This is a genomic window from Bdellovibrio reynosensis (genome assembly GCF_022814725.1).
GTDB lineage: Bacteria > Bdellovibrionota > Bdellovibrionia > Bdellovibrionales > Bdellovibrionaceae > Bdellovibrio > Bdellovibrio reynosensis.
Genome location: NZ_CP093442.1, coordinates 632,941 through 690,611, shown reverse-complemented (window position 1 = coordinate 690,611; position 57,671 = coordinate 632,941). Strand labels below are relative to the sequence as shown.

Here is a 57,671-nt window from a genome sequence, read left to right as displayed (position 1 = left end):
CATCAAAGAATCCATCAACACGCTCTGTTGTTGACGACACTGGTGGATATTCAAACACCACCAAACGAATTTCTTTCCCCTTTGGGAACAAGCTATCAATGTACTGGCCATTGTCCCAACCGGCTTGGTAGTTATCACTTGTTACATAGGAAGTGATTTTTCCATCCAAGATGTATTGGTCATAAAGAAAAATAGGAATGTTCAGCGAGTTTGCTTTTTGCAAACCCTTAGTCAAAGTTGAATTATCAGTCGGCTGAATGACAATCGCCGCCGGTTTTTTCTTAATCGCATCTTCAAACTGACCGATTTGTTTTAAGATGCCGGGACGACCTTCCCCAGCAACGTACGGAATCAGTTTGATTTGATTTGTCGGATTTTTTTTGTTGTAAGCTTCAATCTCTTCTTCAAAACCTTTACGCATGGCTACTTGGCCACCGATCTTCATACTCCAATAAAGAATCGGCACTTCTAATGTTTTTGCAAAAGAAGTAACGTTAAAAAACAATAACAAGATTAGTAGGGAAATATTCGATTTTCTCATTCCCCAAACATATCTAAGAACTGCTAAATATCTAAGAAGAGTTTCTTTATCTTATAATTTTTTTTAGCACTGATGACAAAACACATTGGCCCTACGTCACCGTAATACCAAGCCAAACTTGTTTAGCAAAACCCTAGACTGCTTCACTCATCTAGTATAATTCAACTCTATCGTTTTCTTTGAAGCCCGATCCCGAATGAATAACAGCAATGGCGCCGTCATTTCCAAAGTAGCTGATAACTTCTAACGTCCCTTTCAGCCGACCAGGAACGCGTCCAATGTGACCACCACTTTCTGGATCATATACATCATCACCATCTTCAGTGACCTTCAATAAATCACCCACTTGCAGACCAGAGATGCGTCCAACATTTAGATAAAGTCGGTCACCGTTAATGGCCGCAATTCTGCCTTCCCAAGCGACTTTATCCAAAGAACTTAAAACCTGCGGAGTAAAATCCAAGAACGCATCCTTCACAATGACTTCAATCATCTCGGGATTGTTAGCTAAGAATTTATCTGTTTCAACTCGTTCACCAACGCGAGTCCCTTGTTCTTCCACCGTCACAGTTTTCACCGTATTAAAGACTTCGCGCCCACCCCGACCGGTAACAACACGCACTTGTGCGACAACTTCAAAAGCCGTTGTTAAGTGACGAACAATACCAACATTATCTGCTTTTCTTTTAATACGAATATCGATGATTTTACCTTCAAGCACAGCGGTAACACCTAAGCTTTGCGCGGCCTTAGCAACTTCGGGAAGTTTGTACTGACCACCTTCCATCATCTTGCTTAAATCAACATTCAATTCGCGACTTTCTAAGGCAATAACTTCACCAGAACGGTTCAAGTCAGCGATAAAAGCCTTTCGCGCTTTTTCTCTGAATTCAGGGGCGCGCTTTTCGTCTTTATCTAAGAACGGCAACACCATCAATCGCTTGCGAGGTGAAGAATCATCTCTGCGTGCTTCATAGTTCACATCTTTCACTTCACGGCGCACCGTGGGTGAACTGCGATCAATGACCGCACAAGCAGCAAGACCAAGAAGACTGAATGTAAGAATTAAATTTTTAATCATTGAAGCCTCCTACGGCGCCCACTTTAAAACAATTTCGTCTCGACCTTCAGACACTTTCGCAAGCTTTTTACCATTCACATCCAAAGCCTCAATTTTTGCTAACAGCTCGGCTGCCGGGATCGAAGCGTCAAGTTCAAAACTGACAGAATCAGAGCTGATCAGACGTTCACGAATGTTTTTAACTTGCGTGATTTGCGAACGGATTTTTTCTTTTAAGACTTCCGTTTGCGGCAAAGGACTGTGACCTGTGATCTTCATGCGAATAACAGAAGTATTCAGTGATCCCCGTTGCCAAGCTTCTAAAACTTGCGATGACAGATCATTGGCCGTCGCTTCGGCCACTTCCCGAAGTTTTCTATCAATAGCTGCTTCCTGGGTGCCAGACTCTGTTTCATAGCGGCGAGACACGTCGGCAATGGCGCGGCTGTTACTGACCTGCAAAGCCGTCATGCGAATTTCGATGCGATAGTTGTTTTCTTTTTCACCTTTATGAAGGCTGATTTGACCATCAATCAACAATGGAGCATTAAACATCTGCGCAAAGAATTGAGCATCTTCACCAGACACTTTTTCAGAGTGGAAATCTGAAGGCACACTTGCTATCAAACCTGCTTCAATTGGCTTTACTAGATAAAAGTTATTCTTTTGAAAAGCACCACGAAGGGCATCTTCAACTAAACGCGCCTCTTTCACCAAAAACGCCTGATCTTGAGTTTTATCTGACGGAATCCACCAACGATAGCTATGGCCCTTTACTTTATCCGACCATGTGATCACTGGCAGAACTACCGGGATCGCATCGTTTTCGTTTAATAAAGCACTGTTTTGCAAAAGTTGTTTTAAGTCGCGCAATGAAACTTTCAAAGACACCGACATTTTAAACTCTTCACCCTCTTGGGCGATCTCTGACGTCTTTGCAAAAGGAATATAACGTTGGGAATTGCGAATCACTCGCGATTGAATTAAAGACTTATTCTTAGCAAAGCGCTCTTCACCAATAAGTTCTTTAATAAGATCTTCAGAAACTTTTTGCGAAGCCTGATCTTGAATATCTCGTTTAGCCCCTTGCGGAGTTGTCTGTTTGGACACTCCGGAAAAGGTTCTATCGATCAGTTCATCTTGTTGTGCTTTTGCAGGACTATTTAAGAAAAAAATCAAAGCTGCTGTCACTATCAAAGCAAAACGCATTACTAACTCCTCAGTTCAATAAAGTCCGTTCGTCCAAAGGCAGAGTGAATTCCTTCAAAGAAATCATTGTTAATACTCACACCCGTTGCATCTTCCAGTTCCATCAAAATGCGGCGGCTTACCTCTGGCATCTCGATTTCTAAACTGACCGATGTGGTCCCTGGATGATCCTTCATTAAAGAGTGTAAGCGCGGGTAATCCTCAGGGGCAATCTTATCTAAGCGCAAAACCATACGTTTCGTCTTTTTTAGGATATCTTCTAGCGGCGAAACGGTATCGACCATGATTTTGGCAGAACCTTCTTCAACCTCAAGACCCCCACCAATAAGAGCAGGCCTTTCATCGCGGAGCTGCATTTCAAAACGCGCATAGGCGTCAGGGAAAATAACAAGCTCGCAAGCTCCCGTTAAATCTTCAATCTTAGCAAAGGCCATGCGGCTGCCTTTTTTAGTGATCAACTCACGCATTTCCGTGATAAGGCCCGCGACAACCACGCGCTTTTTACCAGCATCGCGGTTTTTCCAATCTTTTTTAGCGGCTTTTAAAGCTTCCGCTTCTGGTGAACCTGGAGCTGGCATTTGCGCTGGCAAATCAATGACCTTACAAGTCGCCCAAAGCTCTGAAAGCGTATCAAAACCTTTTAACGGGTGATCACTTAAGTAAAAACCAATGACTTCTTTTTCGTAGGCTAAAGATGCTGTACGAGTCCAAGGTTTGCATTCTTCAAGTTTCACCACAGTTTCAGTTGAAGGACCTAGATCAAACAACGAAGACTGACCAAGTTCGCGATCTTTTTGCAAGCCCTGGGCTCGATCAAGATATTTTTGATAACCACCCATCAACTGGGCACGGTGACCACCGAAACCATCAAAAGCCCCGGCTTTAATCAAACACTCAATAACCTTCTTATTCACACGACGTAAATCCACCGTATTAAAGAATTCATCTAACGAGTTAAACTTTTTATCAGGCAGGCTGTTGCGAGCTTCAATAATCGCTTGAACCGCATTTTCCCCCACACCTTTGATACCACCTAAACCGAAATAAATTTCGTCGCCATGGGCTTCAAAAAGATAATCAGAGAAGTTCACATGGGGAGGTTTTACAACCAAGCCTCTTTTCGCTGCGTCTTTAGAATACTTAACGATTTTATCTGTATCAGATAACTCCGTTGATAAAAGGGCTGCGAAGAATTCGACTGGATAGTGACACTTAATCCAAGCGGTCTGCAAAGTAACAACCGAATAGGCAGCGGCATGGGATTTATTAAAACCGTAGTCGGCAAACTTATACATCAGATCAAATAGATCCGATGATTTTTCTTTGTTGTGCCCCCGTTCAACCGCACCCTTCATGAATCTTTCACGGTGCTGATCCATTTCCTCTTTGATCTTTTTACCCATCGCACGACGAAGCATGTCCGCTTCACCTAACGAATAACCAGCGATCTTAGAGGCGATACCCATAACCTGTTCTTGGTAGACCATGATACCGTAGGTCTCTGATAAGACTTCTTTGGTATCATCTAGAAGATATTCAACTGGTGCTTTTCCGTGCTTACGATCAGTAAAGTCAGGAATATTCGCCATCGGACCTGGGCGATAAAGTGAAGTGATCGCGGTGATATCTGCAAAACTTGATGGACGGATTTTTCTAGTGGCATCGGTGATACCTTCACCCTCGAACTGGAACACCCCAGCGGTATCCCCGCGGGACATCATTTCGAAAGTGGCAGCATCCGTCATCGGGATTTCGTGGGCTTTAATTACTTTGCCACGATTTTTTTCAATCAGTTTTAAAGCATGATTGATATGAGTCAGAGTTTTTAATCCCAAGAAGTCGAACTTAATCAGACCAATCTTTTCGGCATGCTTCATATCGTACTGAACTACTTGCTCGCCCTCAGCCCCTTGGTAAAGAGGTGCATGGCGTACAAGTTGCCCATCGGCGATGATAACCCCGGCGGCATGGATACCGGCATTGCGGACCATACCTTCCACACGTTGAGCTAAATCCATCATGGTGCCCACAGTAGGATTCATTTCCATCAATTCGCGCAGACGAGGTTCAGCTTCTAAAGAATCTTTTAAGTTGATACCCAATTTATCTGGGATCAGGGAAGTCACCGCGTTTACTTCTGGGAACGTCATTCCTAGCACACGGCCCACGTCCTTAATCGCAGCGCGGGTTTGCAACTTACCGTAGGTGATAATTTGCGATACGGATTCTTGACCGTATTTTTTCGTCACATACTCGATCACTTCTTGACGACGGAATTGACAGAAGTCGATATCGAAGTCGGGCATCGAGATACGTTCTGGATTTAAGAAACGTTCAAACAGCAGGAAATTCGGTAATGGATCTAAATCAGTAATACGCAAACTATAAGCAACCAAGGAACCCGCACCGGATCCACGACCAGGCCCCACTGGGATGTCATTCATTTTCGCCCAGTTGATGAAATCTTGGACGATAAGGAAGTAACCATTAAAGCCCATGCGATCAATGATGCTAAGTTCATAATCTAAGCGCTTAAAGTATTCTGGCTTTTTATCTTCAGGAATCGTTTCACCGCGGGCCGCGGCTTCTAAGAAACGCTGCTCTAAACCGGCTTTGGATTTTTTGGCGATTTCTTCAGCTAACGTCGCGCCGTTTTCCGTTGGGAAAGTGGGCAAGTGATAAATAGGTTTACCCTTATCATCCTTGATTTTAAATTTAACGTCGCAACGTTCAGCCACTTGCAAAGTGTTGCTGATAGCTTCAGGAACATCCGCGAAAAGTTCCCGCATTTGTTCTGCAGTTTTAAAATAAAACTCATCGCTGCCAAGACGGAATCGAGATTCATCACTTAAAGTTTTATTCGTTCCGATACAGATCAATACCTCTTGAGTTAATTGATCATCTTGAGTCATGTAATGAATGTCATTACTTGCGACAATAGGAACGCCCGTGATTTTTGAAGCCTCCATTAAAAACGGATTGATTTGATCCCACTGAGGCAGACCCGTTCTGCACATTTCTAAATACAGACGATCATCGAAAATTTCTTTGAGCTGGCGAATTTTTGCTAAGGCCGCATCCGCACCTTCACGCAAGAAAGCTTCAGCTACTTCGCCACGCAAGCCGCCCGTTAAACAGATCAGATTTTGATTATATTCTTTGATAACTTCATAATCGATTCTTGGTTTCCAATAAAAACCTTCTTGGTAACCAAGGGTCGATAGTTTTGAAAGATTGCGATAACCTTCAATGTTTTGCGCCAAGAAAACCAAACGGCGCGGCCCCATATTCACTTGATCGCGATCTTGCTTTTTTTCATGACGTGAACCTGGGGCTAAATAAGCATCCAAACCCAAAATAGGTTTCACGTTGTTGTCTTTGCAGGCGAAATAGAATTCCGCAGCGCCAAACATGTTGCCATTGTCAGTCAAAGCAACTGCAGGCATTCCCGCCGCCGCTGCTTTTTTAGCAATAGCTTTTACTCGGCAAGCCGCTTCTAATAAAGAGTATTCAGAGTGAACGTGTAAGTGTACAAAAGACATGACAATTTCATATCTTAGGCCTCTTTTTTATTCAATAAAAGGGGGGTCTAGGGTGCTGCGTTAATAGAAACTCCATCAGGGATTTCTGCGGCACTCAAATCAAACTTATCCCCTTTGACTGGAATCTTCACAGTTTTTTCTCCCATGCCTGCATCAAGGGTGATTTTGAGGATTACTCCCAAAATTTGCGCCGGGTCTTTGACTCCATCGATATTCCATAAAGTGATTTTATTGCCGCGGAATTCGATCTTATCGCTGTCTGGCACCGTCGTATCAGGCTCCCAGGAAATATCAAGAACGCTGATGCCATTTCCAGCAGCAACTTCCATATCTATTTGCAGTCTTTGTTTTTGCGATTCTACTGCGTATTTAACAAGCAATGCTGCCTGCTTACCTGGCGCTGGGGCTACGAAATCACGATCGCGGGTGCTATCTTGTGAAATCATTCCTATAAAACGCGGGCGAAGATCTGAATTAGGAATTTCCAAAGTAAAAGGCTGAGTGACTTTGTCTTCCCAAGCAAAGTCGTTAAAGGACATGATCAACTTGCCGGTTTCTAAATCATAAAGTCTATATCCCGTCATCTCTGCACAACAACCCGCCAAAGCAGTCACTAGCACTGGAAACTCTTCGTGCACGAAAAGATCTGTTGCTTGCTCGGTTTTTCCCCACAGAACTTTCTCAAGCTTTGCGCCTTTCCTTACGCTCCAAGAAACCTGACCGCCGGTTCCTTCAGCATCAAGATAAGTCGTCACGGTTTTATTAGAAGAAACTAAAAATAATTCTTCACCACCCGCAGGTAAGAACTTTCTAAATAAATCATAAGAATGAGACGTGCGCACAGCTCTGCGCGTGCCATTTTCATCTAGGAATAATTTAAAACTATTTACACCTGACGTTTGATACAGCAACTGACTTGCTGCCGCCGCCGATAAAACAAAAAGTAAAATGATTGAGAAGAAAAATTTTGGTGATTGGATGTGCTTTAGAATTTTCATTCTCAGAAAACTAGCAAGCACATCCTATATTGATGAGTTACAAAAGGGACATTACTTAAGGTTAATTACTCCCACTCAATAGTGCCCGGAGGTTTACTAGTCACATCATAAACGACGCGATTCACTCCTTTGACTTTATTGGTGATCAAATTTGAAACCTCACTTAAAAACTTAAAGTCAAATGGATACCAGTCCGCTGTCATCCCATCACTGGAAGTCACCGCACGCAATGCCAACACGTGATCATAGGTTCTAGCATCCCCTTGCACGCCCACAGTTTTTACCGGCAAAAGAACACAGAACGCTTGCCAGATGTTATCATAAAGACCGCGACGACGAAGCTCTGAGATATAAACATCATCTGCTTCTTTAAGTATTTTCAATTTCTCTTCAGTGACTTCACCTAACACTCGAATTGCTAGACCCGGACCTGGGAAAGGGTGGCGCCACAACATTTCGCGAGGCAAACTAAGCTGCGCACCCAAAGCACGAACTTCATCTTTAAAAAGTTCACGGACGGGCTCAACTAGTCCTAACTTCATTTTTTCTGGAAGACCACCTACATTGTGATGGGACTTGATCGTGACACTGCCACCGACAGATGACACGCTTTCAATCACATCTGGATACAATGTCCCTTGCGCCAGCCACTTTATTGGCAAGGCGTGATCGTAACTTTTATCAAAGACTTCAATGAAAACGCGACCGATGGTTTTACGTTTGTCTTCAGGATCTTCTTTGCCTTTAAGTTCACTTAAAAACTCTTGGGAAGCATTCACACCTTTCACATTTAAACCAATGCGGTGATAGCTTTCCAAAACATTTTCAAATTCATTTTTTCTTAATAGACCATTATCAACAAAAACACAGTGAACGCGATTAGCACCCAGTGCTTTTGTCAACAGTGTCGCCACAACCGTTGAATCAACACCACCGCTTAAACCCACTAGGACATGGTCCGTAGGTCCCACTTTTTCTTGAACTTCTTTAATCAAAATATCTTTAATATGAGGAGCATCCCAATCAGCAGGGGCTGCGCACATTTCGCTAGCAAAGTATTTTAATAAATCATTTCCATGATCTGTGTGCGCAACCTCAGGATGGAATTGAACTGCGAGCACACCAGGTCCACGCATGGCTGCGGGATGGTTGCTTTCAGAAACACCGATGACTTCAAAATCTTTTGGTGGAACTTCAACAACGTCACCGTGACTCATCCAGACTTTTTGTTTCTCGGGAACGCCTTTTACGACGGAAGTCCATGTTACATAATTTAAGCCGTACTCACGGTGTTCAGCCTTCGTCACTTTGCCACCCAGTTGGTGAGCAAGAAGCTGCATTCCATAACACACAGCCATTAAAGGACTTATGTTACGAAGTTCGGCGACATCTCTTAATGGAGAACCTGATTCATAAACTGAATTCGGCCCGCCACTTAATATAATTCCATAGGGATTTTTCTTACGAATTTCTTCTGTGGGATAGTTATAGGCGTGAATTTCTGAATAATACCCCAGTTCACGTAGACGTCTTGCGATCAGTTGAGTGAACTGAGAACCAAAATCTAAAATAATAAATCCGCGCATCCTTAAGACTCCAATCGATAGTTTGGAGCTTCTTTGGTGATGCTAACATCGTGCACGTGGGATTCACGAAGCCCCATGGCTGTGATTCTTACGAAGCGCGCTTTAGCTTGAAGTTCATCAATATTGCGAGCACCCAAATATCCCATGCCGGATTTTAGACCCCCAACAAGTTGATGAATGATTCCAGAGGCAGCACCCTTGTAGGCCACTTTGCCTTCGATACCTTCAGGAACTAACTTTTCACTTTCTTCAACGTCCATCTGACCGTACCGATCTTTTGAACCGCGAGACATAGCACCAATACTTCCCATACCGCGATAAACTTTATATGTACGGCCTTGGAATAAAATTGTTTCCCCAGGGGACTCTTCAGCACCGGCTAAAAGATTTCCGATCATCACTGAGTTTGCACCCAGAGCTAAGGCCTTTGTGATGTCGCCAGAAAACTTTATACCACCGTCAGCGATGATGGTTTTTCCGCGGGACTTGGCAGCCTTGGCGCATTCAACCACCGCAGAAATTTGCGGCATACCAACGCCCGCCACAACGCGCGTGGTACAAATACTTCCTGGCCCAACGCCGACCTTAACAATTTCAGCACCAGCATCAAGCAACGCAAGCGTGCCTTCAGCAGTCACCACGTTTCCGGCAACTAAAATAACGTCTTTATGTTTCTGTGTGATGTACTTCACCATTTCAACCACGTTTTTAGAATGGCCGTGGGCGGTATCGACACAAAGAACGTCAACCTTAGCTGCAACTAGGGCATCAGCGCGATCTCTGGAATCGGCCCCAACACCAATCGCAGCACCTACAAACAAACGACCATGTTCGTCTTTTGTGGCTTGCGGATAATTTTTTGCCTTTTCGATATCCTTAATCGTGATAAGACCTTTTAATTTTCCCTTATCATCAACCACCGGCAATTTTTCAATGCGGTGTTGTTGCAAAATCTTTTTTGCTTCATCTAAAGTCGTACCCATTTTCGCTGTGACTAGATTTTCTTTCGTCATCAAGTTGCGAATAGGTTGATTGAAATTTTCTTCAAAACGCAGATCACGGTTAGTTAAGATACCAACCAACGTGCCATCGACAGTTACCGGCACTCCACTGATAGAATATTTTTCCATCAGCAAAACCGCTTCTTCAACAAGGTGATCGGGACCTAAAGTGATAGGATCGGTGATCATGCCTGACTCGTATTTTTTTACTTTTTCAACTTCAAGGGCCTGTTTTTCAATATCGAAATTTTTGTGAATGATTCCCAAGCCACCGTTTTGCGCCATCACCCGGGCAATGCGGTGCTCAGTCACGGTGTCCATGGCTGCAGAAATAACCGGCGTGTTTAAATACTTTCCGCGAGCAAACAAGGATCGCGGAATCACTTCAGTCGGCGTAATTTCAGAATATTGGGGAAGTAAAAGGATATCATCAAAGGTTAAAGCGTAGGGTGCTTCCATTTAGAGTCTCCAAAGAGCAGGGTTTCTTCATTCTGAATCTAAAAATCTTGGAGTTCAATGTTTAACTCTGTCAGGAATCTGTTAGCCTTATGCTTCTTCTTCGTACCAGCTCTTATAAAGTAAATAGTTGTCAGCGGATTTTTCTAAAAGGCCTACTTCTTCATCCGTCAAAGCACGTTTCACTTTTGCAGGGCGTCCAACCACCAAACTGCGTGGAGGAATTTCAGTGCCCTCGGTTAAAAGCGAACCAGCGCCAATAAGACAATGCTCACCCACTTTAACCCCGTCCATTAAGATTGAGCCCATACCCACCAGGGTCGCGCGACCAACTTCGCATCCGTGAAGCATGACAAGGTGTCCAATGGTCACGCGATCATGCAAAGTCGTTCCATATTTTCCGTAGGTTCCATGAATGACAGCTCCGTCTTGCACATTCACTTCTTTACCAATGCGAATAGGCATAACATCGCCGCGAATAGTAACGTTATACCAAATGGAAGAACCCTTGCCGATTTCTACGTCACTGATGATTCGCGCGTTGTCGGCAATGAAAACATCTTCAGCTAATACAGGACTGATACCACGGGCTCTGACTAAGGGTTCGCTCATAAAGACCTCACTGAATTAGAAAATCTACGATGCCTTAATTTATTAGGCAACGCCAGATCTTTGATGCCTTACAGAACCCTTCGCATTAACAATCAACAAATCTTCAATTTCATCTTTTTTATTCATGCCATCCTTATAACCAATATCAATCAACTGTCGGCAATAAGTGGGAGTGAACAATAAATAACTTAACATTTCACCTGATTCATCTAAAGATCCGGGGCCTTTTAGTAGGTAACGAATAATCCGCGGCAATTCCCCGCCTCGATGGGCCGCAAGTTCAGCAAAGTCCACTGACGGGGATATCCATAAATTCTCTACCACCTTCATCCCTGCTTTGTGCCTGTCGCTAGGACTTAGCAGACGATAACCTTTGTTGATGGATTCCATACGATGAATATCAGATTCTAAACCATCCATCATCACGGCATTCATCAGGGCATTGGCAATTGTTGAAACTGTGGGAAATTTTTTTGTTTTCTGGTGGTGATAACTTTGAATTGTCGATTGTGAACTGCGCACCCCAATCGCTAATATTCGCGAAGCCCCCATATATATTCCAGGCCCGCACGGTGACTGATTGCGGATGCAACCGTCTCCGTAAAAATCATTGCCAATTTTAATAGGAGGAAACAAAAGCGGAATAGCAGAAGATGCCATAACGTGGTGGGTGGCAAGTTGAGTGCGAACACCTTGATGCATTCCCTTTTGCCAAACCTTTACACTCGGGTGAGCTTGAAAGAAATTAACCGTGGAAACATTGTGGTAATCCATCGCAGAAACACAAATCCCCCGTAATTTTCCTGAATCTATTTTTCTGTCAATTTCAGAAAAATCACAAAGTTCAGAAATCAAATTATTAAGCGGATGAGTACTTAGTAAGGATCTTAATGAGGATTCTTTTTTAGAACCGCCTAAGGATAATTCCTGCATCCATTGCAATCCCCCACGGGATAGTGCCATCAAATCCGCATAAAAAACCTGATCACTTTCAAGGTGACTCCATAGATCGACAAGTCTATTGACTCCGTCTATAAAGTTGCCTGGCTGCCCAGTCATCATGCAAACGTTGATGGAGCCAGCGCTAACCCCTGAATAAATTTGGAATGGATCTTCTATGCGTAATTTAGAACAAATGCGGGCCACAGCCGAAAGAACTCCGGCTTGATAGGCGCCACGGGCGCCCCCACCTGATAAGACGAGTGCCACCTGTTCCATGGGAAATCCCCTTGGTTAACAGCATAAACTGTCAGTGGTTAAAATCTATTTGTGTTCGGACACGACCCAAAGAACATCATTTTCTTGCAGGATAAAGCCACCAGAAGGTCCAAGGATGCGAGTATGTCCCCGCTCAACACCGACAATCAAACCTTGCACAACATGACGAAGATCGCACTCGCGAATGGATTTATCTATGAAAGGGGAATTCGCTTCAACCTTTACTGGGCTAAGAGTAAAGTCTTCTTGTCGCAAATCATCGGTATGATGATTTTTAGATCTCTCATCCTCTAAAATCCCATGGAACTTTTGCAGCTCATCTTCACTGCCAAAACAAATCACTTTGTCATAGGGAAACAACACAAAGTCCCCGCTAGGGGCAAAAAATCTTTTCTTTCCCCTGAAAACGGCAGCCACGGACACTCCATATTTTTCCTTAAATGCTTGCTCACGCAAAGATTTTCCGGCTGCGTGGGATTCAGGAGTGATTTCGAAAGACCCAAGACCGGCTTGCCATGGTAAAAAACTTTTGCCACTTTCTGATAATGCCAATTCATGGCGCTCTTTTTCAGTCAGGTTTTTAAGAAAGTTTTTTTCAATATTGCGATAAAGCTTTGCCAAAAGCGAATGCCCGAATAGCAAAATCACAAGTCCAAATGCTAAAATCACACCAGTAGCCACTTTTAACGTCACAAATTGCGACAACAAAGCGGCAACCAATCCCAGTGCTAAAATCATTCTAAATACAAAAAGTCCCGCTTGAAGTACTTTTAGATTTTTAACTTCTTCTATTTTTCTTTGCTCATCTAACGAAGGACTTGCCATGACGATGCCCCATAAAAATGGTCCCGCCACTAGCAAGCACAGAATAAGCGAAATACTTCCCGCCCACGAACTTTCCTGCAAAAAGGCCTGAACTTCGCCGATCACCATTCCCTTAAACGCCGCAATCACTGCAATGACCATCACGGTGTTAACTAAGATTTTAGGACCGTAGGCCTTCGTCATTAAAGAAATCATTCCCTTTTGGTGCGGGCGATTGAATGAGGTTTGATAGTTATCCAGTTTCTCTTTAAAACCTTGTGGCAGCTTCCCGTCGACCCAATTATTTAAAGGCTCGGCAAATTTGATAAGGTACGGCGTCGTGAAGGTCGTCACGGCAGAAACTGCAATAGCTACGGGATATAGAAAATCGCTGGTCACTTTAAGACTGACACCCAAAGAAGCGATGATGAAAGAAAACTCCCCGATTTGCGCTAGACTCATGCCAGATTGAAATGAGGTCTTTCGGCTTTGGCCTGATATCAACGCACCCAAATACGTACTGATAAATTTTCCGACAATAGTCACGAAGGTTACTAATAAAATAAGTCCCCAATACTGACCAAGGACCTTTGGATCAATCATCATCCCCACAGAGACAAAGAAAATCGCAGCAAACAGGTTTTTCACTGGTTGCAAAAGATTTTCCATTTTATGGCCTTCCGGTGTTTCTGCCAAAAGAGATCCCATAATAAAGGCCCCAAGAGCTGCAGAGAATCCGAGGTTGGCAGCAATAATCACCATGGCGAAACACAATCCCAGTGCCACCAGCAGAGTGGTTTCATCTTCAAGCATCTTACGAATTTTGCGCAAGAATATGGGAATAAGAAATATCCCCACCAAAAACCACAGAGCGATAAAAAACAATAAGCGCACACCTGAAAAGAGCAATTCAGAACCTGATACCACTCCAGCTTGCGCAATGGCTGCAAGTAAGACTAAAAGCAAAATGGCGACAATATCTTCAACGACAAGGATTCCAAAAACCAATTCAACGAACTTTTGCTTTCTTAAACCCAACTCATGAAAGGCTCGAACGATAATAGTGGTGGAGGAAATAGAAAGAATCCCCCCGAAGAAAAGACTGTCGATAGAATTCCATCCCAAAGCTCGCCCTACCGCATATCCAAGTCCTACCATGAATATAACTTCAAAGACCGCTGTGAACCCGGCTGAGCCACCAACTTTAAACAACTTTTTAAAGCTGAATTCCAACCCCAAGCTGAATAAGAGAAAGATCACACCGATCTCAGACCATACCTTTATACTTTCCGCATCAGTAACGGTGGGAAAAAATGGAACGTGCTGACTTACCAAAAAACCGGCAATCAAATATCCGAGAACTAGAGGTTGCCCCAATCTCTTAAAGAGCAATGTCGCAAGACCGGCAATGATAAGAATGATTCCAAGATCCGTAATCAAATGAGGTAGATGTAACATAACCTCATTTTTACAAACTCTAGTTCAGATAGCCAGAACCTTTATCGAAAAAACCAAAACTTGAAAGTTTCCGCGCAGCACCTTCTACTTCGGCACTCATAACACGAGAGCGTCCAATAAAGTTCTTCGTCGCGTAGATTGGTACGCCAAGATACAAACACAAACTCATCGCTTCATCGGCGCGAATTTTAAATGAATTCATTTGTGGATGGCCACTAATGTAAAGACGCAAATACTGATGGGAACCTTTGATTTCAACAAAGACAGCTTGCTTGATTTCCACGCCTAAAGACTGCATTAAAACTTGCGTGAATTTGTGTGGAGATGATTCAAGAGTCGACTTATTACTTTGTGATAACGCCACACCAGCATCGATCGCACTCACCGCTACAGGCAAAGTGTATTGATGACCTTCATCTTTCAGAAGCAAGAATGGGCGGGCGGCATCGGAAGTTACAGACAAACCATAAGGAAACAATTGCACCAAATCATTTTGGTGGAATGTCTCTTCCTCTTGGGAATCTTGCTCAAAGATGATTTGAGTCTTTAGATTTTTTAAATCCAAAAGATCTTTCATGCTTAAATCAATTCTCCTCTAAACACAGCTGGGAAGGCTTTAGTGATTTTCACGTCGACAGTTTTACCAATCAAATCCGGTGTACCAAGGAAGTGCACAAGCTTGTTACCCGTGCTGCGACCTTGAACTTTGCCGTGGTCACGGTCCACATTTTCAACCAGGACTTTCATAGTTTGACCTTCATAGCGTTTCACTAATTCGAAAGCCATTTTGTCATGGGCATCAAAAAGACGGTTTAAGCGCTCTGTCTTAACGTCTTCAGCCAATTGATCTTCAAATTTCGCAGCCTTCGTAAACGGGCGCGGAGAGTATTTAAATGCAAAGATTGTTTCAAAGCCTACTTGCTCTACCATCGTCACGGTATCCATGAATTCTTCTTCAGTCTCACCTGGAAAACCTACGATGATATCTGTAGAGAACACGACGTTTGGAATGGTTTTCTTAAGCATCGCGATTTTTTCCATGTAGTGTTCGCGCGTGTAGTTTCTATTCATGCGATCCAAAATGCGTGAGTTTCCACTTTGGAACGGAAGATGGATGTATTCCATGATTTTATTTTGATGCTGCGCCATTGTGTCAGCAAGCTTCTGGTTAAAATCTTTTGGATGTGATGTCGTAAAACGAATTCTTTCGATATCTGTGTCTGTCGCCACCTTCGCCATCAAGTCAGCGAAGTCAAAACCATCATCGCCTTTATACGAGTTCACGTTTTGACCAAGCAAAGTGACTTCTTTCACGCCACGTTTTACCAGGTGTTGAATGTCGGTGATGATGTGCTGAACTGGGCGTGATTTTTCACGACCACGCGTGTACGGCACTACACAGAAGGTGCAGAAATTATCGCAACCCTTAGTGATGTTAACAAACGTTGCCACGCCCGGATTTCTTACCATCGTTTCGATATGATAAGGCGCGCGGTGTTCGAATTTCGCGTTGATCAAACGCTTTTCACCATCAAAAGTTTTAGCTACTAGATTTGGAAGATTGTCGATCTGGTCTGTACCAAAAACGAAATCGATCATCGGTTGATTTTTAATCAAGTTTTCTTTTTCTTGCTGACCAACGCAACCGCCAACGCCGATTTTTAGGCCGGGATTTTTTTCTTTCATTTTTCTGAAAGTACCAACTTCAGAATAAACTTTGTGAACGGGCTTTTCGCGCACACTGCAAGAGTTGATGATGATCAAAGAAGCTTCTTCCGGCTTATCCACCGGAGTGAAGTTTTGCATTTCAAGAAGTGAATACATACGCTCGGTATCGTTCACATTCATTTGGCAACCATAAGTGGAAATATAAACACCACGGCCTTGTCCAATATCTGAATTTTGCGCAGTGATTTCTTGAGATTGCGTAGTGTTTTCCACGGGTCTTACCTCTTGTGTCATGAAAGAAAGTGAGTTATAGAGGAGCGTCCTAAAAATGTCAAAGTTCGATGGAGACTCTCAAGCATGAATCCAAGACTCAAAAGCTCTAAAAAATGGACTTCGTTCCCCAAAGAATACTCAAATCAGATTCAAACGGTTTTTGCGGAAAATTTCGCCCAATATATGGATAATGCCGAGCTGATTATCGAGGGAAGAATCTATCAAGAAGAGATTGTGCTGCGCGTCGGATACCATGAAAAGGACCGTCTAGCCCAAGCGAACTTCGAAGTTTCCATGAATTATTCTCAAGAAGAGCAAGATGCCGTGAAACGAATTCACAACTGCATCGACGCTGCTGCCAGCATGATGATGGAATACTTGGAAAACGACGGCGAAGTCGACTTCCCATACACTTGGAAGGAAGTTCCTTTTCAAGGTAAAAAAATCTATCTGCAATTTACGACTGAAAATTCATCATTGGAAGCCGAAGCCAACAAACTGTTGGGCATAGAAGAAGATACCATCCTTCACGATGAAGAAGAAATCGATGAAGACGCTTTATCTCGGGCCGAACAAAGCGAAGAACTTTCCCCGCCCCGTGATGATGAAAATTACGAGGACGAAGCCGAGATTTCAGGGTACGAGGACGACGAAGAAATCGCCGAAGAAGACAAAGGTCCGCGCATGTTTAGCGGAAAAGGCAAAAAGAAGAAGGACGATCTTCACTAAGGAAAAAGGAGCTATTAAAGCTCCTTTTTTATTTTTTTCTCATATCGTAGGACACCCGATTCAGGGTCTTGTTCTTTTCTTTCAACGAAGCCGAAGCCATCATCGACGTGCCGCTATCGACGACCATAAAGACCTCGTAGGCAACTTCTTCGGTGCCGCGATAAACGATGGTCTTAAAGAATAAGTTCATGTGATCAAAGGAACCAATTTTATTCCCGGCGTGGTACAAGTCTTTACCTTTGATTTCAAAACGCAGACCAATCCGCCCCGATAGGTCATAGTTCCCTTCCACTTCCCAAAGATCTTCGAAATCCAAAAAATTGCCGTCAAAATGCAAATTAAAGCTAGAAACACCTTTAAAGGCATCGTTTTCGACAGTGACCATGGCGCCTGAAGAACGCCAATTCCCCTCTAAGGAGGCAAAGCACGGCACAGTAAAAAGAAAAGAAAGCAGTACAAGCAGTGTTTTCATAAAAGCCTCTTTCTAAAGTCGAAAACTTATTGTGCTAGAAAGAGAACGGAAAAAACAATCAGCACAGCATCAAGAATGCGTTAAAAATAAAAAAGGCTTCGATCAATAAAGACCGAAGCCCTTCCCCCATCGAGAGAGATATCTTAATTTAAATTAAAGCGATTGAACTTCTTCGATAATATCGTGAGCACTGTCCAAGTTGTTTTTAGCAGTACGGATGTACTCGATAGCATCCTTTTGCTTCAAACGGCCTTGAGCCATTTTTTCACAAACAAGTTGTTCTAAAGCATCTGTGATTTTGTAAACAGACTCATGCTGTGGCCAAAGGTTGCGAGCGTCGTTGCTGCCACCTGCGCATAATGGGATGTAATGATCGATTTTGAAAGCCTGACGGTTCATAGAACGCGTGCGGTACCCCAATTGATCATATTTAGCAAAGATCGCTCTTTTTTGATCTGTAGAGACATCTCTTTCGCAATATTTGATTTTTTCTGGGTATCTGAAAGAATCTGGGTGATTACAAAGTGCACCCGGAGTCAAATTCTCATCTGGTCCCGTTGGGAACTTTTGAGATGCTTGAGAAACAGCGGAACCTAAAAGAACCACTAATAGTAGAGCAACGCCCTTTACCATAACCCCTCCAATAGACTGCCCTTATACGGTGGCAGGTAGAAACATCAGACCAATCTCTGACTTATATTCGAGTAACTTGGGTTAGTGATTAACAGCGGGTTTTCATCATTGCAATAAATTAAATGTCAGGATTGATACATGACACTGACTGACATTTTGGTAAAAATTTCTGACCACACCGCTTCATCTTTAATATAGCGGCATTTGAAAACAAAAAACCCAGCATCTCTGCTGGGTTTTATTAAAATCGATATGTAGGTAGTTTATTAAAACTCATCATCCTCGACGCCACTGGCTCCATTATCCCCCATCCCTCGAACTTCTTCGATGTAGGCGCTTGTATCCTCTTCAAATTCATTCTCTGTCGCTGATTCGTCGATCTCAAGTTCTTGAATCGCCCCTAAGAAATCTTTCTCTGTGCGCAGATCACGACGGATCATCTCTAGGAATTTATCTGGGTAACGGGAAGTTAATTCTTCCACGTAACGCTCAAGTTTACCATCAGCCAAGATTTTCTTACGAACTTGGATTTTCTTCCAGAAAAGAAGGTAGTGGTAACGGCAATAAGCATCGACCGCTGCGATTTGATCGCAATCACGCGCGCGGCAGTAACGGCGGCCTTCAGCGTCAGTCAGAATGATTTCTTCATCTGTCTTCGGCTTTTCTTCCCCCGTCCATTCTTCGACAACTTCAACTTCTTCGTCGGATTCTTCAACGGCTTTCAGTTCTTCTTCGTACTCGCCAATTTCATCGCCCATCAAATCGTCATCGGCGATAAAATCATCATCAAGATCCGCTTCGTCTTTTTCCTTTTCCTTTTTACCTTTGCCTTTTTTAGCAGGCTTCACTTCTTTTTTAAGTTTAGCCGCCTTATCAGCAGGTGCAGGTTGAGGAGCCGCTGCTTTTTTCTCTACTTTTTTAGCAGCTTCGACTCTGGTTTCTTTAATCTCTTTAGCAGGTTTTGCAGGAGCCGCCGCTTTCGCCGGAGCTTTAACTTCCGGTTTTTTCTTAACTTCAGGTTTTTTTGCGACTTTTGCAGGGGCTTTATCAGCCTTCTTTTTTACAACAGCTTTTGGAGCCGGCTTTTTAGGAGCTGGCTTTGCGGCCTTTGCAGGCGCTTTTTTAGCTGGTTTTGCAGCAGCTTTCGCCGCGGGCTTCTTTTTTACGATTTTTGCCATAGTTTTACCTAGATAAGATTAGATTTCATAAGTGAATCATTTAAAACAGGCCGTCAACTCATTTCACTGAAATAGTACCTTCTTGACTGCGCACAAAGATGCTCGCCTTTTGTGCGTCGCCCCGCAAACGGCCTCTCACGCTTTTTTCTGCACTCAATTTAGTCACTTTAAGTTCTGGTGGTACAACGATTTCACCTTCAACAGTTAGAAGATTTAAACTTGCACCCGAGGCTGGCGGAGTTTGCACGCTGATTTTTCCCGCTTTGGATTTCACATCGACTTCGGAATCCAACGTCATTACGATCGTCACGCTGCCATCTTGATTTTGGCCTTCGGTGCGCCCTGAAAATCCTTGGATATTCAAAGCTCCGCGGCCGTTTTCAAATTGCACGGCTCCAGATCCTTGATTCAATTTTGCATTAGCTTGTTGAGTCGCGAGTTTAATAAATCCACGGGTCTTTTCCATTTGCACCTGACCTGCAAAAACGTTGGTGTCGATGTCACCTTGGATGTTTCTTAAAGTCGTCGTTCCAGTATAAGAATCTGTTTCAACTTTCCCTGTATGATCAGCAATTGTGATGTCACCTTTTTGCAAATAAACTTGCAAAGAACCGCCACCTGCAGAGGAGTTGACTCGCCCTTGAGTCATGCTCACTTTCAGGTCTTTGTTCCATTTTTGCGCTGTGACGGAGCCGCCGCGCAACTGAATTTCCGCTGGAATAGACGGTCCCCAAATTTCAATTTTTTTCACTTGGGAAGCTGATTTAGGCACGATGTTAAGCCAGGACTTTTTGTCAGCGTATTCATTCATTTTTACTTCGATGATATTATCTTTCTTAGTCATCGTGTAAATGCCTTCAGAACCGCTGTCTTCAATTCCGGAAACTTTTAAGGTATTGCCAGACTGTGACACAATTTGCACTTGGGCTTCCAAGCCGCGAAGAATCAGACGATCCCCTTCTTTCACTGGAACTTCAAAAGTTCCGGCAAAGAGTGGGTGAACAAGGAGATGGGCAAGAATAAAACTGATCGCTGACATGCGTTGACTCCTGATGAAAATTAACTCTGCCTAGGTTGACTCTGTCTGTAAAATATAAAAAAGTATCCCCGCATTTACAAATATTATTGCCTATGAGTGGCAAATTTAAGCGAAGCCCAAAAGGCTGTTAGAGGTAAAAATGGAAAATGTCGTAATTGTGAGCAGCGTAAGAACTCCTGTAGCTTCTTTTCAAGGGGGCTTTTCTTCTTTGGCTGCACCAAAATTAGGTGCCATTGCTATTAAAGAAGCAATCACTCGCGCTGGCGTTAATGCTGATGAAATCGATGAAGTTATCATGGGTGAAGTTTTGACTGCAGGTGTTGGTCAAGCTCCAGCTCGTCAAGCGGCATTAGGTGCAGGTCTAAAAAACAGCACTCCATGCATGACAATCAATAAAGTTTGCGGATCAGGTCTTAAAGCAGTGATGCTTGCGGCGGATTCGATTGCTTTGGGTAATACTAAAATTGCTGTGGCTGGTGGCCAAGAGAACATGACTCTGGCTCCGCACTTGTTAGAAAATTCTCGTTCTGGTTACCGTATGGGCGCGACACAAATGACGGACTCAATGATTAAAGACGGCCTTTGGGATCCATACAATAACTGGCACATGGGTAATGCCGCTGAAATCTGCGTAAAAGAACATAACTTCACTCGTGAACAACAAGATGCCTTCGCAGTTGATTCCTACAAAAAAGCTCAAGCAGCATGGGAAAAAGGCGTATTCAAAAATGAAATCGCAGCTGTTGTTGTCGAAGGTAAAAAAGGTGCTGTGACTATCGAAAAAGACGAAGAGCCGTTTAACACGAACTTCGATAAAATCCCTGGCTTGAAACCTGCTTTCGATAAAGCAGGAACTATCACTGCTGCCAACGCTTCTAAAATCAATGACGGAGCAGCCGCTCACGTATTGATGTCTGAAAGCGAAGCTAAAAAACGTGGTTTAAAACCTCTAGCTAAAATCGTGGCGCACGGAACTTTCGCCCACGATCCAAAATATTTCACAACAGCTCCTGTTGGCGCGATCAAAGCGGCTTTGAACAAAGCAAACTTAAAAATCGCTGATATCGATCTTTGGGAGATCAACGAGGCGTTCTCTGTAGTTACTCAAGTAGCTATGAAAGAACTAGAAATCCCAGCTGAAAAAGTAAATATCCACGGTGGCGCGGTAGCTATTGGTCATCCAATCGGAGCTTCTGGCGCACGCATCCTTGCGACACTAGTTCACGCTCTACACACGCACGGTAAACGCTACGGACTTGCTACTTTGTGCATCGGTGGCGGCGAAGCGGTTGCTTTAATCGTTGAGAAAGCTTAATTGCCATGAGCAATAAAGTTTTTAAAGATGCGCACAGCGCTCTTTTTGACGTGAAAGACAATATGACATTGGTTCTTGGTGGATTCGGCCTTTGCGGAATCCCTGAGAATTGCATCGCAGCTTTGCGTGATATGAAAGTAAACGGTCTTACTTGCGTATCTAACAACGCTGGCGTTGATGATTTCGGTCTTGGTCAACTTTTACAAAATCGCCAAATCAAAAAAATGGTTTCATCTTATGTGGGTGAAAACGCGTTGTTTGAAAAGCTTTACATGAGCGGCGAACTTGAACTTGAGTTCTGCCCCCAGGGAACTTTAGCTGAACGCATTCGTGCGGGCGGCGCCGGAATCGCTGGGTTTTACACTCCAACAGGAGTCGGAACTTTAGTCGCCGAAGGTAAAGAAATTAAAAACTTCGACGGCCGTGATTATGTTTTAGAGCGCGGAATCAAAGGCGACTTTGCTTTTGTCAAAGCGTGGAAGGGCGATAAATTCGGAAACTTGGTTTTCAGAAAAACCGCTCGCAACTTTAATCCGATGGCTGCAACTGCTGGTAAAATCACAGTCGCTGAAGTTGAAGAACTTGTTGAAGTGGGTGAATTAGATCCAGATCAAATCCACACTCCGGGTGTGTATGTTCAACGTATTTTCAAAGGCTCAGGCTATGAAAAGCGCATTGAACAAAAGACTGTGAGAAAGGATTAGTCATGCCATTAACAAGAGAACAAATCGCCAAACGTATTGCTCAAGAAGTTGAAGACGGATACTGCGTGAATTTGGGAATTGGGATTCCTACATTGGTGGCGAACTATATTCCCCACGACAAATTCGTTATGTTACAGAGCGAAAACGGTCTTTTAGGAATGGGTCCTTTTCCGCGTGAAGCGGATATCGACGCGGACTTAATCAACGCCGGCAAGCAGACTGTGACGGCACTTCCTGGTGCTAGTTTCTTTTCAAGCGCGGATAGCTTTGCCATGATTCGTGGCGGCCACGTAGATCTAACGGTGTTAGGCGCGATGGAAGTTGATGAACAAGGCAGCATCGCCAACTGGATGGTGCCTGGAAAAATGGTTAAAGGTATGGGCGGCGCCATGGATCTAGTTGCGGGAGCTCGCAACGTGATCGTGGCTATGCAACACACTGATAAAGAAGGTAATTCAAAACTTCGCACGAAATGCACACTGCCTTTAACCGGCGTTAAATGTATTAAAAAAATCGTCAGCGATTTTGGTGTGATCGAAATTACCAATGATGGTTTTGTGTTAAAAGAATACGCTCCGGATTTATCTCCAGAGAAAGTTCTTACTGCGACAGAGGGTAAAATGACGATTGCCCCTGATTGCAAACCGATGTCAGTCTAAGAAACACATATTGAAAATTTCTAAGACCCAACACCTATCCAGTGTTGGGTTTTTTATTTCTCTTTACCACGTCTTAGGTCTAGCCTCTTGATTGCCCGACCGAATGTTTGTGGGGATAATAAAAAGACCTAAATTTTGCGGGGATATCAGAGTGGCAGAGGCAAAAAAAGTTGCGCAAGGGAATTACTTATTCAGAGAGGGTGATCCTCCTGATGCTATGTACATCGTCAAAACAGGATCCTTTGCAATCACCAAAACCAAAGGGAATTCAGAAATCGTCTTAGCTGAAATCACTGTGGGTTCCATGGTGGGCGAAATGGCGTTATTCGACAAAAAGCCTCGCAGCGCCAACGTGAAGGCAACTAAAGATGCTGAAGTGATTGCCCTTCCCTACGATTCACTTTCTAAGCAAATGGATTCTTTGCCAGTGTGGGTACGCGCGATCATGAAGACGCTGAACGAAAACTTGCGTGAGGCGAATAAGAAAATTAAAATTCTTGAAAACGCCAATCCAAGTGAAGAACGCTTCCCACCTCATATCGTGAATAAATATATCTCAATCTTAAACCTTGTAAGCCATAAATACGGCAAACAGGAAGAAAGCGGCGGCGTTAGCATTTCTTCAGTGTTGTTGCGTAACTACACAATTCAAATTTTCCAAGAAGCTACAAACAAAATGCAGACTGTCGTGAATGCCCTGACAGAGCTTGATTTCGTAAAACAAGAAGACCGCGGCGATGGCTCACAAAAGGTGATCAACGAAAAGCCCACTGAACTTTTTGCCTTTGTTGATTGGTATAATGACTGGTTATTTAAACAAGAAAAAGATCGTCTGCCAGAATTAAGCGATAACGAAGTGAAAGTTCTTAACGGTCTACTTCTTTTCGCTAGAAGAATCGAGCCAGACAAAAAGAATTTCCGTAAAGTAAATCTGAACGACGTACAAAATGACTCGATGAAAGAAACTGGAAACTTAATCCGACCTGAAGACGCAAATTCTTTGATCGAGAAAAAATACCTTGGCGAAAAAATCATGGACGAAGCAGGCACCTACGTCATGGTCAACGTAGAAGAAATCGAATCCCTCGCCAACAATTGGACAATAGTAAACGCTTTAAAGAAAAAATTAAGATAACCTCAATGAGGTTGATCAAAAAGGTTCGAGCGCAAGGCGGAGGGTCGATCGAGGACAAGGCCCGACAACGCAGTCGATCGGGCCTTTTTCATCAACCGACGTTAGGGTCGGTTTGACAGCGCAACGGAAGCTGTTCATCAGGTAATTTCGAATACCCTTCTCCATTCACAGTATGAACGTAGATAGAGTTTGTTTTCACTCCTTGAGCAATAGGCTGCCCCAGAGTCAAAATCACACGGTCCCCGGTTTTCGCTAAACCGTTGGTCACCATCAACTGATCAACCTGGCTTAGGATGTCTTCCATTGTTTTATAAGGCTTAATGATATGAGTTTGAATGCCCCACATCAACTCCATGGAATTTAAAACATCCATGTGCTGAGTCACTGAAATCACGCGCGCTTTCGGACGAAATCCAGAGATAATATTTGCAGTCTTACCAGAAGTCGTTAAACAAATAATCGCAGTTGCATTGAGCTTTAATGCGCTTAACGAGGCACTTGCCGCAATGGCCGAAGGTGTACTTAAGAACTCTGTTTCTAATGAAAGTTTATAATACTCTTCTTCGTTGCGTTCTACTTCCGTGATGATCTCATGCATAGTGCGAATACATTTAAACGGATATTTTCCGCTTGCCGATTCTGCAGATAACATCACAGCGTCAGTTCCGTCTAAAATCGCATTTGCAACGTCAGTGATTTCCGCTCTGGTAGGACGCGGATTTTCAACCATGCTTTCTAGCATTTGAGTCGCTGTGATCACAGGCTTTCCAAGTTGATTGCAAACTTGGATGATGCGTTTTTGAAATCCTGGCAAACGGCTTTGACCGACTTCAACAGCCAAGTCACCACGAGCGACCATGACGGCGTCACTGACTCTGCAGATTTCTTCAAGATTTTCTAAGGCTTCAACCATTTCAATCTTTGCGATAACTTTCGCTGAAGATTTGCGAGCTTCGATGATTTCACGAACTTTGCGAATATCACGAGCATGGCGCACGAAACTTAAAGCGACATAGTCGACTTTATTGGCAAGACCGAATTCAAGATCTTCAAGATCTTTCGCTGTCATGGCATCCACCGGCAGATTCGCGCCTGGCAAGTTCATGCCTTTACGGTCTTTTAAAGTACCACCGTAAATAACTTCAGCATCAACTTCCTCGCCACGCACTTGCAGAACTTTGACTTCAAGCAAGCCGTCATCTAACAAAATTTTTGTGCCTGGGACACAGGCTAATGGAAGCTCTTTAAAATCAGAAGGAATCAATCCAGGCTTACCAAGAACCGCTGCCGTTGTGAAAACGACTTTTTCGCCAGGAGTGATTTGGATGGAACCATTTTCAAATTTACCAACACGAACTTTAGGTCCTTGGAGGTCTTGAAGAATGGCAACCGGCGCACGAAGTTCAGATGATAACTTTCTTAACGAATGAATCACCTTCAAGTGGTCTTCATGGCTACCGTGGGAAAAATTAAGGCGAGCCACATTCATGCCCGCCTTAATTGCTTTTTCTAAGTTCTTTTCATCACGCGTCGCAGGGCCGATAGTGGCCACAATTTTCGCTCGACGATCTGCTAACATTACTACGCCTTCCTGCTATATGAACTCATCTTTACAGACAAGTTTTGCATATCTTCCTCATGGCGTCTATTCATTCTATCCAATTGATCTTTGTGAGACTCATTGAGTTGAGCCAATTTGGCCTCATACTTCTGAGCTAAAGAGTCTTTTTCCATCTTGATGGCTTTGTCTCTATCCTCACCGCGCTGAGAATACATATTTTCAAGGCGTTTGATTTCCTTTTGATTATGTTCTTTCATTTGCGCAATCTTATCTTCGTAGTTTTTTACAGTCTGCTCGAGCTTGCTGTTAAAACTGCTTTCCATATTTCTAAAGCGCTCAGTCATGACTTTATTGGTCGCAACTTGATCGTTCACGGTTTTATCACGGAACTGATCCATGCGATCCATATAATTTGATTTCATCGCTTCTAAATTATCGCCGTAATAACGATTTAGCTGGGCATTATCTTTATTGGTGGCATCCAAAATATTACGCACTCGGGATTCCGCATTATTTGCAACCTGGGTCACTTGATCCTTATGTTGCTGCAGAAGATTTTCTCTTTCTTCACGACGACGCGCATTCATAAGATTCATCTGGGACTTGTTTTCACGATCCGTGTTTTGCAAAAGACGGCGGTTTTCATCTAAGACCCGACCGATTCTTTCGTTGTTCAAATCCTTCATTGAATCCACGGCGTTTTCACGCTGTTCTTCAACCAAATCCATGCGTTTTTCATAGGCTTGAGTCAGATTCCGACGCTCAATTCCACGCAGTCTTTCATTCTTAGAAATCTCATTATTCAACTTGCCATTAAGGCGTTGAATTTGCGAGTCACGAGAACGAACTTGCGAGTTCAAACGACCGTTGACCGAGTCACGAAACTCTTCATTTTGCTCATCCATCTGGTTGGATTTTTGCTCTAATGCATTTTCGTATTTTTCGCGGATATTTCTACGCTCACCATCCATGATCATTTGTTTCATTTCGATGGCTTCGCCGAATTCCTGATTTTTATTTACTACAGTATCTGTATACTTCTGGGACCAGCGATCATTGTCAGCTTCCCGTTGGCGCTCTGAAGCCTTCAGGCGGCCTTCATAGCTTTTTCTCATTTCATTGGTTTCACGGTTGTTTTTAGCAAGGGTTTCCTGCTGTCCTTCAACCATAAGATCACGTTCTTTTTCATGGGCATTATTAAGACGTCTTGTAACGTCCTGGATGCCTTTTTGTGATTTTTCACGGGATTCATTCGCTAACCGTTGAAATCTTTCTTCTCTTTCTTCAGCCTGAGTACCAAATTTGCTTTCAATGTTTTCGCGTTGGGATGCCGCGACGTCATTGGCTTTCTTCAACGCACCTTCATAGGCTTCACGTTGCGCCTGCTTTTCGTTATAGCTATCTTCAACTTTATTGCGAAGTGCTTCACGATAAGTATTTCTAACCTCGTCGATTTTACGATTATTCTCTAGATCTTTTTCGTTAATATGTTCACGATTGCGATCTTTTAGCTCGGAAATTCGATTCTCATAATTTTCAGTAATAGCTTTAAGCTCTTCATTATGACGTTTCTCAAGACGTTTCACTTCCGCATTTTTGCGTTTAGTGCTTTCGCTTTCTTTGTTCTCATACTCTTCACGAGTTTTACGAATTACTTCGTCTTGACGCGAGCGATCCGAAGATGAAATAGAAGACATCCTATCCTCCCAGACCTCAGATTAACATGAGGTTTGGCAAAGGACTCTAGTTTCAATATGTGGAAAATTTAAAACAGGACTTGAGTCCTAACGATCAAAGACGCGAGAACGGTAGAGTTCACGCTGTTGCGCCTTCTCTAAAGCCTGGCGCTTTTTCTTTTCTTGAAGACGCTGATGGGCTTCCTGGTCTGAAGCGATCTTTCTTTCAACCAATGCCTGGTACAGGTCCGCACTCTTTTGCGTGAGATCGCCCCAATATTCTTTTGTGCGTTTCACCTTTGCCACAAAATCAGCCTTAGAGCCTTGCCACAATGAATTCCATAGAGGCAAATGATCTTTCATATCAATGGGCTTCACCATGCTGTAATGAGAGCGGCCGTCGACACCAAGGCCTTCCATCCAAAACTCAAAACCTTCGGGCACTTCCAAAGATTTACCATCGCGAAAAGTCACCTTTAGATCGGAATCTATGTTGCGCACAAGGACGCGACCGTTTTTTTCAATGGCCCAGTATTCTCCATGCTTTGCGCTTAAAGAACCGTGCAAAGTATCAACTTCTAGACCTTTGGAATCCTCGACCCAAAGAGATCCTTTGACTAGACGCCATTGGTTTTCAGACAAGCGCATTAAAGCGCTGCCAGCTCCGGCATGAAGTTTTTTGTCTTTTTTTGCGTAGTGAAACCCCGAACCCATAACTTGGATGGCGCAGGTTTCTTTTGATTTCATACAAGCCACTGGCTGTTCAAGAACGTCGCCTGAAGCCCGCACCCGGACCTCCACTTGAAATGCTAGAACAAAAATAAGGAGGCGACTGAACTTTTTCATCTTTATTCAACACTTTGTGCAAGTTTTCGTGCTTGCTTCTTTAAATCTTCACTTTTGAAATTCTTAGAAACTGCTTTGTAAATTTCGGCGGCTTCTTCAGTTTGATTGTTGAATTCACTGATCTGACCCATGCGCAAAAGAATGAATCCAGTCAGTTCGTGCTGCGGATACTGCGTCACCATTTGATCAATTTCAGAAAGACTGTTTTGAAAGTCTTTTTTAAGGAAATAACTTTCAGCGATGAAAAAGCGCGCTTCCACACTGTGTTTTGAAAGTGGGTATTTTGTTAATAACGAACGGAATTCTCTAACGGCTTTGTCATAGTCAGCCGCATTAAAGAAACTTTTTCCTTTTTCATAATAAGCCCCTGATAAATCAATGGATTCATCACTAGCAGGAGATCTTACAACGGATGCAAGATTTTGAAGCTCATAGTTTGCTTGAAGTTTTTTATTTTCTGGAAGGACTTGTGCAACACTTTGTTGGAAATCTTTAAGCTGATAAACCAAAAGAGAATTTGCGAATTTCTCTTTTTCGATTTCTTTTTTCATCAGCGCTAAACGCGCTTCGTATTGTTCGTGGCCATTGAAGTGCCCAACGAACACGGCATAGACGCTCATCACGCCGACAACCAAACTTAAACTGAAAACTAGAAATAAAGAATTCTGATTTTTCATGCCTTTCTTATCGGCAAAAACCGATAAAAATTAATCATTTCGGCATGAAAGACCGCCTACCTCCGATGGAAATAGGCGAAGGTGGTGAAGTTTACGGGACTAAAAACCTGAATCTCAATTTGAAACAGGGGCGTTGGAGGTATAAAAGACCTTCGCATCAAGATCCTTCCACTTCCCGTCTTTGAATTGCTTCGGGGCGACTCGACCTTTCATCTGCAAAAGACTTTGATCGGTTGTTGAATACAAAAGAAAAATTGGATCCACCAAAGCAGCAATAACAAAGCTTGTTGGTTTCATTCGAAGTTCAATCCATTTATTGGAGCCTTCAGAAGTCTCACGCACTTTTTTAAGGGTGAAACCCACGGTTTCAAGGCGATCCCAAACCGCAAAACGCACATCCATCTCTTTACCAGAAGCCAGGGCTTGCCAATTTTCTTTAACAAAGGCGTTGAAATTAGCGGTACTTAAAACGAAACCCTTCACTTTTTCTTCTGCTTCTTTTTTCCTCCCGTTAGGCCCTTCATACTCAAAGCGAATTTTATCTCCTTCCACTTTGAAGCGTCCTTTTTCTTGGGTCTGACCTTGATTGATTTCGTAACTTAATATCTTGGACCCTTGAAGGTGTCCTTTTTCAGTTATGACTTCTTTTCCTTGCAAATCGCGGAAGGTCGCAAGCGTGTGAACGCCGTCTGCCTTTTCGCTAGTCTCAATGGACAAAGTAAAAAGCTTTCTTTCCTCTTTGGTATTAAGTTCATGGATATTCGCCATTGTTGCCCCTTGAGCCAAAGTTAAAAAAGGCAATAAGAAAATAAAAAAAATGCTCACCTGAAAACTCCCTGTCAACGCTCTCTCTAATTTAAAAAACTTTATTAAAAAATACATATGATCCTTAACAAAGGGACATACAATGCACTCCTCCGCCTCCATCAAACTTCTTGACCAAATCCGCGGTGACTCTTAGTTTGCCTGCTCGTATTTTAGGAAGTGCATGATGAACAAGGCTCAATTAGTAGAACAGGTCGCGGAAAAAACAAAATGCACAAAGGCTCAAGCGGAACTTATCCTGGATGCCACATTAGAAACTATCCAAGAAACTTTGCAAAAAGGCGATGAAGTGAAACTTGTGGGCTTTGGAACTTTTTCGCGCAGCGCTCGCAAACCACGCCAAGGTCGCAATCCAAAAACCGGCCAAACTGTCAAAATCCCCAGCGCCTACGTGCCCCGCTTTAAAGCCGGAAAAGATCTAAAGGATGCTCTCAACTAGTTCGCGATCAAATTCGGGGCGGTCTTGAATTTTACACCAGCCGCTCAACCCGCTTTTCCATATAAATTGTTGCACTGAAATTTGCCCTTGCTGAATCCCCTGCTTTAGCTCCATAAGTGAAAACGGCCCCTCTTGCAAAATGCCTTTTCCCTCCGGACTTGGCACCAATAGAACCCAACATTTTTCTTCCAAGTTTTTCTGCAGTTCTTGTCCTTGCAGCGCTGGAAACAAGGCATCCTCAAAAACGCCCCAGTCTTTTGCGGGCATCCACCGATCGTCGGCCGTATTTGAAACTAGTGACTGGGGCCCGATTTCACCGCGATGTATGCGTTGGCGAATTTCTTCGAATGTCAAAGGTCCTTGGGGTTTTAAATTCTGGTGAAAATACCATGAAACATTTTTCATAATTTTTCTCGCTTGCTGTGAAAAGGTGCCGGCAAAGATTCAATCACTTCTAAAATATCATAATAAGCTAAATTAAAACTTTCTTTATCCACCGCTCTTTTTAAAAAACTTTGAATCGTCGCAGCGGAAATCAGCTTTTTACGATAACCGCCATAAAGTCTTTCCCCCAGCATGGCGCCTAACAAATTAGCGGCAACTAGATAGCTTAAATTTTTTCGAGGACGGGCCTGCAGGCGATGCTGAGGCACCCCTGTGATCACCATCAGCTCATGCATTTTTTGCGACAAAGCGAGCTGCAGGGCTTCTTTACCCAAGTCAGAAGGCCCGCGCGATGCTAGGCTTGATTTGATATCAGCAATCGTATCGGTTTTTCTTTTGTGATTGATAATTTTAGAGCCAAAATAAGCGACAGCTTCATTCCAGATAAGACCTAAAAAATCCTTTGCCGGATCCGTAAAAACTTTCTCGGTCTGACTGCTTAAAGCGTGGATGTACCGCGTGGCCAAGGCCGCCGCATGATTTACAGTCCCGCGCGCCAGATACGCTGCTTGAATTTCCGGAAGATAAAAAGACATGCGTTCACTGATCATGGCTTCAATCCATTTTAACTTCTTGGCATCATAGTTCTCGCGAAGTTGGGTCCAAAAAGAGGAATCTTGAGCGGTATAAACAGAAAGATCGGCTAATGTCACAGTCAGCCCCAGCTCTTCAGAGATGATTTTTACGTACCGACCCACATGATCTGTATAGTCGAGCGCATACTCCTCATCATCCTCGTCATCTTCATCAAGTTCTAGATCATAAGCCTGCTCTAAGTACATAAGATAATTCTGCCATTTCACCCAAGGCGGAACACTCATCAGACAAAAGACGTTTTGCGAAATACGCACCAGATCGGTGTTTGCTTCAATTTCACGACTAAGAAGTTGAAAGAAAATTTGTTCGGCATTTTGAAAGATTCGCAGGATTTTTTTCGCGAAGGGTCTTCCCAGCTGCACCTCAATTTGTTGCGGTATATGGGATTTTGCTAAATGCAAATCTCCATAAATCGCAAATACCAGGTGATCAGGATATTTGCCGACAAGCTCTGCGATTTTCTTTCCGGCATAAACATCCCGGGACTTTAAAGTCGTGGCATTTCTTTTTTTATAACTTTTATTAATGCCATACACGGAAATCTTATGTTTCTGAGCCCAACGCATCAGGGGCCGATAATGTTCCCACGGGAACCCCCATTTGCTTTGCCACTGTACGGCCTTTAAAAACTCTTTTTCTGACATTTTGCCAGAAAGGTAGCTGTTGATTTTTTCTTGATCGGCGGCCTCAAAAAACTCCACGGCGATGACCACTTTGCGGTCCTTAGGGAGCTGACGCAAAATACGCATTTGTGCACGCTGGGACTGATGAAGCGCGTGAAAGTCCCCAATTAACAAGATCTGAGAGCTTTTGATTTGCTCTAAGAGTTCTTCTTTAGTGGAAGTTGTCCACTTTTTTGCAAACTCACGATGATAGGTTTGGCGATAGTGCATCAACTCCGGAGAGTCTTCACCAAGTCGATGGCGTACTTGCTTTTCCATTTGCAAGTACAAGTCTTTTCTAATGCGGATCCACTTCTGCAGGTCGTTCAAGCTGTCTCTTCCTTGAGATGTTCATCCGATTTTTACATAATTTTTATTGATTTCAAACACGAAACTACGATTCAATGGGGGGCATGAAAACTACAGCCAACAGAAACAAGCTTCTTCTTATGTCGATCCTCACCACGATGGCTGCCATCGGGGTTCATATTTACCTCACCATCCATTTTTATGGCATCAAATATGGTACCGCTGAAGGACCTTCATTTTGCAATATCAATGAAGTGATGAACTGTGACGCTGTGACAGCAAGTAAGTTTTCTGCCTTCCTTGGCGTACCTATCGCATTATGGGGAGTGGTTACTAACTTAGTTCTTTTATACTTTATTTTCGTAACCCGGTCCCGCCTGACTCAAGATACTGCTAAGACATCGCGCTACACTTTCTTGATTTCACTAATCACAGTGGTGGCGTCCGTTGTAATGGGCCTTATTTCTTTCACTGCCATTGGTAACCTTTGTATTTTCTGTATCGCTGCTTACATCTTTTCAATCATCGGATTCGTGGGAATTTGGCTGACGACAGAAGACTTAAACGCCAGCAATATTAAAGAGGACATCAAAGATATCTTCGTAACTGAGCGTTGGGTTGCGGGTTTCTTGATCGCAATTCCGGCTTTTGCGTTTCTAGGCAACTTTATGTACCTAGAAAGCTCAGGCCTTGCTCAACTTGAAAAAGTAGCAGCTGAAAAAGTCGCTTACTGGCAAGTATCACCTGAAGTGAAATTCGACATGAACCAAGGCTTGGTTCTGCAAAAAGGCACGGGCGAAGCCAAGATGGTAATCGTTGAATTTGCTGACTTCCGTTGCCCGCATTGTAAACACGCGGCACCGACTTTACATTCATTCGTAAACACTCACCCTGATGCGAAATTGATCTTTAAACCATTCCCATTGGACGCGAGCTGCAATGATGTGATTCCTCGTGGCGATGGCATTTCCTGTGGACTAGCAGCTTCCGTTATCTGCGCAGAAAAAATGGCGAAAAAAGGTTGGGCTGCCCATGACTATCTTTTTGAACATCAGGAAGAAATCATTAACACCCAGAACTTGGATAAAAATATGGAAGGACTTTCTCAAGGATTAGGTTTGAACCTTGAAGAGTTAAAGTCTTGCATTAAGGATGCGGCGACCATGGATTCTGTGCGCAGCATGGCAAAAGAAGGCGCAACGGCTCAAATTCAAGGAACTCCTTCAGTTTTTGTAAACGGCAGGTTGCTGAACGGGGGACAATTAATCCCAGTTCTTGAAGCGGCTTACAAAACGCTGAAGCAGTAATTTAGATTCCGATTTTTAAAGTGATCCAGTCGGCAAACTGCCCGAATATATCGTCAACAACGATAAAGGTGGTTTGCCCAAGTCCATTAAAGACCTCAAGCCAAAACCCTAAAATCAAGATTGCAACGACAGCAACCCAAGCTGCACGAACAACATAAATCGTTGAGCGAACATCTTGAATACGCAAATCGCCTTGAATTTTCTCAACAGTTTTAAGGATATACTGAAGCTCTCTAAAGTGTTCTTTAAACTTCTCGCGCAACTCTTGTTGCTTTGCACGGGTTAAAGAATTGATCCCCGGGAAACTTCTTTTTGCTTTAATTGCATAAATTAAGTCCGTGGAATGATGAATAAAGCGCGTGATCTTTTCTTTGAAATTAGGATATTCCGACGGCTCATCTAAAAAAGACCGCAGCTCTTCGATGGCTTGATCATATCTTTCATCCAACACCCAAGTCAGAATGCGATAACGGAATGAATCCGGCTTACCTAGATCGGACTTATCGACACCCACGTCAAATAAATTTGCCGGAGCTTCGCTTTGTGCTTTTTGTTGTTCTGGGACTGCTTCGTCTTTCAGTGCCGGTAATGCCATACTAGACTTTTCGGATTATTTATAAAGAGATGTAGGGTTTTTAACAACCTAAAGGTCTAGTCTTGCGACGTTGGTTTGACTATTTCTGACTCATATTGAGAAACTTAAGACTAGGTCACCTAGACTTCATGGAGGAGGGCTATGGAAACCGATACTTTTCAGACGTCGATATTAGCAAATCTGGATTTTTCTTCGGACTCTCAGGCGGTGCCGCAAGTACCCCTTCCTGATGAAATTCCCCGCAGAAAAGACTTGAGCCATTTGCCGAAAGAGATTTTAAAATCTTCAACGGTGGAAAATCTTATTTCGCAAAATGAAGACCTTATGGCGCGCCTGAAGGTGTCTTTGCGTCGTCTTTCCATTTTAGAAACTGAAAATCAAAAACTCAGCGAAGAAAATAGCAAAGCTAGAATGTCACAATCTTCAGTGACAGATCAAATTTTGGTATGGAAAGAAAAAGACGGCCTTTGGAGACAAAAAGTTGATCAGCTAGAGCGCGAAAAGGAAATTTACAGCGAAAAGCTACGCGCCTTAACTGAGAAAGCCCAAAACATGGGTGCTGAACTGGCACGTCATGCAAAGTACCACGATAAAATCAAAAATCAGGTGAAACCTTATGTTTCACAACTTAAAGAGTATTCTCGCCTGCAAGATATTAAAGTGGCCGAACTGGAATCAGCCCTTGATCACAAAGAAGCCCAGCTTCGCGATCTTCGTGCGCAAATTATCGAAGTAACAAAAAATTCCCGTTATCAAGTTGAGGCTTCAGAGAAAAAGTCCCAGGAAATGGTAAGTTTCTATGAGGAACAAATCCAAAGCCTGAACCGCGAACTTCAAATGCTTCATCAAATTCAAGAAGATCTTGAAGTTAAGACGTTGAAGCTTCACACGGCCTTGGAAAGACAAGATTCATTGGAAAATGAAGTCGTCACACTTCGCCGCAGCAAAGATGACATGAAAGAGCGCTTAGAAAAAGAAATCGAGCGTCTTCAAGATCGTCAAAGCGAACTGACTCGCCAAAATCAAAAGTTGGGCGTGGAACATGCAGATTTACAAATCCGCGTGGTCGAAGATCAAGCGCGCATCGAGAGTTTGGAAAAAGAAAAATACCAAATTCAAGAGCAGCTAGAAAGCCTTCGTTATATGTGGAATGCCAAGAATGACGAACACGAAAAGCTCAAAGTTGCAGCCAGCGCTTTAGAGCGCTTGAACCTTGAGCTCAGTCAGAAATTAAATGAACTTCGTAAGCAGGATGGGCTCTAGAAACTTTGTAGAGCCCCTTCGATACTTTCATGCACCTCTAATGCATTACAGCCAGAGAAACTGAAAAGGCGCTGAAAATCTGGGGTTAATCCCGCGATTTTAGCGTTTAATTTTTTATTTGAATTCAGATCATTTAGAACGCCGAAAAAATTTTGAATTCCAGAAGACCCTACGAAACTGATATTTTTCATGCAAAAGACGACTTTTTTATCCGTAAAGTTTTGCAGGCAGGCATTCTTAAAGGCATGTGTCTTTTCGATTTCGATACGACCACTTAAAGACACAACAGCGATTTCTCCATCCAGAAGAATCTTTACATTCATTACTGACCTCATCCCGTGAAATATTCTTGCTTGTTTTTTCGGCGGAATTTCGTGACGTTTTGAGTCCAAAAAGAGGCCAGTCACTAACGCCTCGACAAACGACTGCCTGGTCCCTACAATAATTTGGTGTTTCAGAATCTAATCACGTTGTTATCAGCATTATTTATTCTTTTGCTCGCAGTAGGTCCTGCCGCCGATGCCGCTGAACCTACAGCAAAAATTCACGGCATTTTGATCAACGCTGACAGCATGTACCGCGACACCGAAAAAGAAATGGCAGAACTTGAAGGCAATATCCAGATCGTTTTTCAGGGTCAACATATCAAAGCCGATCGAGCGCGCATTCATCTTCGCGTTCGTCAGTTAGAACTTTTCGGCAATGTTGAAATCATGGATTCGAAAAACACGATTGTGGGCGATCGCATCTTCCTTGATTACGATAACAACACCGGAATTATTCATAATGGTTATGTGCAATCAGGTTCCGTGATGTTCACAGGAAGCTTGCTGCAAAAAACCGGAGACAGTTCTTATCTTGTGAATTCCGCGGATTACACAGCTTGTACAAACTGTCCGTCTACATGGAGTTTTTCAGGAACAACCGTGCGGGCCGAATTAGGCGGTTATGCCTACATTAAAAACGCCGTTTTACGTTTTGGTCACGTTCCCGTCTTCTGGCTTCCGTATTTGATTGTTCCACTAAAGAGCGATCGTCAATCAGGATTATTGACGCCCAATTTTGAAAGTTCAGAAAAAGGGGGATTTGCAATTTCCCAACCTTACTTCTGGGCGATATCCCGCAGCAGTGATGCAACTATTGAATTAAAAGATTATTCGAAGCGGGGTTTAAAAAGCTTATTAGAATATCGCTACCTTTTAAGCGACACATCTGCGGGCAATTTTAGCACTGGGATGATTTACGATGAAGCCTTTGCTGAAGATCCCCGTTTAAACAGGTTCCGCACTGCTGAACAAAAAAATGAGCCACTTCAACGTTGGTTTATTTTATATAATCACTATAACGAACTTCCTGATGAAGGCATTCATCGTGCTTCGATCAACCTTGCTAGCGATTTGCAATATCCAAAAGACTTCCCGACTGAAACTTTGAATCATGGTGACTCTGCCATGGAAAATCGCGTTTCTTACACTCGTAATTTAAGCGATCAACATTATAGTATTGATGCTTCCTACTATGTAAATATGCTGCACGCGGATCCCTTAGCTGGAAACAACGATGCTGTTCACCGTGCTCCGGAATTGCGATTTTCCCAAAGCCAAAAAAGTATTGGTGAATCCAATTTTCTTTATTCCGTTGATTTGAATTTAGTCAATTTCACCCGCGCCGGGAATGCTTATGATGACATGACGGAAACGACAACGTCTGATGGCGCTGTCATTCGATTTCCAAAAAACACCTGCAACAGTCCAAACTGGGAAGATGATCCTAACTGTGAGCGTGTGTATGATGGCTCTTACGATCCTGCCACAGATTTTATTCGCACCGGCCAAAGAATGGATGTTCGCCCCACTTTGATTTATCCAGTGAAACTGGGTGAAGGCTTAGATCTGTTGCCAAAATTGAGTTATCGCGAAACTCATTATAATTTTAACATTGATGAAGATCCGTATCTAGTGCGCCGCTATCTTCGCACAGAGCTGAGCGGTCGATTCAACTTAAGCCGTATTTACGGTGACACTGTCAGCAGTAAGGCGACTCGATACAAACACGAGATCGCGCCAGAAATTACCTACACCCGTCTTCCATGGTTTTCCCAAGACAATCATCCTTTCTTTGGCACTGGTAATTTAGTAGACGCCCCTTATTCTTCCCGCGATAGCGTGAATGATTTGGACATCGGAAGTGATTTCGGCGCGCAGTTTGATTACAACGACCGCGTTTACGATCGTAATTTAATGACTTTTGCGGTGGTGAATAAGATCACAGAAAAACGATGGATCTCGGATCGACCTGAGTATCGCCAAATTGGATATTTAAAACTTGCCCAGTCCTATGATGCCACCCAAGAAGGAAAAATCGCAAAAGAGCCATGGTCAGACATCAATGCGACTTTGGATGTTCGTTTAGATAGCATTCAAACTTACTCGATTTTTAATTATTTTCCCTATCAGAACGTCACGAACTCATCGTCTCGCGTTCGTTTGATGAACAATGCTGGGCAGTTTGTGCAAGCCCAACTGACTCGCCAATACAAGATCACCCCGGGCCAGCCGGTAAACACCACAAATCGCCAAGAAGACTACACTTTTTCCGCAGGCTTTGTTTCGAAGTATCTCAATTTGATGGGTAAATTTGTCTACGATGCAAACTTCAATCAAGTTCGTGGCGACAGAGTTAAGTCGTGGGCCTATATCGCGCAGTTCAAACCACCCGGTGATTGCATGTTGATCACATTCATTCATGACAAGGTTTCCGGCGGGGACACCAACTTAAAACTTAATTTTGAATTTACTTTCGACGGAGTTCAAAAGGCCCCTATCGCCCCTGAAGCCTTGGATCTTTACGGATTCTAATTTTATTATTTAAAATTTAGAAGTTAAACAGAGTGCTGGTCACAGACACCCCTTGAAGCTTGCCATCTTCGAAACTTGGAATGATTGCAAAATCAGGCTCTTGATGGGTCACTGCGGGTTGGGAATTTGCATTGTAAAGACCATAGCCAATTCCAGCATACAGTCCCAAAGAGGCCCCCTTAGAGACATTTCCCCAAGATTCACTAGGTTTATCAGTAAAGGCAAGACTGACAACACCGGCCGTTGCACCAATCACCGTTCCCCAACCACAGCTTTTCAAAAAAGTTTTCAGCCCTTGTGCATGACCGGTTTGAGCGAAGATAAGAATTAAAAGCGCAATCAGGGTTTTGTTTTTCATAACCTATTGTCCCCTTAACCGAAGGCTCTTCGTCAACCACTGATATCTTCGATGACGGTGACTTTCCCTTCTTTTGTGACAAAGGCCCAGTGAACCTCTACTAAAGAATCAAGACGATCTGATAAAAATTGAAGAGCCCTCACTAGGCGATTTTTTTGCCGCTTACCAATGCGAAAATTTTGAAAGGCAGAAATATTATTGGTTTTCACTTCAACCATCAGGACGTGGTTGTCAGGTGTTCTAAAAAGCAAATCGACTTCGGCAAAAGGAGTTTTCACCCGTTGTGCGATCAGATCAAAGCCGACATCTTGATAGTAGCGAATAACCCTGAGTTCAGATTCAAGACCTTGTTGATGGCTCCAGTGGTTTTTAGGGAAATTATTCTTCTTGTCTTCACTCCGACTTCGTCGGAGTAGGGTCTGCGACGTATCCAGGGACGAATTCTTTAACGCCCGAGAACGATTTGCGGTGCACGTCGCAAGGTCCATGGGCTTGGATGCTTTCCATGTGAATGGCTGTAGAGTAGCCCTTGTGCGCTTCAAATCCATATTGAGGATACTTTCCCGACAACTCTTTCATGATGCGATCCCGGGTGACCTTAGCCACAATCGAAGCCGCTGAAATCGGGGGCGCACGCAAATCACCTTTAACGATGGTGGTTTGCTCAAAAGATCCTGCCAGTTTTGGAATTTTCATATTTCCATCAATCAAGACATGACCACTTGTGACACCCAAAGCTTCCACTGCCCGCTTCATCGCAAGCAAAGATGCTTGTAAAATATTGAGTTCATCGATTTCTTCCACCGATGCAAAACCAATCCCCACATGATGTTCTTTTAAAATAAGTTCTGCTAATTCTTCGCGACGTTCTTCGGAAATCAATTTTGAATCCGTGACGTCTTCACTTAAGGCATCTGATTTAAAAATCACGGCAGCCGCATAAACAGGCCCAGCAAGGCATCCACGGCCTACTTCATCGACACCAATTACTGGCTCAGGAAAATATTCGCGCCAATTCACTTTAGGATACTCATTTTTCTTCAGTACCTTTTTCGCAGCTTTTTTCTTAATTAAGATTTTCTTAACTGCAGATTTCTTAGATGCTTTTTTCTTTGATGCGGATTTTTTTGATACTGCCATGAGCTCTCAACGTGTCTTGAAAATTTTCAGGCATCGTAGTGAGAAACTAGCCCTTGGTCAAAAAGAATGCGACGGCGAAGCCGAGCCAAGAAAGGCTGGAAGAGCGACAGCTCAAAATAGTTCAGCCGCAAGGCGGAGGATCTCGGCTGCAGCGCAGGCGTAGCAGCGCTACGTCGGAGCGAAAGCCGAGACCGCACAACGCACAAAAATGCCATGAGGGCATTTTTGCGCGAAGCCCGAAGGGTTGAGGGCAGGAGCCCTCAACAGTCGGATGAGCTATTTTCAGCTGTCGCGGAAAAATAAAAAACCCAGAGTGTTTGCACTCTAGGTTTTTCAATTTTCTAAATGTGAAATTTAGGTTTTTTGACTGCTAATTATGCTTCTGTAGTAGCTGCAGATTTAGCAGATACCAGTTCAGATTGAATCTTAGCAGCTTTACCTTCAAGACCACGTAGGAAGTAAAGTTTAGAACGACGAACTTTACCAGTGTTTACGATTTCTACTTTATCCAAAGCAGGGCTTGCGAACGGGAAAGTTCTTTCAACGCCAACACCAGCAGAAATTTTACGAACTGTGAAAGATTTCGCAGCACCAGATCCTTGGATCTTAGTTACGATACCTTTGTAAAGCTGAACACGTTCTTTTTCACCCTCTTTAACTTTAACGTATACGTTAACAGTATCGCCAGAGTCGAACGATTGAATGTTTTTGTTAGCAGCTTTTACACTTACGCGACGAACCAGGTTTGTTTCTTTAGCCATTGCTTAATCCTTGTAGCAGTCAATTTTCACAAAAAGTAAAACAAGGGTCTACCATGGACCCATTACGCGGTCAAGACAGATACTTACTGCCGATCTCACAGAAAGATGGCGATAATCTTTTGGGGGAGCCCCGCGGATACTCTCCAAGACTCCAGAGCAAGACCCAATAAGCTGTTCGGTCATACCGTTTCCGGTACCAAATAACATAAAGACCGGCTTTTTTTCTACATGCATTTCATTGCGCAGCTCGGCAAAAGCGTACTTTCTTTTAGCCCACTCCACGCGAGCCGAAGTCGCAATAGTGAGGCAATCCGGGGCATTCCAGTCAGCAATGGCTGCTTCCACACTGGAAGCCGTTTTAACCATTGTTAAAGCTGTTTTTCTCATAGGGTTGAACTTAGAGCCTTGCCCTGTTCTCCAGTGGTCTAAGACCCTCTCAACGAACATGAGCTGCTCTTCCATGGGATGGATGATGTAATATTTTTCCACTCCATAGACTTGGGCCGCACGGGCGATGTCATGGATATCAAAGTTCGTGATATTTGTGGCCACCGTTTTTTGCATACGATCGCGAACTGGATAGTGAACTAGGCCGATCGCCAAACGTGGTACATAAATTTGATTTTCTTCAGACATTGAAATCTTCCTCGCGCAAATCAGCTAGGCCTAAAACTTCACGCTCTTGTGGAGGCAAATTAAGAAAAAACTCCTTCAGTTCCTTTATTGGAGCCGCGGTTTTTTTCTTTTTTAATGAATTATATTTTTCAGTTTCAACCTTGATGTATTCACGAAATAAATCAGGACGCTTTTTTAAAGTCACCAGAGCAGAAACTTTGTCTTTCCACTCCCCGATCACTTTGTGATTTCCGCCCACTAAAACTTCTGGCACATCCTGCCCTAAAAATTCACGAGGGCGAGTGAAATTGGGTTGCTCTAAAAGTCCGTCAGAAAAACTGTCTTTTTCCGCAGACTCCCCGTGGCCCAGAACGCCAGGGATAAAACGAGCTAACGCATCGATGATAACCAAAGCCCCAAGCTCCCCGCCCGATAGCACGTAATCACCAATAGAAAGCTCTTCATCGACATATTCATTGATGATGCGTTGATCGATACCACCATAACGACCACAAATAAAAATCAGATGTTCTTCTTTAGAAAATTCTTTGGCGATCGCCGCATTCAGAGTGCGACCTTGCGGGGAAAGATAGACAACCTTTGAAGTATTATGTTGCACTTTTTCGATGGTTTTTTTCAAAGGCTCAGCAAGCATAATCATGCCGTCGCCGCCACCGAAAGGTCTATCATCGACTGTGCGATGTTTGTCTTCTGTAAACTCTCGAGGTGTGTGAGCTTTTACAGAAAGCAGATCACTCTTTACAGCCTGACCAAGGACACCGTGTGAAACAGCGCCCTCAATCATTTCTGGAAAAAGAGTGATCACATCAACTTTAAGCATTAAGCGTTCTCTAGATCAAAAAGACCCTCTGGCAAATCCATGATCACTGCTTGATGTTTGAAATCGATTTTTTTGATGAACGCATCAACGAAAGGAACTTCCGCTTTCTTACCATTAGCTTCAACAACAAGAAGATCTTGAACGCCATTAGAAGAAAAACCAACGATCTCGCCAAGCACAGTTTGCTCTGGATTTTTAAGTTTGAAGTTTTTAATTTCAGAAAGATAGATAGTCTCACCAGGTTTAGAAACCAAAAGATCTTCTTCGATGAAGAACTCAAGATGCTCAACACCTTCAGCTGCAGTACGATCCGCAATTTCAGCAGCTTTTACGATGATACCTTTTTTAAAAGGCTTAGTACGTTCCACTGTGTAAGTTTGAACTTCATCAGAATCTTTAGCTTTCAAACCAAAGCTCTTCATGCGCTTAGCCCAAGAAATATCACCAGAAAAAACAAGAACGTAAAGATCCCCTTTAAGTCCATGGGCTTCTCTAACTTTACCAACCAATTTCATCGTAACTCCTAAAAAAGTGGAACAAATCTAAGCACTTTGCCTCTTAAGCTCCAGCAAAAACTAAAATCCAAGACTATAAGGATATTTTTTCCACAGTAGACAACACTAAAGACACCTAAACTATCACTTAAACTACCGATCCGGTGACGCACCATAGACCCAAAAAAGAAGCAGGCACCTATTAAGCGAAGCGCTCCCCACACGAGGCGGCGAAAGCCGACGAGCCTCCCAGAGCGACGACGAAGTCGAGCCAGCAACGAGGGCGAGGGAGCGATCAAAATAGTCCAGGCGCAAGGCGGAGGATCTCGGCTGAAGCGGAGGCGTAGCAGCGCTACGTCGGAGCGAAAGCCGAGACCGCACAACGCAGTCGAATGGGCTATTTTCATCGCTCCCGTCAATGACAGCAGGGAAAAAAGAAAAAGGGCTGTTCGCAAGAACAACCCTTTTTCGGATATAATAAAAGAAACAAGTTCTATTCGACGATGTCGAGGTGATAGCGCTTATTCAGCTTCGTACCTGCTGCTCTGATGATAGTTCTCATCGCAGCTGCGGTTTTACCTTGCTTACCAATAACTTTACCAAGGTCTTCTTTATCAACCTTTAAAGCTAGAAGCGTGGTTTGCTGACCAGGGATTTCATCAACTTCAACATTTTCAGGCTTGTCTACTAGAGATTTCGCCATGAACTCAACGAGGTCTTTCAAGCTATCCATAATTACCCCCAACTAATAGTACCTTATACGATATTAAATCGTATTTCGATCAGTGCCAAATACTATTTAGCTTGAGCCAATTTGATAACGTGTTTTACGCGATCAGTAGGTTGAGCACCTTTTTTGATCCACTCTTCTACTTTAGCTAGATCAAGCTCAACTTTTTTGTCGTTACCACGTGGAGTTGGGATGTAAGTTCCAAGAATATCAAGGAATTTACCAGTAACATAACGACGAGAATCCGCAACAGTGATGCGGTATTTAGGTTCATGCTTAGCGCCCATACGAGCCAAACGAATTACAACTGCCATATCTAAAAACCTCTTAGGCTAAACCTCTTGTTCAAAACAGTAAGTCCAAGTGTGTACCGGGATACCAAATAAATATCAAGCTTTAAAATGGGAACTTCATTCCGCCGCGACCCATTCCCATTTTCATAAGGCCACCCATCATCTTCTTAGCCTCTTCAAACTGCTTTACCAGCTTGTTTACGTCCTGAACTTGAGTACCGCTACCGTTAGCGATACGCATGCGACGCGAAGCGTTTAGAATCTTTGGATTCTGTCTTTCTTGATAGGTCATCGAGCGAATGATCGCCTCAATTTTTTTCATTTCAGCATCAGGCGGAGTCATATTCTTAAGCTGCTTACTTAAGTCCCCCATGCCTGGTAAAAATTTCATAATAGTTTCAAAGCCACCCATCTTCTTAAGACTTTGGATTTGAGTTAAGAAATCTTCCAGAGTGAATTCGTTCTTCATGATTTTTTTAGCAGAATCACGAGCGGACTTTTCATCAATCACTTCTTGGGCTTTTTCCACCAAAGAAAGAACGTCACCCATATCAAGAATTCTTCCAGCCAGGCGATCCGGATGGAAAACTTCTAAGGCAGCAACCTTTTCACCAACCCCTAGGAATTTAATTGGAATGCCTGTGACTTCACGAATAGAAAGGGCGGCACCACCTCTGGCGTCACCGTCTACTTTGGTTAAAACTAAACCCGTCAGGTTCATCGTTTTATGAAAGCCCTCAGCCACGTTCACGGATTGCTGACCCAACATTGCATCAGCCACCAAAAGCGTTTCTTGCGGGGCCCAAATGCCTTTCAGGCGACTTAATTCACCCATCAACTCGTCATCAATCTGCAAGCGGCCTGCGGTATCGACGATAACAACATCAACCATGTGGTCTTTAGCCCATTGTTTTGCTTTTTCTAAAATCTCTTCAGGCTTCATTCCAACTTGGGTTGGGAAGGTTGGAATGTTGTTTTGTTTTCCAAGGGTTTGAAGTTGATCGATTGCTGCTGGACGGTAGATGTCGGCAGGAATCATCCCTGGTTTTTTTCCAAGTTTTTGGCGGATGTATAGCGAAAGTTTAGCAGCCGTCGTCGTCTTACCGGCACCTTGCAAACCCACTAAAAAAATCACACTTGGATTTTCGCGCACGTTGATTTCAACGGCCCCGCCACCAAGCACGTTCACAAGTTCATCGTGAACAATCTTAACGAACATCTGTCCTGGATTTACGTTTTGCAAAACCTCTGCGCCCAGGGCTTTTGCTTTTACTTTATCGATGAAAGTTTTTACGACTTTAAAATTTACGTCGGCTTCAAGCAGACTTAAACGGATTTCCTTAATCACTTCTTCGATATTGGCTTCAGTGATTTTGCTTTGCCCACGGACCTTTTTCAGGCTGGCCATGATTTTGTCAGATAAATTCTCAAACATAGGAGCTCCGTATTTTCGTGAATTTATTGATTTAACCTATTGCTGAGGGAATGACAAAGAAGAGCGTGGGGTCTTGCGTCAGGTGGCCTATAGGAAATAAAGTAATACGCAGTGCATTAGATGATTCAACGCGGACATTTTATGGGTAAGAGGTTCCTACTCCGGCAAAGTCGGTGTGTATAAAGGAGACTTCTATGAACAAAATCATCCTTATTGCCTTGGTATTAGGGGCTACTACGGCTCAAGCTCAATTAGTAACTTCTAATTCAGCAGCACTGGGTGGCTTAAAGTCAGCCCGCCAACAAATGGAAGCTCAAACTGAATCAACAATCTTAGAAAAGCTGGAAGAGTCCCGCCTGCGTGACGAAGCCAACCGTCGCCAGCAGTTTGAGACTTTGAACTTTAGCGTAGTAAATGATGGATCTGCGCCAGTTCAAAATTCAACTGCACCGACACAACTTTAAAGTAGGCTGCTGATATAGACAGATCGGCTTGCGAGGATTAACTTAGTTTTATGACATTTAATCCTGCGAATTTTGCATCTAAGTTTTCATTTCTTATTGTTGTTATTGGCGTGATCATGCTTACGCAAATGGGGATTCATTATTCCAGTTTGAAGCTTGGTTTATCGGTGCGCCAGCGTTCCCTAAGATTCAGTCTTGGGCTTATTTGCTGGTTAAGTTTCTGCTGGGCCATCGTGCTTAGTGGAGTTGTTGAGCGAACTCCCTTCCCGGGGATTCCACTGTTTTTTCTGACTATGAATTTGGCAGCAGTCGCTTTTTCATTCTCGTCTTTCGGTAAGCAACTCTCGATTTTGCCTTTATCTTTTTTGATTGTATTTCAGGCGTTTCGGTTGCCGCTGGAATTGATTCTTCATTCTTGGGCGGGTCAGCAGACGATTCCAGTAACCATGACCTGGTCGGGGCAGAACTTTGATATTGTCACTGGGATTGCGGCACTGGCGATTGCACCTTTTGCCAATAAATTTAAAGCCCTTGCTTGGGGATTTAATATTTTGGGAATCGTATTGCTTCTAAACGTGATGAGGGTGGCAATGCTGTCATCACCATTGCCTTTTGCATGGGATGTTCAACCAAAACTTCTGCTAGCTCTTTATACACCTTATTTTTTGATTGGCGCAGTCTGTGTCGCGGGAGCATTAGCGGGCCATATTATTTTGACCCGCGCCTTGCTTCATGGAACTAAAAATTAGTTAGTTGGAACATCGTCAGGGTATGTGCTGCATTGAGCATCAATTTGAGTATCGCCTCAATTCTTGTGCTTGGAAACTTTGCGCTAAGTACCGATTACCAGCGTTGGAAGGATCCTTTTTTCAAACTGAATCTGGCAGTGACATAGAAAAAAACAAAGCCTAGTAGAGAGATCACTGCGGCGGTCCAGACATTCACATCGCTGACACCTAAGATGCCGTAGCGAAGGCCATTTATCAGATAAAGCAGTGGATTTAGTTTTGAGACCGCTTGCCAGAATGGATGCAGATTTTCGATGGATAGGAAGACCCCACCCAAGTATGTCAGTGGTAAAAGAATAAAAGCAGAAAAGGCTGAAAGTTGATCGAAGGTTTTTGCCCAGAAGGCGATACTGATGCCAATCATTCCAAAGATAAGGCCGGCTACGATTAAGAAAAACACAGTGGTTAATGGGTGAGCTACCATCAACCATTCCCCTTTTTGATAAAGCATAAAGAACGAGCCAACCAAATAAGTAATCACAGAGACGATGGAGCCACGAACGACGGCACCTAAGCTCATCGCCCAGATGATTTCATGGTCCGTGACTGGTGCGACTCTAAGGTCCTCAAGATCACCTGAAAATTTGGACGACACGATGGAAGAAGAAGAGTTTTGGAAGGAGTTATTAATTAATCCCATCATCATCAAACCAGGAATTAAAAATGCTAGATAACTAACACCTTGATGGGATGGCATTTGCCCGCCCAAAGAAACGCCGAATATCAAAAGGTATAAGAATGATGAAACAAAGGGAGTTATCACCGTTTGTACGATCACTTTCATAAATCGAGCGATTTCTCTTCTGAAGACAGTTACAAAACCTGTCATAGCGACACCTGTGGTTCTTTGTTGCTAACGATCTTTAAGAAGGCTTCTTCAAGATCACCTTCTTCAATTTGGATGTCTTTAATGACGTTGGTCGGAATTCCCGATTCGCTTAAGAACTCGCCTAATGGTTTACTTTGTGGTACCACGAAAGAGTAATTCAATCCTTTCACCTCTACCAAACTTGGTATTGTGATCGGCAAGGCTTGAGTCAGCATGATATGAATTTTTTTGAGTGTGTACTGGCGAATGATTTCCTTGGTGTTGCCAAGACAAACCAGCGACCCAAGATTAATAATACCGACACGGTCACAAAGCTCTTCTGCTTCTTCAAGGTAGTGGGTTGTTAGAAGAATCGACATTCCTTCATCGCGCAGCTCTTGCACGAATTTCCACAAGTCCTCGCGCAGACGAATATCAACACCCGCTGTTGGCTCATCTAGCAAAATTAATTTTGGGTTGTGCACCAAGGCTTTAGCAATCATCAAACGGCGCTTCATACCACCAGAAAGTTGTTTTACTTTTTTATTGCGATGTTCATAAAGCGCTAACTTGCTTAAAAGAAAATGAATGCGTTCGGTGTTTTTACGAAGACCGTAATAGCCTGACTGAAACTGCAATATTTCTTCGACATCAAAAAAACCCGAATTGATGATTTCCTGATGAACCACGCCGATTTGTTTTTTTGTGAACATCGGATCTTTAGAAACATCCACCCCGAACACCTTCACGTGTCCCGATGTTGGCTCCTCTAAAGTCGTGATGGTTGAAATGATCGTAGTCTTACCCGCACCGTTAGGCCCTAGCAGACCAAAGATCTCCCCGCCTTTGACATCAAAGGAAATTCCGCGAACAGCTTCGACGGAACTTCCTTCGTATTTCTTGCGCAGGTTTTCAATCTCTAAGGGTAAAATCACTTTAGCTCCTAGCGGGCGCGACTGATGCTTGTATGGAACTCTACGCTTGGATTTTCACGCTTAAGCCAATTCAAATCCCATTCTTGATTTACTAGAACTACCGGATTGTCTTGAAGGTCGCGGAACATATTCGCGCCACCTTTAAGCTCTGCCACAGCTTTGCCATCTTCGGTTCTTGGCCAACGAGCTACGCCATAAGGCAAACGATTTAATTTTACTTCCAAGTTGTATTCATCTTGAAGACGTCTTAGCAAAACTTCGAATTGAAGCTCACCGACCGCACCGATAATTGGATCTTGTGGACCCACCAGAGGATCAATGAACAATTGAATTGCGCCCTCTTCAGACAAATGGTTCAAAGCCTCTTGCATCTTTTGACGTTTCAAAGCGTCGCGCACTGAAAGGCGACCAAAAAGCTCTGGAGCAAATTTTGGAATGTCCTCAAAATGCACTTTACCTGAAGCAAAAACACAGTCACCGATAGCAAAGTTGCCAGTGTCGCCGACCCCGACAATGTCACCAGCATACGCATCATCAACAGTTTCTTTATCCGCAGCAACGAATTGGCTGGCATAAGAAAGGCGCAGCTCCTTATCGTGACGGGAATGTTTTACTTTCATTCCGCGCTCAAATTTTCCAGAACAGATGCGGATAAAGGCGATACGGTCGCGATGACGCTTATCCATATTGGCTTGAATCTTAAATACAAAGCCTGTGAAGTTATTGTCTAACGGATCAATCTGCTTATCGTCCTTAGTTTGACGCGCCTGTGGCCCCGGAGCGTACTGAGTGAAAAATTTTAAGAATGTATCCACACCGAAGTTTTGCTTTGCAGATCCGAAAGTCACAGGGGAAATAGTTCCATTCAAGAACTCATTCACATCAAATGGAGGCAGCGCACTTTCAATCAGATCAAGTTCTTCAAGAACTTGATCGGCAGATTCTTTATCTAGGTAATCATAAAGAATTTGATCGTCTTTGCCTTTTTCAAATGGAATGATTTTATAATCTTCTACTTCTTCACGACGTTGATCGTAGACCCAAATTTCTTTAGTCAGACGATTATAGATACCGCGGAATCTTTGTCCAATACCCAAGGGCCAAGTCACTGGATAACATTGCATGTTCAAAGTTTTTTCGACTTCGTCAATCAATGTTAAAGGATCTTTACCCTCTCGGTCCAACTTATTTACGAAAGTGAAAATAGGCACTTTGCGCAGACGGCACACTTCGTAAAGTTTTTTAGTACGTTCTTCCACACCCTTGGCAACGTCGATCAACATACAGGCAGAATCCACGGCCATCAAAACGCGATACGTATCTTCAGAAAAGTCTTTATGGCCCGGAGTATCTAGCAGGTTGACTCGCAAGCTATCGTAATCAAAGGTCATCACTGAAGAGGTGATGGAAATCCCCTTTTCCCTTTCCATGGCCATCCAGTCCGAGGTAACGGCCTTCGTGCCGCTTTTACCTTTTACTTCCCCTGTTTCATGGATCACGCCCCCGTGGTAAAGAAGCTTTTCGGTCAGAGTGGTTTTACCCGCATCCGGATGGGAGATGATCGCAAAGGTTCTGCGGCGTTGGATTTCTTTTTGGACCTGGGGTGTAGAGAGCATTTTGATTCCTTTAAAACATCGTTTTACGTGGAAAATCCGAAGGTTACAAGCTATTGGCGCTTTGCATATATAATCCCTTGAAATTCATTGTCCGCACATTTATAACCACTGGGAACTTTTAACTCCCCTTGGTTTGGAGCCAGCGGACGGATAATGAAGGTGACAATATGACTCACGCGTCGAACTATTATGTTACGGCTTTCTATAAATTTGTAAAGCTAGCAGATCTTCCTCAAATTCAAAAAGATTTAGAAAATAAGGCTGAAGAATTAAACGTAAAAGGTTTAGTTATTTTAGGCGAAGAAGGCTTTAATTCAACCTGTGCAGCCTCATCTCAAGAGTCGTTCCTTGCGTGGAAAGAATTTATTCGTTCTTACTTCCGTTCACCGGATCAATTTTTTAAAGATTCTGAATCTCACAAAGCCCCTTTTCGTCGCTTTAAAGTAAAAATTCGCGAGGAAATCGTGACCACTGGAATTCCAGAGATCATGCCGCCGGAAGGTAAAAATCAGCATTTAACGCCTGCAGAGTGGAATAAAGTTTTGAAGGAAGAAAATGATTTTGTGATGATCGATACCCGCAATTGGTATGAATACAAAATCGGAACTTTCAAAGGTGCATTAAATCCAAATATCGAAAAGTTCACAGACTTCCCGCAATACATCGAAAGCCAAGGTATTTCGAAAGATAAAAAAATGCTTATTTTCTGCACTGGCGGGATTCGTTGTGAAAAAGGAATCTTAGAGCTGCAAAAACAAGGTTACGATAATGTATTCCAGCTTGATGGCGGTATTATCAACTACATGAAAGAATTCCCGAACGATCAATTCGAAGGCGAATGTTTTGTTTTCGACCACCGTGTGGCGTTGGATCAAAATCTGCAACCCTCAACGAAATACGGCCTTTGTCCTCATTGCGGTCAACCTTCAGAAATTAAGATTGATTGCAAACGCTGTGATTCTGAAGAGCTTATCTGTGTTGATTGTGCGAAAGAAGAATTTAAAAAAGACACTTGTTCTAAAAACTGCGCCCACCAATACAAACTTCATCCAGACAAGAAAGGTGCAAAACAAATCGTGCCTTTTGAAGTAGAGAAGCTAAAAGCAGAAGGCAGCGATGAGTTGCCGACAATTCGCGTTTCTAAGACTAAAGTTGTCACGATTAATGCAAATGGTGAATCTAAAACGGTAACTAGCAAATTCTAGTTCGCACTTTGTTTTCTGAACAAATCCGCCACCCAGGCGTCGTTGATAGTGACCTGTTTATCAGTCAGCTGCAACTTCACCTGGGAGCGAAAATCTGGATTGTAACCCAGACGCTCTAGTTGGATTCCCTGACTGATAAAAAAATCCTTCATATCTTCCGCAGCGGCGCCGATGTCATAGGCTTCGTTGCCGTTAAGGTCTTTTTCTAACAACTCACAATAACTTAAAGTACGACTGTCTTTAGCGAGCTCTGGTTTCATCGCGACTGCTTTGGCAAGATAGTGCATGTTATAACTTTTCTGCAGAATCAAATCCATTTCGTCATGGCGCTCTTTTAAGTATTTTCCGACTTTATACATCTCAAAATAAAATTCAGCTTTTTTAAGAATGCTAGCATCCTCTGTCTGTTCTGCCTTCATGATCATGTCGAGCACTGATTGCATACCAGGGGCGCGAAATATGTATCGCAAAATCGGAGCAGCCGTTTCGACTAAGGGGTCTTTATTCAACAATGCACTGAAAAACAGATCAGATGAAACTGCGCCATGATGAAAATGACTTTTACTGGCAAGCTCAAGATGCCTACACACTTCTACTAGTGGTTTTCTAGTATCACTTAAATCATCAAGCAAAACTTTATATTGATGAATCGGCTCGGGATTTATTTCTTGAGTCAGTTTAGGATGGGCATAGGGCTTTTGTGATTTACTGGGTACCGACTTTTTAAAACTCGCAAAATCTTGTTTCAAAGCTTGGGAAATAATTTGCGGCGAAGGAAGCTGATGCAAGCCCCATAGCGCTAACACCAATAACGAAACTGCAAATAGACTTCCCAGGCTTAAAAGAATTTTTAATAGAGTTTTCATAGCTCACTTAGATCAGGTACTCAGGACCTCTCCCCTGTAATTCAGAAATATTTTCTGGGGATGTATGTCTTTCAAGTCGTTCATGCACAGACTTAACTCCGCGCACTTTTCTGACACAATTTATTAAAGGAATCACTTCCCGGGTAAGAATAGGACCCGTCAAGTAGACGTTTCCTTTATCTACGGTAACACGAATGGATTTTGGATGACTTAAGACTCTACCAAAGGCAGATCGCACGCGTAACTCTAAAGTGTGATCAGTGACAGCTCGACGTTCCATGCGCGCTTTGATTTCTTCTGTCGCGCCATAGATGCGATTGCTCATATCTTCTTTATATCTGAGACTGTTATCGATTCCCTTATTTACAGCACGAATCGCCTTGTCTCGAATATGAATGCGACGCGTACGTCCTCGTACAGGATCGAAAAAAAACATCGCCAATGCGCCGACTGCAGCCCCGATTAAAAGATTCTTTTTACCAGCCATGATCATCTCTCCTTAATAATCACACGCTAAAATTGTCGACCCGTTTTTGACGCAGAAGAAGTTGCGAAGGTGTAAGCGGTTAAAAAAACAAGGGCCTCATAATGCGGATCATCCAACTTGCGCTCATTTGACAAAAAAGGTACGATTGCCTGGATGTTAAAGAAGGCCTGCAAATACATCTTCTTATTTTTCCTGTTATTCAACGTGGCTTACCTAAGTCTCGATCTAGGATGTATTGGGGAGCTAACAGCTTCTTCTAGCCAAGTGGACGCCGATTCGCACTGCGATGAGACATCGGACCATACCAGCAACGAAGCCCAACACGATTGCTGCTTTTCACACTGTACCCATGTTCACTCTTATTTTTTTCCAAACATAGATTCAAACAACAGTCCCGTTGAAATTAAAAAAGAATATCTATCGAAATATTCATTTCATTACACTTCGTTAGGTCAAGATCGCCTTTATCAGCCGCCAAGGGTTTAAGCCTTTCCAATTTCTTGAGACTTAATATCTTGCGGAGGCTTTGCTTGCTAAATTCCATTATTCGATTTGCGTTAAATCATCGACTGCTTGTTATTTCTTTTTCAGCTTTGCTGATCGTTTACGGTGCTATCACCTTAAAGTCCCTTCCCATCGACGTTTTTCCGGATCTGACAAAACCTACGATCACTATTATGACTGAAGGTCATGGTCGCGCTCCTGAAGAGGTCGAAACCCTTATCACTTTGCCTTTAGAAAATTCTTTAAACGGAATTCCCGGCCTTGAAAGAGTTCGTTCTACATCGGGAATTGGTCTTTCAGTTATTTATTTAGAGTTTGGCTGGAAGGCTGATCTTTATCGTAGCCGTCAGCTTGTCGCAGAAAAGTTGCAACTAGCGCGGGAATACCTGCCAAAGGATACCCAACCCGTTATGGCCCCGATCGCGAGCCTTATGGGACAGATCCAACAAATTGCAATCTCGACAACTAATGAAAGCATTTCGCCGATTGAACTTAGAACCTTGGCTGAATGGACAGTACGACCTCGTTTGATGGCGATTCCTGGCGTAGCCCAGGTGATTTCAATTGGTGGCGGATTAAAACAATATCAGATCTCTATTTCGGCTGAAAAATTAAATCAGTACCAAATTACTTTAGAACAACTAGATACCTCATTAGAAAAAATCAGTCAGAACACCACCGGTGGATTTTTAGATAAAGACCGTCAAGAACTTTTAGTGCGTAACATTGGTGCGGTTTCATCTATAGAAGATATTCAACAAACTGTGGTGGGTCTGCATTTTGGCCGACCGATCTTAGTTAAAGATATTGCACAGGTTCAGGAAGGTGCACGAACGAAGCGAGGTGATGGAAGTTATTTAGGTAAACCTGCCGTCATCATGGTCGTACAAAAACAGCCAGGTGCAGACACTGTGAGCGTGACCCGTTCTGTGGATCAAGCCATTGCTGAAATGAAGTCGGGCTTTCCAAAAGATGTTTTAATTAATACCAACGTTTTCAAACAATCTCATTTTATTGAAAACGCTATTTCAGGAATTATTGGCAAATTAAAATTTGGGACCGTTCTTGTTTTCATAGTGCTTTTAGTTTTCTTGGCAAATTTAAGAATGAGTTTGATTACCTTAACGGCCATTCCTCTTTCCTTTTTTATCACCTTCATCGTCTTTAAAATCATGGGTCTTTCTGTAAATACGATGACCTTAGGAGGATTAGCGATTGCTATTGGTGAGCTTGTTGATGACTCTATCGTCGATGTCGAAAATATCTATCGCCGCTTCCGAGAAAATAAACTTTTAAAGAATCCAAAATCAGTTTTGAAAGTGGTCTTTGAGGCGTCATCAGAGGTTCGTAACTCCATCGTTCTTGCCACTGTGATCATTGCGTTGGTGTTTCTGCCGTTACTGAATCTAACGGGACTTGAAGGACGACTGTTTACTCCTTTAGCGATCTCTTATTTGACGGCTCTTCTTGCGTCGTTGCTTGTGTCTTTAACCATCACACCGGTTTTATCTTCTTATCTATTAAAAACCCGTGATGCCAATAAAGAGGCTCAGCACGATACAAAATTGGTAGCAAAACTAAAAGCCTGGGATGAAAAAGCATTAAAGGCTGTTTTAGATCATCCAAAAAAAGTCCTTGGTGGAACGGCTTTGGCATTTTTAATATCTCTTTCGCTAGTTCCATTTATGGGCAAAGACTTTTTACCACAGTTTAACGAAGGCACGGCGATGATCGCCGTTTTCGCCCCCCCGGGCATTTCATTAAAGACCTCCAATGAGATAGGCCTAGCAGCTGAAAGAAAAATCATGGAGGTTCCGGAAATCAAATCAGTATCTAGAAGAACAGGGCGCGCCGAACAAGATGAACACGCCATGGGTGTCAACGTCAGTGAAATCGACGTGGATTTTAAATCCGACAGCAAACGATCACGGGAAGAAATCCTAGATGATATCAGAACAAGAGTTGGCACCATTCCCGGCGTGGGAATCAATGTCGGCCAACCTATTTCCCACTTAATTGATCACATGGTTTCTGGCGTGAGCGCGCAAATCGCCATCAAGATTTTTGGTGAAGAACTTGAGACCTTAAGAGGAAAAGCCGCCGATGTTAAATTAGCTATTGCACCGGTCGCAGGCCTTGTTGACTTAAGAGTCGAACAGCAAGGACTTATACCTCAACTAAAGATACATGTACTACGTGAAGAGGCCGCCCACTTAGGAATCAGCTCTGGTGAAATCACAGAGCTATTAGAATCAGCCTTCAACGGCCACGTCATTTCACAAGTTCTTGAGGGACAAAAATTCTTTGATCTTTTTTATCGCTTTGATGAATCCTCCCGTACTTCCATGGATAAAATGGGTAACACCATTATCAAAGTTATGCCTGACGGAAGAAAAGTAAGACTTTCTGAAGTGGCCGATATTTATGAAACCGAAGGCCCTAATGAAATCAGTCGAGAAAACGGACAAAGAAGAATTATCATTTCTGCCAATGTTTCTGGTCGGGACTTAGGAAGCGTCGTTGCTGATATTCAGAAAAATATAAATGCAAAGGTTCAATTTCCCCAAGGATACTACGTCGTTTATGGCGGACAATTCCAAGCTCAAAAAGAGGCATCTGCGCGCATCTTACTTTTTGGCGCCATCTCTATTCTTGGTATTGCTTTGATCCTTTATTCAAACTTTCATTCAAAAATGATAACTGCACAAATTATGTTAACCATTCCATTTGCATTTATTGGTGGCATTATTTTGTTATTCTTCACCGATCGAAGTTTCACGGTAGCAAGCTTAGTTGGATTCATCACATTGTGTGGCATTGCCAGCCGTAATGGAATCATGATGATTTCCCATTACTTGCATCTGATAAAATACGAAGGCGAAAGCTTTTCAAAAGAAATGGTGATTCGTGGCTCCTTAGAAAGACTGATACCGGTTTTAATGACGGCAACAGTGGCGTCCTTGGCATTACTGCCGTTGGTCTTTGCGAAAGGCGAACCTGGGAGCGAAATCCTGCATCCTGTTGCCATAGTTATTGTTGGCGGACTGATTAGTTCAACATTGCTTGATATCATTGTCACACCCACGGTGTTTTATAATTTTGGAAAAAAAGCCGCGTTAAAATCAATTGAAGATAAAAACAAAGAGCTTATATAAAGGAGCACTTATGAAAAAAATAATCTTATCCCTTCTTTTTGTTTCAGCGACTTCTGTTGCCCACGAAGGTCACGATCATGGTCCCGGTGCCATCCAAGCGCCTAAGGGTGGCGTTGTTCGCTCGCTTGAAACCATCAACCTGGAACTTCTTTCTGGGGAAAAAAATGTTCAAATTTACGTTTATGGTACAGATATGACAGCAGCAAAGGTGAAGGATTATCCAGCATCACTGACTGTGGCTTTACCAAAGAAAAAAGCAGAGCACGTAAAACTGACAGACGCCGGGGACCACTGGACGGCTGAAATTGATCCTAAAAATGCACACAGATACACCTTGGAATTATCCATTAAGCAAGGTGGTCATGACGACAAAGTAAAATGGGTTGTTGAACCTAAAAAGAAAAAGTAAGCGAGGCTGTTATGGTAAGACTTCTTACCGTTTTATTTGCGATATTGATTCCATCTGCTGCTTTCGCCCAAACTGTAGTGGTATCATCAAAAAATCTTAGAACTTTAGTTGAAACCCGCAACGAGCGGGTTAAGGCCAAAGAATTCGAATACCAATCCGCCAAACTTAAAGTTGGCTCATGGGCCCGCTCTTACCTTCCGACGTTAGAACTTTATGGTGCTCAAGAATCTTTTAAAAAAGGGACGGCTGAAACAAAATCACAACCGACCTATGGTGCTGCACTGAATATGAATCTCTACAACGGCGGACAAGACAAATTAACGGAAGCAAGACACGAACTTGCTTCAGAAAGAAAGTCTTACGAAAAAGCGGTCACGTTAGCCGAACAACTTTCAGAAGCTCAAGCTATTTACTGGGACATTCTTTATCGTCGAGATTACCTTATCTTAGTTAAACAAGCTCAAGAATTGAATGCAACGAATCTTAAATCAGCAGTTCGTCGCATACAAAGCGGTGTTGCGACGGAAACGGATCGCATTGAATTTGAGATGAGAGACATTGAACTTAAGCAGATCTTGGATGAGGCAACACTCGCTCAAAAAAATCAGATCAACATGCTGAAACTTTTTTTAGGTTATGAAGAAGAAGCTTCTTTACAGTTTTCAGAAAGTTTGGAACATGATCATGATTGGCAAGGATTGATTCAACACTCTGAAAAGAACCATGATTTTTTAATCAAGCCTGTTGAACTTTTATCTGAGGAATTAAAAATTGAAGGCAAAGCAAGACAGCGCTATTTCTTACCGAAGCTAGAGGCCTATGCCGCCTACAATCAGTTCAACCAAAGGGAAGAAGACCCTGCTGATGAAGGCGAAAGACAAGAAACAGTGATTGGCTTGCGCTTGACGATGAATCTGTTTGATGGCTTTAAATCTCAACGCGAAAGCAGCGCCTTGAAAGCCGAAGCCCAAGCCATTGAAATGGAAGCACGCTTTAAAAAAAGAGAGTTGGATCTTCATCTTCATGCCGAGATGGAAGAATTAAATCTTTTGCACGGACAAGTTCATGATGCTGAACAAAACATCAAACATTCAGAAAAATATTTTAAACTGACTCAGTCAGAATATGCCCGTGGTGTTAAAAACTCTCCGGATATGTTGAGTGCTTCAGAAAAACTTTTCGCGACACAGGTAAAGATGATTGAAATCATCAAAAAATTCCAAGTCGCAAAAGCGCATTTGCTAGCAAAGTTAGGAAAATAATTTTTATTTAAGAATAAGAAGAAAATTGGTTGCGGGGGCAGGATTTGAACCTACGGCCTTCGGGTTATGAGCCCGACGAGCTACCAGACTGCTCCACCCCGCGACAGGTTGGGACTAGGTGATCAGTTATAGATGAAGGTCCTAATGAGGTCAATG

56 protein-coding genes, 1 tRNA gene and 1 riboswitch (1 of these 58 running past the window's edge) are annotated in these 57,671 nt (G+C 43.1%); of the genes, 16 read left to right on the top strand and 41 right to left on the bottom strand.

Annotated features, from left to right (window positions below; all coding sequences use genetic code 11):
- The 12 genes from MNR06_RS03180 to miaB all read right to left on the bottom strand — a co-directional run.
- Positions 1-541 carry the 5' portion of a substrate-binding domain-containing protein gene (locus MNR06_RS03180; protein ID WP_243538575.1) on the bottom strand. The gene continues 1,223 nt to the left of window position 1, outside the view, so only the first 541 of its 1,764 coding nucleotides appear in the window; its start codon is at positions 539-541; its stop codon lies off the left edge, out of view.
- 151 nt (positions 542-692) lie between these two features.
- Positions 693-1,622, bottom strand: coding sequence for a hypothetical protein (locus tag MNR06_RS03175; RefSeq protein ID WP_243538574.1), 930 nt, complete (start codon positions 1,620-1,622; stop codon positions 693-695).
- A 9-nt stretch (positions 1,623-1,631) separates the two neighbouring features.
- Positions 1,632-2,810: a hypothetical protein gene (locus MNR06_RS03170; RefSeq protein ID WP_243538573.1), complete on the bottom strand. Its 1,179-nt coding sequence runs from the start codon at positions 2,808-2,810 to the stop codon at positions 1,632-1,634.
- 2 nt (positions 2,811-2,812) lie between these two features.
- The gene (dnaE, locus tag MNR06_RS03165; protein WP_243538572.1) at positions 2,813-6,352 is read right to left on the bottom strand and encodes a DNA polymerase III subunit alpha; all 3,540 of its coding nucleotides are present in this window, start codon (positions 6,350-6,352) and stop codon (positions 2,813-2,815) included.
- A 47-nt stretch (positions 6,353-6,399) separates the two neighbouring features.
- On the bottom strand, positions 6,400-7,350 hold the full coding sequence (locus MNR06_RS03160; protein ID WP_243538571.1) for a hypothetical protein: 951 nt from the start codon (positions 7,348-7,350) through the stop codon (positions 6,400-6,402).
- Positions 7,351-7,415: 65 nt separating this feature from the next.
- On the bottom strand, positions 7,416-8,936 hold the full coding sequence (gene guaA, locus MNR06_RS03155) for a glutamine-hydrolyzing GMP synthase (RefSeq protein WP_243538570.1): 1,521 nt from the start codon (positions 8,934-8,936) through the stop codon (positions 7,416-7,418).
- Between the two features lie 2 nt (positions 8,937-8,938).
- Entirely contained in the window at positions 8,939-10,396 is a 1,458-nt protein-coding gene (gene guaB / locus MNR06_RS03150; RefSeq protein WP_243538569.1) for an IMP dehydrogenase, read from the bottom strand.
- A gap of 87 nt (positions 10,397-10,483) precedes the next feature.
- Positions 10,484-11,005, bottom strand: a complete 522-nt coding sequence (locus MNR06_RS03145; protein ID WP_243538568.1) for a gamma carbonic anhydrase family protein — start codon at positions 11,003-11,005, stop codon at positions 10,484-10,486.
- Between the two features lie 42 nt (positions 11,006-11,047).
- Positions 11,048-12,223 (bottom strand): patatin-like phospholipase family protein, encoded by a 1,176-nt coding sequence (locus MNR06_RS03140; RefSeq protein ID WP_243538567.1) that lies wholly within the window; start codon positions 12,221-12,223, stop codon positions 11,048-11,050.
- A 45-nt stretch (positions 12,224-12,268) separates the two neighbouring features.
- A complete protein-coding gene (locus MNR06_RS03135; protein ID WP_243538566.1) occupies positions 12,269-14,485 on the bottom strand; it encodes a cation:proton antiporter in 2,217 nt (738 codons plus the stop codon).
- 19 nt (positions 14,486-14,504) lie between these two features.
- Entirely contained in the window at positions 14,505-15,062 is a 558-nt protein-coding gene (locus tag MNR06_RS03130; protein WP_243538565.1) for a bifunctional nuclease family protein, read from the bottom strand.
- A 2-nt stretch (positions 15,063-15,064) separates the two neighbouring features.
- On the bottom strand, positions 15,065-16,426 hold the full coding sequence (miaB, locus tag MNR06_RS03125) for a tRNA (N6-isopentenyl adenosine(37)-C2)-methylthiotransferase MiaB (RefSeq protein ID WP_243538564.1): 1,362 nt from the start codon (positions 16,424-16,426) through the stop codon (positions 15,065-15,067).
- Between the two features lie 84 nt (positions 16,427-16,510).
- Between miaB and MNR06_RS03120 the strand changes: the two genes are divergently transcribed.
- Positions 16,511-17,155 (top strand): hypothetical protein, encoded by a 645-nt coding sequence (locus MNR06_RS03120; RefSeq protein ID WP_243538563.1) that lies wholly within the window; start codon positions 16,511-16,513, stop codon positions 17,153-17,155.
- 28 nt (positions 17,156-17,183) lie between these two features.
- Here MNR06_RS03120 and MNR06_RS03115 read toward each other — a convergent pair whose 3' ends face one another.
- From MNR06_RS03115 to MNR06_RS03100, 4 genes are all read right to left on the bottom strand, one after another.
- Positions 17,184-17,627 carry a hypothetical protein gene (locus tag MNR06_RS03115; protein ID WP_243538562.1) on the bottom strand — a complete coding sequence of 148 codons (444 nt, stop codon included), beginning with the start codon at positions 17,625-17,627 and terminating at the stop codon, positions 17,184-17,186.
- A gap of 153 nt (positions 17,628-17,780) precedes the next feature.
- On the bottom strand, positions 17,781-18,260 hold the full coding sequence (locus MNR06_RS03110; protein ID WP_243538561.1) for a hypothetical protein: 480 nt from the start codon (positions 18,258-18,260) through the stop codon (positions 17,781-17,783).
- Positions 18,252-18,349: riboswitch (purine riboswitch) on the bottom strand. It overlaps the preceding gene by 9 nt.
- Positions 18,350-18,526: 177 nt before the next feature.
- Positions 18,527-19,438, bottom strand: coding sequence for a hypothetical protein (locus tag MNR06_RS03105; RefSeq protein WP_243538560.1), 912 nt, complete (start codon positions 19,436-19,438; stop codon positions 18,527-18,529).
- 58 nt (positions 19,439-19,496) lie between these two features.
- Positions 19,497-20,477 (bottom strand): DUF4097 family beta strand repeat-containing protein, encoded by a 981-nt coding sequence (locus MNR06_RS03100; protein WP_243538559.1) that lies wholly within the window; start codon positions 20,475-20,477, stop codon positions 19,497-19,499.
- Positions 20,478-20,616: 139 nt separating this feature from the next.
- Between MNR06_RS03100 and MNR06_RS03095 the strand changes: the two genes are divergently transcribed.
- The 4 genes from MNR06_RS03095 (at position 20,617) to MNR06_RS03080 (ending at position 24,290) form a co-directional block, all read left to right on the top strand.
- Complete coding sequence (locus MNR06_RS03095) at positions 20,617-21,792, top strand: thiolase family protein (RefSeq protein WP_243538558.1); 1,176 nt, start codon at positions 20,617-20,619, stop codon at positions 21,790-21,792.
- A gap of 5 nt (positions 21,793-21,797) precedes the next feature.
- Positions 21,798-22,496: a CoA transferase subunit A gene (locus MNR06_RS03090; protein WP_243538557.1), complete on the top strand. Its 699-nt coding sequence runs from the start codon at positions 21,798-21,800 to the stop codon at positions 22,494-22,496.
- Between the two features lie 2 nt (positions 22,497-22,498).
- Complete coding sequence (locus tag MNR06_RS03085) at positions 22,499-23,155, top strand: CoA transferase subunit B (protein WP_243538556.1); 657 nt, start codon at positions 22,499-22,501, stop codon at positions 23,153-23,155.
- Positions 23,156-23,306: 151 nt separating this feature from the next.
- Entirely contained in the window at positions 23,307-24,290 is a 984-nt protein-coding gene (locus tag MNR06_RS03080) for a Crp/Fnr family transcriptional regulator (protein ID WP_243538555.1), read from the top strand.
- A 91-nt stretch (positions 24,291-24,381) separates the two neighbouring features.
- Here the strand turns inward: MNR06_RS03080 and pyk are convergent, their stop codons facing one another.
- The 5 genes from pyk to MNR06_RS03055 all read right to left on the bottom strand — a co-directional run bounded on the left by pyk (position 24,382) and on the right by MNR06_RS03055 (position 29,875).
- Entirely contained in the window at positions 24,382-25,869 is a 1,488-nt protein-coding gene (pyk, locus tag MNR06_RS03075) for a pyruvate kinase (protein WP_243538554.1), read from the bottom strand.
- 2 nt (positions 25,870-25,871) lie between these two features.
- Positions 25,872-27,548 (bottom strand): hypothetical protein, encoded by a 1,677-nt coding sequence (locus tag MNR06_RS03070; protein ID WP_243538553.1) that lies wholly within the window; start codon positions 27,546-27,548, stop codon positions 25,872-25,874.
- Between the two features lie 87 nt (positions 27,549-27,635).
- Positions 27,636-28,316 (bottom strand): hypothetical protein, encoded by a 681-nt coding sequence (locus MNR06_RS03065; RefSeq protein ID WP_243538552.1) that lies wholly within the window; start codon positions 28,314-28,316, stop codon positions 27,636-27,638.
- A gap of 59 nt (positions 28,317-28,375) precedes the next feature.
- Positions 28,376-29,050, bottom strand: a complete 675-nt coding sequence (locus MNR06_RS03060; protein WP_243538551.1) for a tetratricopeptide repeat protein — start codon at positions 29,048-29,050, stop codon at positions 28,376-28,378.
- Positions 29,051-29,164: 114 nt separating this feature from the next.
- A complete protein-coding gene (locus MNR06_RS03055) occupies positions 29,165-29,875 on the bottom strand; it encodes a hypothetical protein (RefSeq protein ID WP_243538550.1) in 711 nt (236 codons plus the stop codon).
- A gap of 166 nt (positions 29,876-30,041) precedes the next feature.
- On the opposite strand from MNR06_RS03055, the gene MNR06_RS03050 reads away from it, so the two are divergent.
- Positions 30,042-30,314: an HU family DNA-binding protein gene (locus tag MNR06_RS03050; RefSeq protein WP_243540803.1), complete on the top strand. Its 273-nt coding sequence runs from the start codon at positions 30,042-30,044 to the stop codon at positions 30,312-30,314.
- Here MNR06_RS03050 and MNR06_RS03045 read toward each other — a convergent pair.
- Positions 30,294-30,719: a DUF4339 domain-containing protein gene (locus MNR06_RS03045; protein ID WP_243538549.1), complete on the bottom strand. Its 426-nt coding sequence runs from the start codon at positions 30,717-30,719 to the stop codon at positions 30,294-30,296. The genes MNR06_RS03050 and MNR06_RS03045 overlap by 21 nt on opposite strands.
- Positions 30,716-32,347 (bottom strand): ChaN family lipoprotein, encoded by a 1,632-nt coding sequence (locus MNR06_RS03040; protein WP_243538548.1) that lies wholly within the window; start codon positions 32,345-32,347, stop codon positions 30,716-30,718. Before MNR06_RS03040 ends, MNR06_RS03045 begins: the two co-directional genes overlap by 4 nt.
- Before the next feature lie 83 nt (positions 32,348-32,430).
- Here MNR06_RS03040 and MNR06_RS03035 point away from each other — a divergent pair, with 83 nt between their 5' ends.
- Positions 32,431-33,633: a vitamin K epoxide reductase/DsbA family protein gene (locus MNR06_RS03035; protein ID WP_243538547.1), complete on the top strand. Its 1,203-nt coding sequence runs from the start codon at positions 32,431-32,433 to the stop codon at positions 33,631-33,633.
- Between the two features lies 1 nt (position 33,634).
- On the opposite strand, the gene MNR06_RS03030 is transcribed toward MNR06_RS03035, so the two are convergent.
- Positions 33,635-34,228, bottom strand: a complete 594-nt coding sequence (locus MNR06_RS03030) for a hypothetical protein (RefSeq protein WP_243538546.1) — start codon at positions 34,226-34,228, stop codon at positions 33,635-33,637.
- 141 nt (positions 34,229-34,369) lie between these two features.
- Between MNR06_RS03030 and MNR06_RS03025 the strand changes: the two genes are divergently transcribed.
- On the top strand, positions 34,370-35,491 hold the full coding sequence (locus tag MNR06_RS03025) for a coiled-coil domain-containing protein (RefSeq protein ID WP_243538545.1): 1,122 nt from the start codon (positions 34,370-34,372) through the stop codon (positions 35,489-35,491).
- On the opposite strand, the gene MNR06_RS03020 is transcribed toward MNR06_RS03025, so the two are convergent.
- Entirely contained in the window at positions 35,488-35,814 is a 327-nt protein-coding gene (locus MNR06_RS03020) for an STAS domain-containing protein (RefSeq protein ID WP_243538544.1), read from the bottom strand. The genes MNR06_RS03025 and MNR06_RS03020 overlap by 4 nt on opposite strands.
- A gap of 126 nt (positions 35,815-35,940) precedes the next feature.
- Between MNR06_RS03020 and MNR06_RS03015 the strand changes: the two genes are divergently transcribed.
- Positions 35,941-38,349 (top strand): LPS-assembly protein LptD, encoded by a 2,409-nt coding sequence (locus MNR06_RS03015; RefSeq protein ID WP_243538543.1) that lies wholly within the window; start codon positions 35,941-35,943, stop codon positions 38,347-38,349.
- A 16-nt stretch (positions 38,350-38,365) separates the two neighbouring features.
- On the opposite strand, the gene MNR06_RS03010 is transcribed toward MNR06_RS03015, so the two are convergent.
- The 10 genes from MNR06_RS03010 to ffh all read right to left on the bottom strand — a co-directional run bounded on the left by MNR06_RS03010 (position 38,366) and on the right by ffh (position 45,016).
- A complete protein-coding gene (locus MNR06_RS03010; RefSeq protein ID WP_243538542.1) occupies positions 38,366-38,707 on the bottom strand; it encodes a hypothetical protein in 342 nt (113 codons plus the stop codon).
- A gap of 32 nt (positions 38,708-38,739) precedes the next feature.
- Positions 38,740-39,030 (bottom strand): YraN family protein, encoded by a 291-nt coding sequence (locus MNR06_RS03005; protein ID WP_407933236.1) that lies wholly within the window; start codon positions 39,028-39,030, stop codon positions 38,740-38,742.
- Positions 39,031-39,100: 70 nt separating this feature from the next.
- Positions 39,101-39,847: a ribonuclease HII gene (locus tag MNR06_RS03000; RefSeq protein WP_243538540.1), complete on the bottom strand. Its 747-nt coding sequence runs from the start codon at positions 39,845-39,847 to the stop codon at positions 39,101-39,103.
- A 374-nt stretch (positions 39,848-40,221) separates the two neighbouring features.
- On the bottom strand, positions 40,222-40,608 hold the full coding sequence (gene rplS, locus MNR06_RS02995) for a 50S ribosomal protein L19 (RefSeq protein ID WP_243538539.1): 387 nt from the start codon (positions 40,606-40,608) through the stop codon (positions 40,222-40,224).
- 48 nt (positions 40,609-40,656) lie between these two features.
- Entirely contained in the window at positions 40,657-41,244 is a 588-nt protein-coding gene (locus tag MNR06_RS02990) for an RNA methyltransferase (protein WP_243538538.1), read from the bottom strand.
- Positions 41,237-42,064: a tRNA (guanosine(37)-N1)-methyltransferase TrmD gene (gene trmD, locus MNR06_RS02985; RefSeq protein ID WP_243538537.1), complete on the bottom strand. Its 828-nt coding sequence runs from the start codon at positions 42,062-42,064 to the stop codon at positions 41,237-41,239. Before trmD ends, MNR06_RS02990 begins: the two co-directional genes overlap by 8 nt.
- The gene (gene rimM / locus MNR06_RS02980) at positions 42,064-42,579 is read right to left on the bottom strand and encodes a ribosome maturation factor RimM (protein ID WP_243538536.1); all 516 of its coding nucleotides are present in this window, start codon (positions 42,577-42,579) and stop codon (positions 42,064-42,066) included. The genes trmD and rimM overlap by 1 nt, the downstream gene beginning before the upstream one ends.
- 472 nt (positions 42,580-43,051) lie before the next feature.
- Complete coding sequence (locus MNR06_RS02975; RefSeq protein WP_038446499.1) at positions 43,052-43,291, bottom strand: KH domain-containing protein; 240 nt, start codon at positions 43,289-43,291, stop codon at positions 43,052-43,054.
- A 62-nt stretch (positions 43,292-43,353) separates the two neighbouring features.
- A complete protein-coding gene (gene rpsP, locus MNR06_RS02970) occupies positions 43,354-43,602 on the bottom strand; it encodes a 30S ribosomal protein S16 (RefSeq protein WP_243538535.1) in 249 nt (82 codons plus the stop codon).
- An 82-nt stretch (positions 43,603-43,684) separates the two neighbouring features.
- Positions 43,685-45,016 (bottom strand): signal recognition particle protein, encoded by a 1,332-nt coding sequence (ffh, locus tag MNR06_RS02965; protein WP_243538534.1) that lies wholly within the window; start codon positions 45,014-45,016, stop codon positions 43,685-43,687.
- 194 nt (positions 45,017-45,210) lie between these two features.
- Between ffh and MNR06_RS02960 the strand changes: the two genes are divergently transcribed.
- The gene (locus tag MNR06_RS02960; protein WP_243538533.1) at positions 45,211-45,480 is read left to right on the top strand and encodes a hypothetical protein; all 270 of its coding nucleotides are present in this window, start codon (positions 45,211-45,213) and stop codon (positions 45,478-45,480) included.
- A gap of 50 nt (positions 45,481-45,530) precedes the next feature.
- Positions 45,531-46,229 (top strand): hypothetical protein, encoded by a 699-nt coding sequence (locus tag MNR06_RS02955; RefSeq protein WP_243538532.1) that lies wholly within the window; start codon positions 45,531-45,533, stop codon positions 46,227-46,229.
- A gap of 94 nt (positions 46,230-46,323) precedes the next feature.
- On the opposite strand, the gene MNR06_RS02950 is transcribed toward MNR06_RS02955, so the two are convergent.
- The 3 genes from MNR06_RS02950 to MNR06_RS02940 are packed head-to-tail and all read right to left on the bottom strand — an operon-like array spanning position 46,324 to position 49,627.
- Positions 46,324-47,097, bottom strand: coding sequence for an ABC transporter permease (locus tag MNR06_RS02950; RefSeq protein ID WP_243538531.1), 774 nt, complete (start codon positions 47,095-47,097; stop codon positions 46,324-46,326).
- Positions 47,094-48,011 carry an ABC transporter ATP-binding protein gene (locus MNR06_RS02945; RefSeq protein WP_243538530.1) on the bottom strand — a complete coding sequence of 306 codons (918 nt, stop codon included), beginning with the start codon at positions 48,009-48,011 and terminating at the stop codon, positions 47,094-47,096. Before MNR06_RS02945 ends, MNR06_RS02950 begins: the two co-directional genes overlap by 4 nt.
- Positions 48,012-48,019: 8 nt before the next feature.
- Positions 48,020-49,627: a peptide chain release factor 3 gene (locus tag MNR06_RS02940; RefSeq protein ID WP_243538529.1), complete on the bottom strand. Its 1,608-nt coding sequence runs from the start codon at positions 49,625-49,627 to the stop codon at positions 48,020-48,022.
- Between the two features lie 167 nt (positions 49,628-49,794).
- On the opposite strand from MNR06_RS02940, the gene trhO reads away from it, so the two are divergent.
- Positions 49,795-50,832 (top strand): oxygen-dependent tRNA uridine(34) hydroxylase TrhO, encoded by a 1,038-nt coding sequence (gene trhO, locus MNR06_RS02935; RefSeq protein WP_243538528.1) that lies wholly within the window; start codon positions 49,795-49,797, stop codon positions 50,830-50,832.
- Here trhO and MNR06_RS02930 read toward each other — a convergent pair.
- Both MNR06_RS02930 and MNR06_RS02925 read right to left on the bottom strand, forming a co-directional pair.
- Positions 50,829-51,698 carry a hypothetical protein gene (locus MNR06_RS02930; RefSeq protein ID WP_243538527.1) on the bottom strand — a complete coding sequence of 290 codons (870 nt, stop codon included), beginning with the start codon at positions 51,696-51,698 and terminating at the stop codon, positions 50,829-50,831. The two genes, trhO and MNR06_RS02930, sit on opposite strands and share 4 nt — an antisense overlap.
- Before the next feature lie 7 nt (positions 51,699-51,705).
- Positions 51,706-52,185 (bottom strand): BON domain-containing protein, encoded by a 480-nt coding sequence (locus MNR06_RS02925; protein WP_243538526.1) that lies wholly within the window; start codon positions 52,183-52,185, stop codon positions 51,706-51,708.
- 117 nt (positions 52,186-52,302) lie between these two features.
- On the opposite strand from MNR06_RS02925, the gene MNR06_RS02920 reads away from it, so the two are divergent.
- The 4 genes from MNR06_RS02920 to MNR06_RS02905 are packed head-to-tail and all read left to right on the top strand — an operon-like array spanning position 52,303 to position 57,515.
- On the top strand, positions 52,303-52,671 hold the full coding sequence (locus MNR06_RS02920) for a hypothetical protein (protein ID WP_243538525.1): 369 nt from the start codon (positions 52,303-52,305) through the stop codon (positions 52,669-52,671).
- 44 nt (positions 52,672-52,715) lie between these two features.
- Positions 52,716-55,844 (top strand): efflux RND transporter permease subunit, encoded by a 3,129-nt coding sequence (locus tag MNR06_RS02915; RefSeq protein ID WP_243538524.1) that lies wholly within the window; start codon positions 52,716-52,718, stop codon positions 55,842-55,844.
- 10 nt (positions 55,845-55,854) lie between these two features.
- Positions 55,855-56,253 (top strand): hypothetical protein, encoded by a 399-nt coding sequence (locus MNR06_RS02910; protein WP_243538523.1) that lies wholly within the window; start codon positions 55,855-55,857, stop codon positions 56,251-56,253.
- 11 nt (positions 56,254-56,264) lie between these two features.
- Positions 56,265-57,515: a TolC family protein gene (locus MNR06_RS02905; RefSeq protein WP_243538522.1), complete on the top strand. Its 1,251-nt coding sequence runs from the start codon at positions 56,265-56,267 to the stop codon at positions 57,513-57,515.
- Positions 57,516-57,541: 26 nt separating this feature from the next.
- Here MNR06_RS02905 and MNR06_RS02900 read toward each other — a convergent pair.
- A tRNA-Met gene (locus MNR06_RS02900) sits at positions 57,542-57,618 on the bottom strand.
- Positions 57,619-57,671 lie beyond the last annotated feature (53 nt).

Bases quoted from the DNA above. Each gene is read 5' to 3' on its own strand.
- MNR06_RS03020 (WP_243538544.1), bottom strand. From the start codon at position 35,814: ATGAATGTAAAGATTCTTCTGGATGGAGAAATCGCTGTTGTGTCTTTA.
- MNR06_RS03045 (WP_243538549.1), bottom strand. From the start codon at position 30,719: ATGAAAAATGTTTCATGGTATTTTCACCAGAATTTAAAACCCCAAGGA.
- MNR06_RS02910 (WP_243538523.1), top strand. From the start codon at position 55,855: ATGAAAAAAATAATCTTATCCCTTCTTTTTGTTTCAGCGACTTCTGTT.
- ffh (WP_243538534.1), bottom strand. From the start codon at position 45,016: ATGTTTGAGAATTTATCTGACAAAATCATGGCCAGCCTGAAAAAGGTC.
- MNR06_RS02975 (WP_038446499.1), bottom strand. From the start codon at position 43,291: ATGGATAGCTTGAAAGACCTCGTTGAGTTCATGGCGAAATCTCTAGTA.
- MNR06_RS03070 (WP_243538553.1), bottom strand. From the start codon at position 27,548: ATGTCTTCTATTTCATCTTCGGATCGCTCGCGTCAAGACGAAGTAATT.
- MNR06_RS03100 (WP_243538559.1), bottom strand. From the start codon at position 20,477: ATGTCAGCGATCAGTTTTATTCTTGCCCATCTCCTTGTTCACCCACTC.
- MNR06_RS03060 (WP_243538551.1), bottom strand. From the start codon at position 29,050: ATGAAAAATCAGAATTCTTTATTTCTAGTTTTCAGTTTAAGTTTGGTT.
- MNR06_RS03095 (WP_243538558.1), top strand. From the start codon at position 20,617: ATGGAAAATGTCGTAATTGTGAGCAGCGTAAGAACTCCTGTAGCTTCT.
- rpsP (WP_243538535.1), bottom strand. From the start codon at position 43,602: ATGGCAGTTGTAATTCGTTTGGCTCGTATGGGCGCTAAGCATGAACCT.
- guaA (WP_243538570.1), bottom strand. From the start codon at position 8,936: ATGCGCGGATTTATTATTTTAGATTTTGGTTCTCAGTTCACTCAACTG.
- MNR06_RS03110 (WP_243538561.1), bottom strand. From the start codon at position 18,260: ATGGTAAAGGGCGTTGCTCTACTATTAGTGGTTCTTTTAGGTTCCGCT.
- dnaE (WP_243538572.1), bottom strand. From the start codon at position 6,352: ATGTCTTTTGTACACTTACACGTTCACTCTGAATACTCTTTATTAGAA.
- MNR06_RS03120 (WP_243538563.1), top strand. From the start codon at position 16,511: ATGAATCCAAGACTCAAAAGCTCTAAAAAATGGACTTCGTTCCCCAAA.
- MNR06_RS03175 (WP_243538574.1), bottom strand. From the start codon at position 1,622: ATGATTAAAAATTTAATTCTTACATTCAGTCTTCTTGGTCTTGCTGCT.
- MNR06_RS03025 (WP_243538545.1), top strand. From the start codon at position 34,370: ATGGAAACCGATACTTTTCAGACGTCGATATTAGCAAATCTGGATTTT.
- MNR06_RS03010 (WP_243538542.1), bottom strand. From the start codon at position 38,707: ATGAAAAACAAAACCCTGATTGCGCTTTTAATTCTTATCTTCGCTCAA.
- MNR06_RS03000 (WP_243538540.1), bottom strand. From the start codon at position 39,847: ATGGCAGTATCAAAAAAATCCGCATCAAAGAAAAAAGCATCTAAGAAA.
- MNR06_RS02930 (WP_243538527.1), bottom strand. From the start codon at position 51,698: ATGAAAACTCTATTAAAAATTCTTTTAAGCCTGGGAAGTCTATTTGCA.
- guaB (WP_243538569.1), bottom strand. From the start codon at position 10,396: ATGGAAGCACCCTACGCTTTAACCTTTGATGATATCCTTTTACTTCCC.
- MNR06_RS03085 (WP_243538556.1), top strand. From the start codon at position 22,499: ATGCCATTAACAAGAGAACAAATCGCCAAACGTATTGCTCAAGAAGTT.
- MNR06_RS02990 (WP_243538538.1), bottom strand. From the start codon at position 41,244: ATGTCTGAAGAAAATCAAATTTATGTACCACGTTTGGCGATCGGCCTA.
- trmD (WP_243538537.1), bottom strand. From the start codon at position 42,064: ATGCTTAAAGTTGATGTGATCACTCTTTTTCCAGAAATGATTGAGGGC.
- MNR06_RS03135 (WP_243538566.1), bottom strand. From the start codon at position 14,485: ATGTTACATCTACCTCATTTGATTACGGATCTTGGAATCATTCTTATC.
- pyk (WP_243538554.1), bottom strand. From the start codon at position 25,869: ATGTTAGCAGATCGTCGAGCGAAAATTGTGGCCACTATCGGCCCTGCG.
- trhO (WP_243538528.1), top strand. From the start codon at position 49,795: ATGACTCACGCGTCGAACTATTATGTTACGGCTTTCTATAAATTTGTA.
- MNR06_RS03115 (WP_243538562.1), bottom strand. From the start codon at position 17,627: ATGAAAACACTGCTTGTACTGCTTTCTTTTCTTTTTACTGTGCCGTGC.
- MNR06_RS03130 (WP_243538565.1), bottom strand. From the start codon at position 15,062: ATGAAAGATCTTTTGGATTTAAAAAATCTAAAGACTCAAATCATCTTT.
- MNR06_RS03160 (WP_243538571.1), bottom strand. From the start codon at position 7,350: ATGAAAATTCTAAAGCACATCCAATCACCAAAATTTTTCTTCTCAATC.
- rplS (WP_243538539.1), bottom strand. From the start codon at position 40,608: ATGGCTAAAGAAACAAACCTGGTTCGTCGCGTAAGTGTAAAAGCTGCT.
- MNR06_RS03030 (WP_243538546.1), bottom strand. From the start codon at position 34,228: ATGGCATTACCGGCACTGAAAGACGAAGCAGTCCCAGAACAACAAAAA.
- MNR06_RS03145 (WP_243538568.1), bottom strand. From the start codon at position 11,005: ATGAGCGAACCCTTAGTCAGAGCCCGTGGTATCAGTCCTGTATTAGCT.
- MNR06_RS03050 (WP_243540803.1), top strand. From the start codon at position 30,042: ATGAACAAGGCTCAATTAGTAGAACAGGTCGCGGAAAAAACAAAATGC.
- MNR06_RS03170 (WP_243538573.1), bottom strand. From the start codon at position 2,810: ATGCGTTTTGCTTTGATAGTGACAGCAGCTTTGATTTTTTTCTTAAAT.
- MNR06_RS02950 (WP_243538531.1), bottom strand. From the start codon at position 47,097: ATGACAGGTTTTGTAACTGTCTTCAGAAGAGAAATCGCTCGATTTATG.
- MNR06_RS03140 (WP_243538567.1), bottom strand. From the start codon at position 12,223: ATGGAACAGGTGGCACTCGTCTTATCAGGTGGGGGCGCCCGTGGCGCC.
- MNR06_RS02905 (WP_243538522.1), top strand. From the start codon at position 56,265: ATGGTAAGACTTCTTACCGTTTTATTTGCGATATTGATTCCATCTGCT.
- rimM (WP_243538536.1), bottom strand. From the start codon at position 42,579: ATGAAATTGGTTGGTAAAGTTAGAGAAGCCCATGGACTTAAAGGGGAT.
- MNR06_RS02960 (WP_243538533.1), top strand. From the start codon at position 45,211: ATGAACAAAATCATCCTTATTGCCTTGGTATTAGGGGCTACTACGGCT.
- MNR06_RS02955 (WP_243538532.1), top strand. From the start codon at position 45,531: ATGACATTTAATCCTGCGAATTTTGCATCTAAGTTTTCATTTCTTATT.
- MNR06_RS02925 (WP_243538526.1), bottom strand. From the start codon at position 52,185: ATGGCTGGTAAAAAGAATCTTTTAATCGGGGCTGCAGTCGGCGCATTG.
- MNR06_RS03090 (WP_243538557.1), top strand. From the start codon at position 21,798: ATGAGCAATAAAGTTTTTAAAGATGCGCACAGCGCTCTTTTTGACGTG.
- MNR06_RS03035 (WP_243538547.1), top strand. From the start codon at position 32,431: ATGAAAACTACAGCCAACAGAAACAAGCTTCTTCTTATGTCGATCCTC.
- MNR06_RS02940 (WP_243538529.1), bottom strand. From the start codon at position 49,627: ATGCTCTCTACACCCCAGGTCCAAAAAGAAATCCAACGCCGCAGAACC.
- MNR06_RS03105 (WP_243538560.1), bottom strand. From the start codon at position 19,438: ATGGCAAAAATCGTAAAAAAGAAGCCCGCGGCGAAAGCTGCTGCAAAA.